Here is a 44,692-nt window from a genome sequence, read left to right on the forward strand (position 1 = left end):
ATGCGGTGTTCACCCGCGATTATGCCGTCGTGCAGGGCATCGTGCTCTGCACCGCCGTTGGTTTCATCCTCATGAACCTTCTTGCCGACATTGCGTATGTCCTGCTTAACCCCCGCCTCAGGGCGACGATCTGAGGCTGATATCATGACCGTTTTCGATCAAAACCTATCCGTACCGGCGACACGGCAGGAAAGCCGCGCCTGGAAAAAAATGAAGCGCAACAAGTCGGCGCTTGTTGGCATGATCATTGTGCTGTTCTTCGCCGTGCTTGCCATAGCCGCGCCGATCCTGCCGATTGCAGACCCGGTTGCGACCAGCTGGTCGGCCATCCGCAAGGCGCCATCGGCTGCCCACTGGCTCGGCACCGATGATCTCGGCCGCGACATTCTCTCGCGCATGATCTATGGCGCCCGCGCCTCGCTAATGGCAGGTGTCGTCTCGGTGATGATCGCGGTCGTCATCGGCGTGCCCTTCGGCCTGATTTCGGGCTATTTCGGCGGCTGGGTGGATATGGTCATCTCGCGCATCACCGAAGCGCTGCTCGCCATGCCCTTCCTGATCATGGCGATCGCGCTCGCCGCCTTCCTCGGGCCGAGCCTCACCAACGCCATGATCGCCATCGGCCTTTCCGCCATGCCGATTTTCGTGCGTTTGACGCGCGGGCAGGTGTTGGCGGTCAAGATGGAGGATTATGTCGAAGGCGCGAGGTCCATCGGCCTCAACCATATCGATATCATGACCCGTTACATCCTGCCGAATGTCTTTGCCCCCATCATCGTGCAGGCGACGCTGACGGTGGCGACCGCCATCATTGCGGAGGCGAGCCTTTCCTTCCTCGGTCTCGGCCAGCAGGCGCCGGCGCCGTCCTGGGGTTCGATGCTGAACACCGCGAAGAATTTCCTCAGCCAGGCGCCGTGGATGACGATGTGGCCCGGCATCGCCATCTTCCTCGTCGTCATCGGTTTCAATCTTCTGGGTGATGGCCTGCGTGACGCGCTTGATCCGCGCGAAGCATGATTTTTTACAAGGAACATCGGAATGACTGAATTCACCACACGCCCTGAAATCCTTGGCACCTTTGGCGTCGTCACCTCAACGCACTGGATCGCCTCGGCCGTTGGCATGGCCATTCTCGAAAAGGGCGGCAATGCTTTCGACGCCGCCGTCGCCACCGGCTTCGTGCTGCAGATCGTCGAGCCGCATCTCTGTGGCCCCGGCGGGGATATGCCGGCCGTGTTTTATTCGAAGCAGAAGGACAAGGTGGAAGTCATCTGCGCACAGGGCCCGGCCCCGAGTGGTGCGACGATCGAACATTACACTTCGGAAGGGCTGAAACTGATCCCCGGCGACGGGCTGCTGGCCACCGTCATCCCCGGTGCCTTCGACGGCTGGATGTTGATGCTGCGCGATTATGGCACGATGAGCGTGCGCGACGTGCTGGAACCGGCCATCTATTACGCCGAGCAGGGGCATCCAACGCTGCCGCGTGTCTCGGCCACCATCAAGGGGCTGGCCGATTTCTTCGAGAAGGAATGGCCGACCTCGCATGAGACATGGCTGCCGGGTGGTGCCGCGCCCGAGCCTCACGCCAATTTCAGGAACCCGGTTCTGGCTGCGACCTATCAGCGGATCATCACCGAAGCCGAAGCGCGCACCGGCCGCGAAAACCAGATCGAGGCGGCGCGGGATGCCTTCTACCGGGGTTTCGTTGCGGAAGCTATCGACAGTTACGTAAAGACGGCGGAAGTCATGGATGCCAGCGGCGCACGGCACAAGGGCGTGCTGACGGCGCAGGATATGGCCGGCTGGAGCGCGACCGTCGAAACGCCGCAGACGCTTGATTATCACGACTGGACGATTGCGAAGACGCCCGCCTGGGGACAGGGTCCGGTTCTGCTGCAATCGCTTGCGCTGCTGAAGGGCTTTGACATTGCAGCGATGGATCCGTCCGGGCCTGATTTCATCCACACCATCGTTGAGGCCATGAAGCTCGCCTTTGCCGACCGTGAGGTCTATTACGGCGACCCGGAATTTGGTCAGATACCAACGGAATATCTTCTCTCCGAGGGTTATAATGCCGGACGCCGGGCGCTGATCGGCCGCGAGGCCTCGCTGGAGCTGCGCCCCGGCACCGTGCCCGGATACGAAAAGCAGGTAGACGCCACCATGGCCATGCTGGCCGAGATGAGCGGCAAGGGCACCGTCTACGAGCCGACCATGTCGCACCTGACGGAGAAGCGCGGTGACACGGTGCATATCGACGTCATCGACCGCTGGGGCAACATGGTGTCCACCACGCCATCGGGCGGCTGGCTGCAATCGTCGCCGGTCGTGCCGGGCCTCGGTTTCGCACTCAATTCCCGCGCCCAGATGTTCTGGCTGAAGGAAGGCCTGCCGACCTCACTTGCGCCGGGCAAACGCCCGCGTACCACGCTGACGCCCTCGCTTGCGCTGCATCAGGGCCGGCCCTCAATGGTCTTCGGCACACCGGGCGGCGATCAGCAGGATCAGTGGCAGCTGCCTTTCTTCCTGCGTTATGCGCATCACGGCAAGAACCTGCAGGCGGCCATCGACATGCCTTTGTTCCACACCTCGCATTTTCCGGGCTCGTTTTATCCGCGCACCAGCTCGCCGGGTGAAATCATGGTGGAAAGCACAGCGGGTGAGGCGACGCTCGATGAGCTTCGCCGTCGCGGCCACCGGGTCACGGTCGCCGATGCCTGGTCGGTCGGGCGATTGACGGCAGCAAGGCGGGATGCGGACGGCCTGCTGCGGGCGGCCGCGACACCGCGGCTGATGCAGGCCTATGCGGTGGGGCGGTGAGACCATGGAAACAAAACCCGTCCTCTCCGTCCGTAACCTGACCACGTCCTTTCTCGTTGATGACGAATGGAAAAGCGTCGTGCGCAACGTCTCCTTCGATGTTGCGCCCGGTGAAACCGTTGCGATCGTCGGCGAATCCGGCTCGGGCAAGTCCGTCACCTCGCTGTCGCTCATGCGTCTGCTTGCGCCTTCCTCCAGCCGGATCGAAGGCGAAGTGCTGCTCAATGGGCGTAATCTGCTGGCGCTTTCCGAAAAGGAGATGCGCGGCGTGCGCGGCAACGATATCTCGATGATCTTTCAGGAGCCGATGACCTCGCTCAATCCGATCTTCACCATCGGCCGCCAGATTTCCGAAGTCCTCATCAGGCACAAGGGGCTTTCGAAACAGGAGGCGCGGGCGGAGACGGTGCGGCTTCTGGAAAAGGTGCGTATTCCCAATGCGGCCAGCCGTTTTGACGAATATCCGCATCAGTTTTCCGGTGGCATGCGTCAGCGGGTGATGATTGCCATGGCGCTCGCATCGCGGCCGAAGCTGCTGATCGCCGATGAGCCGACGACGGCGCTCGACGTCACCATTCAGGGCCAGATCCTCGATCTCATCAAGCTGCTGCAGGAAGAGGAGGGCATGTCGGTTCTCTTCATCACCCACGACATGGGTGTGGTGGCCGAAATTGCCGACCGGACGATCGTCATGTATCGCGGCGACGAGGTCGAGACCGGACCGACCGAGGAGATATTCAAACGCGGCAAGCACCCCTATACGCGGGCGCTGCTTTCGGCGGTGCCAAAGCTCGGCTCGATGCGCGACCGGCAATGGCCGACGCATTTTCCGGTGCTCGACATGAAAACCGGTCTTTCAACCGAGCCTCAGGAGGTGGCTGAGACCGTGGCGAGCGGGCAGACGCCGGTCCTCTCGGTCAAGAACCTTGTCACGCGTTTTCCTATCCGCTCCGGCCTGCTGGCGCGGCAGACGGGTGCGGTTCATGCCGTCGAAAACGTCTCCTTCGATCTGTTTCAGGGCGAGACGCTGGCGCTGGTCGGTGAATCCGGCTGCGGAAAATCCACCACGGGCCGCTCGATCATGCGCCTCGTGGAGCCGTCGTCCGGCGATGTATCGCTCGATGGCTACGATGTGATGCGGCTCGATACCACCGGCCTGCGCAACATGCGCAAATCCGTCCAGATGATCTTTCAGGACCCGTTCTCCTCGCTCAATCCGCGCATGACGGTGGGCACGGCGATTTCCGAACCCTTCATCAAGCACAGGCTGGGAACCACGAGACAGGCGAAGGAAAAAACCGCCGATCTCCTGGAAAAGGTCGGCCTGTCGGCCGATATGGCCGGCCGCTACCCGCATGAGTTTTCCGGTGGCCAGCGCCAGCGCATTGCCATTGCCCGGGCGCTTGCGCTTGATCCCAAGGTCATCGTTGCCGATGAAAGCGTCTCGGCGCTCGATGTCTCGATCAAGGCGCAGGTCTGCAACCTGTTGCTCGACCTGCAGCAGAGCCTCAACCTCGCTTTCCTGTTCATCTCGCATGACATGGCGGTGGTGGAACGCGTCAGTCACCGTGTGGCGGTGATGTATCTCGGCGAGATCGTCGAAATCGGCCCGCGGGCGGCGGTCTTTGACAATCCGCAACATGCCTATACGAAAAAGCTGATGGCGGCGGTGCCGGTGCCCGATCCGGCGCGGCGCGGTATAAGACGCAGCGTTTCCAATGACGAGCTGAAAAGCCCCATACGGGCAATGGGTTATGAAACGCCGGAGCGGACTTACAGGGCCGTTTCACCCGGCCATTTCGTGCAGTTGGCCTGAGGCGGCAAAAAGCGGGTCTTGAAGCGAATGCCGGTCGTCTGGAATAATGGTGCTGCCCGCACCACCGGTGCCGGCATTCTTTCGAGGTGGTGATGCGACGACTGTTTTTTTGGGGAGTGCTGATGATGACCCTTGGCGCAAATGCTCAGGCTGCCGTTCTGGAAGCGGTAACGGCGAAGGATCACGTGCGGCTTGAACAATTGCTGAAAAACAGTGGCGCCACCGAAGAGCGGAACGCGCAGGGCCAGACGCCTCTGCTGGTTGCGGTGTGGCAAAATGATGTGCCGGCGGCACGCCTGCTTATCGAGGCCGGTGCCGATGTCGATGCCCGCGACAATATCGAGGACAGCCCCTTTCTGGTGGCGGGTGCACAGGGCAGAACCGAAATTCTGCGGATGATCCTGAAAAAGGGTGCAAATCTTGAAAGCACCAACCGCTTTGGCGGCACGGCGCTCATTCCGGCTGCCGAAAAGGGACATCCCGAAGCCGTCGATATGCTGCTTGCAGCCGGTGTGGATGTCGATCACGTCAACCGGCTCGGCTGGACGGCCCTGCTTGAAGTCACAATCCTGAGAGATGGCGGGGCGGTATCGCAGCGGATCGTCCGGTCGCTTCTTGCCGGTGGTGCTGACGTTGCGGTGAAGGATTTTGATGGAAGGACCGCGCTTGCCCATGCCCGCGGAAGAGGGCTGACGGAAATCGTTGCACTGCTGGAGGCCGCCGGCGCGAAGGACTGATCGCCCGGGTTTGTAACGCCGGTATTATGCCGACCTCTGCGCCAGCCCGGTGCCTGCCGGAAATGTCAGTTGCACCTTCGTCCCTTCACCCGGTTTCGAACTGATATGCGCCTCGCCGCCGCTCTGGCGCACGAAGCCATAGACCATGGCAAGGCCAAGGCCCGCGCCGCCATGGTCGCCGCGGGTGGTGAAATAGGGCTCAAACGCCTTGTCCACCGCCTCCGGCGTCATGCCGATGCCTTCGTCGGTGACTGATATCACCAGTGTATCCTTCTCGCAGGCCGCCACGATCGAGATCAGACCGCCATCAGGCATGGCGGCCGCCGCATTGAGGCAGAGGTTGAGGATGGATTGCTCGAAAAGCGCCGGGTCGAGCGGGATTGTGGGAAGATTGTCGTCGAGGTCGAGCGCGATCCGGCATTTGGGGCCGACCGCGATCTCGAGAATGTCGGCCATGCCACGCAGCAGGTTGGCGACATTGATTGAACTGGGATGGATCGGCTGCTGGCTGCCGATGGTCAACATGCTGCTGGCGAGAGACCGGCCGCGATCCGCTGCCTTGCGGATGCGGGCGATGTGACGGTTCTGGCGGTCGTTGAAACCCGCCTCGCGCTCCAGCAGGCCAAGGCTGCCGGTGATGATGCCGATCATGTTGCCCACCTCATGGCTGACCTGGTGGGTCATGCGCATGATGCCGTCCAGCCGCTGGGCCTTTACGGCTTCCGCCTCCTGCCGGTCGAGTGCTGTGACATCGCGGGCAAGCAGCACGATGCCGCCATCCGGTTGGCGCGACATCGATATTTCGATAACCCGCTGGTCGCCGGTGCGATGGCGCACCACGGCGCGCTCCAGCAGGTCGCCCTTTTCGCTCTCGAAGGGCAGGAGCATGGGATCGATTTCCGGGACCGGCTCGACAAACCGGCGGATCGGCAGTTTGCGCGACGAGCCGGAGCGCCCAACCAGTTCGATGATGCGGCGGTTCATGGTGATCGGCCGGCCGGTTGCATCAAACAGCGCTATGCCTTCATTCATGTTGCGGAAGGTCGAGCGGATGGTGCGGGCCGCCGCTTCCGCCGTGCGCCTGAGGCGCGAGACGCGGTCGACGCTGTCATGAAAGGCGCGGAAGGCGTCGAGCAGGCGGATCAGCTCCGTTTCCGAGCCGCTATAGGAGGGTGGGCCGACATCCTTTTCGCCTTTGGCAAGCGCATTCATGCCATTGGAGAGCGCCGCGATCCCGCGTGATACCCGCATCACCGAGCGGATGGAGAGGATCGCCACCACCAGAACCAGAAGGGAGGCGACGGCCACGATGACCAGCAGGCGACTGAGCGCATCGGAGGTGGAGATCAGGTCTTCGTTCAGGCTGCGGGCAACCGCATCGCCCTGGGTTTCCGTGACATGGGAAAGATCGCGCGATACGGTGTGAAGGCGGGAGACCGAGGCGCGGATGGCGAACATTTCCAGAAGGTAACGGCTCTGGGCTTCGAAGACCCGCTCATAGGGCTGCATTTCGGCCAAAGGCAGCCGCTCGCCGGGGTAACCCTGCTGGCGGGCCGTGGTTTCTGCCACATAACGGCGGCGCAGTTCGCCCAGCTGGAAAAGACTGTCGGATGCGGAGGCGGCCTGCACGATGCCGTTCATGCGCCGGCGCAGCTCCGGGTCGGCAATGCCGCGACCGGTAGCGATTTCGCCCAGTGCCGCCGCCGCTTCCGCCTTGTGGGCCTGCGCGGCATCGGCATCCTTGGCGAGATCGAGTGTCTGCGCCCGGATAAGCTGAAGCAGTTCGACGATGCGTTCGCTCGCAAAGCCGCGTGCGGCCCGTTCGCCGCTGCCCGGCCCGGTCATCTCCAGCAGCAGGTCGACCTGCTGGACTACGGAGCGGCTTTCGCTGGAAACGCGATAGGGCGAGGCGGCATTCATCAGGAAAGGTGCGCTGGAAACGAGATCGGAGACCTGCCGCGAGACCAGTGACGCCTTGGCGAGACTGGAAAAGGCCTGCAAGCCATAGGCTGCCATCTCATCGCGGGCGCGTTGCAGGCCATAGATGGCGATGGCCGACAGGCTGAAGACGAGGACGCAGGTAAAGACGATCGCAAAGGGCAGCCGAAAGGCAATCGAGGAAAGGAAGGAACGGCTGATCACGGGGAAAGCTCGCCCTCATCGGTATGGAGTACATATCCCTTGCCGCGCCGCGTCTTGATATGGCGCGGCAGATCGGGGTTTATCTCGATCTTGCGCCTCAGTCGCAGCACCAGCACATCGACATTGCGGTCGATATAGCGGTCGCTTTCCGAACCCAGCCGGTCGAGGATCTGCGAGCGGCTGACGGGCTGGTTGGGCGTTTCGGCGAGAATTTCCAGCAGCGCGAATTCGGCGCTGGTCAGCGTGCGGCTGCGGTCCGCAAGGCAGACGGCCCGGCGGGCATCTAGATCGATCGCCCAGTCGCCGAGACGCAGCGCCGTGCGGCCATGATCACGCTCGCTGTCCTTCTCCTGTTTCAGCGAAGGGATCGTCCGGCGCAACACGGCCTTGATCCGCGCCGTCAGTTCGATGGGTTCGAAGGGTTTGACGACATAATCGTCGGCGGCGGTTTCCAGACCGAGAACCCGGTCGGCGGCGCTGCCGGCGGCTGTGACCATGACAATGCCGATATCACTATCGACCTTGCCGCGCAGCCGCTGGGCGAAGGTGCGGCCGGATGTGCCGGGCAGATTATGGTCAACGAGCACCAGCTGCATCCTGTCCCGTGCCAGTATCTCGTCCGCTTCTTCCGCGGAGCGGGCGCAGGTGGGCAGCCAGCCCTCGGCCTCGACGAGGTCCGAGATAAGCTCGGCCATATCAGGATCGTCCTCGACGATCAGAATGCGAACCTTCTGATTAAGCACTGCATCTTCCTCCCGCCGTCATCATAGGCGCGGCTGCGGCGATCTTCAAAGGCTCGCTGGTTATCTCCCCTGTCATAATTGTAATATCTGTAATCTTGTTCGGCGGTGCGGTGAAAGATTGGTAACCATTCTTCGATTGCGGTACGGGCCGAATGTGACATGCTGTTGGTGGAGACTGGAACGGGGAGGTTCCAGGCAGGGAGGCTTTAAGTGAAACGATTGACCGCACTTGCGGCGAGCATGGCTTTATGGCTGTGCGGCGCAGGGCATGGCATGGCCGAGCCGAAGTTGAACGTCCTGTGCGGCGTCGACGAAGCTTGGTGCGTGGCCATGCAGCGGGCTTTCGAGGCAAAAAGCGGCCTTGAGATTTCGATGGTTCGCAGGAGCACAGGCGAAATTCTCGACCAGATTCGTGCCGAACGCTCCCACCCGACAGTCGACGTCTGGTGGGGTGGCACCGGTGATACCCATCTGCAAGCCGGATCGGAAGGGTTGCTGGACGAATATCAGCCGCGGCACCCGCAGGATCTGTTGCCCTGGGCGCAGAATTTTTATGCGATGTCCGGCTCAAGGTCCGCCGGCGTTTATGCCGGGGCGCTGGGATTTGCCTATAATTCTGAACTGCTCGCCAGAAACAATCTGCCGGCTCCCACCTGCTGGAAGGATCTGGCCAAGGACATTTATCGCGGCCATATCCTGACCGGCAATCCGAACTATTCCGGCACGGCCTTCACCATGCTCGCCACGCTGGTCCAGCTGTTTGGCGAGGAGGAGGCCTTCGGTTTCATGACGAAACTGAACCAGAATGTCGTGGGTTATACCAAGGTGGGTGCAGCGCCCGTCAAGGCGGCGGCACGGGGCGAGGTGCTGATCGGGATTTCCTTCATGCATGACGCGGTGACCCAGAAGATCGAAGGATTTCCGCTGGTCATCGTCGCTCCCTGCGAAGGCACCGGTTACGAGATCGGGGCGGTCAGCATCGTCAAGGGCAACCGCAATACGGCCCTTGCGCAGGATTTCGTGGAATTTGCGCTGAGCCCGGAAGGGCAGGCGACCGGGGCTGCGGCCGGCCAGAACCAGGTGCCTTCCAATGCCCGGGCGACATTGCCGCTGACTGCACCCGACATATCGATGATCAAGATGGTGGATTACGACTTTGCCACTTTTGGCCAACCCGAAGAGCGAAGTCGGTTATTGAGCCGCTTCGACAGCGAAATCCACCCGAGCCAGACCCAGTAGGGGTCAGAAAAACCGACATTCCAAAAGACAGCGCGCGCGCCGCAGGGCGCCGCGACCGGCAGCGTCATGTCCGCGCGCCGCCCAAGAATTCAGACGCAAGCTACAGGAGGATAACCATGCGACTGACGATACTTTCCACCCTGCTTTTTGCCGGCACGGCACTGAGCGCCGTTTCCGCGCAGGCGGCGGGCGAACTGAACCTCATCTGCTCGGCCGATGTCGTGATCTGCGAACAGATGAAGGGCGATTTTGAAAAGTCGCACGACATCAAGGTCAATATGGTGCGCCTGTCTTCGGGCGAAACCTATGCCAAGGTGCGCGCGGAAGCCCGCAACCCGAAGACCGATATCTGGTGGGCCGGCACCGGCGATCCGCATATGCAGGCGGCCTCGGAAAACCTGACGCTGGAATACAAGTCGCCGATGCTCGACCAGTTGCAGGACTGGGCCGTGAAACAGGCCGAAAGCACCGGTTACAGGACTGTCGGCGTTTATGCCGGTGCGCTGGGCTGGGGCTACAACACCGAAATCTTCAAGTCGAAGGGTTACAAGGAGCCGAAGTGCTGGGCCGACCTGCTGGCGCCGGAACTGAAGGGCGAAATCCAGATCGCCAATCCGAACTCTTCGGGCACCGCCTATACCGCGCTTGCCTCGCTCGCGCAGATCATGGGTGAAGATCAGGCGATCGACTATCTGAAGAAGCTCAACGTCAATATCTCGCAATATACCAAGTCGGGTTCCGCACCGGTCAAGGCGGCGGCGCGTGGCGAGACGGCGCTCGGCATCGTCTTCATGCATGATGCGGTGGCGCAGACGGCGGAAGGCTTCCCCGTCAAGTCGATCGCGCCCTGCGAAGGCACGGGTTACGAGATCGGCTCCATGTCGATCATCAAGGGCGCACGTAACCTCGACAATGCCAAGACCTGGTACGACTGGGCGCTGAAGCCGGAAGTGCAGTCGCGCATGAAGGATGCCAAATCCTTCCAGCTCCCATCCAACAAAACGGCGGAAGTGCCGAAGGAAGCGCCGAAGTTCGAGGACATCAAGCTCATCGACTACGACTTCAAGACCTATGGCGATTCGGCTAAGCGCAAGGCGCTTCTGGAGCGCTGGGACCGCGAAGTTGGTGCGGTCGCCAACTGATCTTAACTCCGGCGACAGGCATCCCGGCTTTTAAAGCCGGGGTGTCCGCCACTCTTTCATCGGCATGAAATAAGCGAGGTCGGCCATGACACGTGGCAATCGCAGGCTGGACATCGTCCTGGCGCTCGGGGCTTTTGCCCTCATTCTTCTCCCCTGGTATCGCATCGAAGGCGGCTTTTTCAGCTTCCGCTGGCTGTCCGGATTTTTCTCCACCGCCAGCAATGCGCCGGGCGTGCTGCAGATACTGTCCTATGGAAAACCATGGCTTGTCGGCATCGTTCTTTTCTTCCTCGCCGCATGCCTTGTCCGGCCGATGCGTGATCCGATGCGCCGGGGCGGGTTGTTTGCCTTTATCGGTGCTGCCGGTCTCGTTTTTCTTGCCTTGCAGGGGCTGGCGATCGGCTTTACCGGCTGGACCTGGACGGTGAGTGAAAACCTCTTCGGCATGCTTGCCGATGGACAGGCGTCCATGGGGGCGGGTGCCGTCGTCATGTCGTTCGTTTTCGTGCTTCTTTTTGCCTTCGGACTTGCCGAACGTGGCGTCATGAAAGGCGACGCCTTTGTCGTCGGCGCCATTTCCGTTCTGGTCTTCCTCGTTGCGGTTTTTGTCTTTTATCCAATCGGCAGCATGTTGATCGCCTCCGTTCAGGATTTCGACGGCTCCTTCAATGCCGATGGCTTTATCCGCAATATCAAGGATCCCGGCATCTGGAGCCTTGGCTGCGTCACGGGTGAAGAGCGTTGCGGCGTTGCCTGGCGCACATTGTTTCTGGCCCTTATGACCGCCTTCGGCTCGACCGTGCTCGGGCTTGGCTTTGCGCTGATCGCCACCCGCACCCGCTTTCCCTTCAAGAAGGGCCTGCGGCTTCTCACCGTTCTACCGATCATCACGCCGCCTTTTGTCATCGGCCTTGCCCTGACGCTGCTGTTCGGCCGCGCCGGTGTCGTCACCGAATGGCTTTCCTATCTCTTCGGCATTGAGCCGGGTCGGTGGCTTTATGGCATGACCGGTATCTGGATCGCGCAGGTTCTTTCCTTCACGCCCATCTCGTTTCTGGTGCTGATCGGCGTGGTCGAAGGTGTCAGCCCGTCGATGGAAGAAGCCTCGCAGACGTTACGTGCCGACCGCTGGCGCACCTTCTGGCGGGTGTCGCTGCCGCTGATGAAGCCGGGTCTCGCCAATGCCTTCCTGATCGGCTTCATTGAAAGCATGGCGGATTTCGGCAATCCGCTGGTGCTTGGCGGCACCCATGGCGTGCTGTCGACGGAAATCTTCTTCGCCGTCGTCGGCTCGCAGAATGATCCCTCCCGCGCCGCGGTTCTGGCGATCATCCTTCTGTGCTTCACGCTTTCGGCCTTCCTTGCCCAGCGCTTCTGGCTGGCAGGCAAGAATTTCGCCACGGTGACCGGCAAGGGCGACAGCGGCGCGCATATCGCCCTGCCGCGCGGCCTGTCCATTGGTGTTCACGCCATCGTCGTGCCGTGGATGGTCTTCACCATCGTCGTTTATGGCATGATCCTTGTGGGTGGTTTCGTGAAGACCTGGGGTCTCGATAATTCCCTGACCTTCGATCACTACATTCGCGCCTTTTCCGTCAGCTTCTCGAACGGCTCTATTGCCTGGACGGGCGTTGCCTGGAACTCGTTCTGGACGACGATGGAGATCGCGCTGGTTTCGGCACCGCTCACCGCTGCCGTCGGTCTTCTGACCGCCTATATCATCGTGCGGCAGAAATTTGCCGGGCGGAACCTCTTCGAATTCGCACTGATGATGAGCTTTGCCATTCCCGGCACGGTCATCGGCGTCAGCTACATCATGGCCTTCAACCTGCCGCCGGTGGAAATGACCGGTTCGGCACTCATCCTCATCGCCTGCTTCGTCTTCCGCAACATGCCGGTCGGCGTGCGCGGCGGCATCGCGGCGATGAGCCAGCTCGACAAGAGCCTCGACGAGGCGTCGCTGACGCTGCGGGCCAATAGTTTCCGCACCATCCGCAAGGTCATCCTGCCGCTCTTGAGGCCCGCAATCACGGCCGCACTGGTCTATTCCTTCGTGCGCGCCATCACCTCCATCAGCGCCGTCATCTTCCTTGTCAGCGCCCAGTACAACATGGCGACGTCCTACATCGTCGGCCTTGTCGAAAACGGCGAATATGGTGTGGCGATCGCCTATTCCTCGATGCTGATCGTGGTGATGATCACCGTCATTACCGGCTTCCAGCTCATTGTTGGTGAGCGACGCCTGCGGCGCGAAAACCGCGTCGCCGGCCTGCCATCCGCTTCCTCCGTTCCTCTTGCCCAGGAGAAAACCGCATGATTTCCGTAAAACCCGGCTCCGTCACCTTTCAGAATGTCCGCAAGACCTTCGGCGCCTTCACCGCCATTCCCGACCTGTCGCTCACCATCGAGCCTGGCACGCTGGTAACCCTGCTTGGCCCCTCCGGTTGCGGCAAGACGACGACGCTGCGTATGCTGGCGGGTCTTGAACATCCGACCTCCGGCCGCATCCTCATCGGTGACAAGGATGTGACCATGCTGCCTGCCAATGAGCGCGATGTCTCGATGGTCTTCCAGTCCTATGCGCTTTTCCCCCACATGACGGCGCTCGACAATGTCGCCTATGGCCTGCAATCCTCGGGATTGCGCAAGGCGGAAGCACGGGAAAAGGCGGAAGAGGGACTGAAGCTCGTCGGCCTTGCCGGCATGGGCCACCGCCTGCCTGCCGAACTTTCCGGCGGTCAGCAGCAGCGCGTGGCCGTTGCCCGCGCTTTGGTGCTGGAACCGCAGGTGCTGTTGCTGGACGAGCCGCTTTCCAACCTCGATGCCCGCCTTCGCCGGCGGGTGCGCACTGAAATTCGCGAATTGCAGCAGCGGCTCGGTTTTACCGCGGTTTACGTGACCCATGATCAGGACGAGGCGCTGGCGGTTTCCGACCGGATCATCGTGATGAAGGATGGCGAAATCGCCCAGTCGGGTGCGCCCCGCGATCTTTACGAGGCCCCGGCCTCCGCCTTCATCGCCGACTTCATGGGCGAGGCGAATGTCGTCGGCTGTGAGGTGATCAGCATTGACGGGCCAGATGCGCTGATCCGCGTCGGCGGCATCGATCATCGGGTTTCGGCGCGCAATGCCCGGCCCGGTCCGGCCAAACTAGCCGTGCGCCCGGGTTCGATTGCCATCGGCCAACCGGGCGGGCAAGGGGTTGCCGGCCGGGTGCTGCACAGCGCCTATCTCGGCGGTCATGTCGAATATGAAGTCGAGACCGATATCGGCACGCTCTTCATCGTCGACCATGCGGTCGAGACCAGCCTGCCGCCGCAAAGCGATGTCACCCTCGGATTTAAGAACCGCGGCATTGCGCTGATCCAGTCCTGAGGGGCTGCCCGTCAGTCCTGCGGATCGGGCATGATCCACCAGAACAGCTGCACGAGGTCGCTCCAGGTGCGGGTAAGATCGTCGATTGCGGCATTCACCTCCATATAGAGGTGAATGCCGAGCAGCGTGAACAGCCCCAGCAGCAACCATGGCCAGATCGGGCGTCTGCCCGCTGGCTTCGGATCGTGCTTTTCGTCCTGATCGATGTCCAATCGCTGTCTCCCCGTCGCCTTGAGACCTAGGGCCAAAACCACGTGGCCGCAACCATGCGTCAGGCTGCGTGGCCTCATCCTCGCCATGAAGTGCGATTTCCTGCCACGAAAACACCCAGATTCATTCAGCCGCAGTTCACCCGCCGAGGCGCTAAATCCCGCCATCCCATAAGGAGGGAGATGACATGCGTAAGATGATTTTTGGCGCAGGAATGATTCTCAGCGCCCTGTTCGGCACCGGCGCGAACGCCATGCCCGTGGGGCAGCCGTCTGCACCTGCGACATCCAATGTCCAGACCGTCGACTATGCCTGCGGCCGCGGTTTTCATCTGTCGCCGCGCGGCTATTGCCGTCCGAACGGACCGCCGCGTTACGAGCGTGGCTGGGACAGGCGCGACCGCTGGGAAGGGCGCCGCGAATGGCGCGAACGTCAGGCCCGCAGAGAATGGCGGGAACGGCGAGACCGCCGCGACTGGCGGCAACACCGGGAATGGCGCGACCGTCGCGATTATTATCGCTGGTAATCAGGCAAGGCCCTCTCTTAACCGGGAGGGCCTTTCCCGTTGGGGCGCGGCGTCAGGCCCGTGTGTCCGATGTCCTCCTGGGGCCGCTTTCCCGGCAGCGGCGCCCACGGCTTGCTCTCAAGGGCATTTGAGCTACTATGCCGGCGTGGCGGGGAGGCCATGTTACAGGAGGGTTCATGAATTATCGGTTTTCGAAACGGCGTATGGTGTTGAAGCTTGCCGCCACGGCAGCTTCCTTTTGCATGCTGGGAATGACGGCGAGCGCCGAGGGTTTTCCTGATCGGACCATTACGCTGGTCGTGCCTTTCGCGGCGGGCGGCTCCACCGATGTGGTGGCGCGCGTCATCGCGCAGAAGATGGGCGATGAGCTTGGCCATCAGATCGTCGTTGAAAATGTCGCCGGCGCTGGCGGCAATCTCGGTGCAGACCGTGTCGCCCGGGCCGAGCCAGACGGCTATACGATCCTGATGGGCACGGTTGCGACCCATGCGCTCAATCCGCTCATCCTCAAAACGAAACCTTACGATCCGGAAAAGGATTTCGCCCCGGTCTCGCTGCTGGTGGTGGTGCCGAATGTGCTGGTGGTCAATCCGAAACTCAACGTCAACAGCGTTGCGGAACTGATTGCGCTTCTCAAGGCCGAGCCGGACAAATATGCCTATGCTTCTTCCGGCAATGGCACGCCGCTGCATCTCTCGGGTGAACTGTTCAAGAGCATGGCTGGTGTCAGCATGCAGCATGTTCCCTATAAGGGGGCTGGTCCTGCGCTCAACGATCTTCTCGGCAACCAGATTTCGATCATGTTCGACAATCTGCCGTCGTCATCAGGCCACATCAAGTCCGGCACGTTGCGGGCGCTTGGCGTAACCACGGCCGAGCGTGCCTCATCCTTCCCGGACCTGCCGACCATTGCCGAGACCGTGCCGGGTTATGAAACCTATACCTGGAACGCGCTCTTTGCGCCGGCAGGCACACCGGCCGAAGCGATCGACAAGCTGAATGCCGCCGCCAAGAAAGCGCTTGCCGATCCGAACGTGGCCGCGCGCATGGCGGAATTCAGCGCCAAGATCGTCGCTTCGTCACCAGATGAGCTGAAAAGCCACGTTGCCGCCGAAATCGCCAAATGGGAACCGGTGGTCAAGGATGCAAATGTCCAGATGGACTGATCGGGAACGATAACCCCGGTCCGTTGATACCGTGCTGCGCGCGCCGTTCTGGGGCGCGCAGTATCACCTGCTGCTGAAGACCCATGGCCGAAGCTGCCATCATGGCTCGGCCTGAGACGGGCCTGTCGCATCGGCCAATGTGTCGTTTCCGCATCACTTGCCATAAGGTTGCAAAAATCGGCTTGGCAAGCTCAAATCACTCAGCTACAAAACGTATCACCGCGTCAGATCAAACAAAGGGAGGCGTTGCATGACACCAGCATTCACCGAAATCCTCCCGCAGGGAATGACCCGACACTAGGTCATATCCATTCGCGGCCCGCCCTGCGCGCGCCCGACATGCGGCTTTTTCCTTCATGGCCCGATTGATCTGACGGGATCATTCCGTCTCCCGTCCGGGCTGTGCCATCCAACTTCCGTTTTGAGGACCGGTTGCCGATTTTCTGGCGCCGTGCTGGTTAAAATGTCTCGCAAGAAGCTCGATTTCCGCGCCGATGCCTATCGTCATGTGCTCGGCTTTGTTTTTCACCACTGGAGCCACCGGCCGGCACTGGTGGGTTTCATCATCGTGCTGGTCATTGCCAGCACGCTGGCCGAAGTCATGGTACCGGTTTTTTCCGGTCAGATCGTTGATGCCATCGCCGGCGGCAACGGGGCGGACAAGGCGCTGCACGCTTTTGTCATCGTAGTGTCGCTTGGTCTCACCAGCGTGGTGCTGCGCTGGTTCATCTTTAACGGCATCATCAGGCTCACGCTGAAAACCATGGCTGACGTCACCAATAGCGGCTTCCACAAGGTGCAGCGGTTCTCCACGGACTGGCATGCCAACAGCTTTGCCGGCTCTACGGTGCGCAAGATCACGCGCGGCATGTGGGCGCTGGATTCGCTTAACGACCTGCTGCTCATCGCCCTTCTGCCGTCGCTGGTGATGCTGGTTGGCGCCACCATCGTGCTCGGCAGCTACTGGCCGGTCATGGGCCTCATCGTCGGCCTCGGCTCGCTGATCTATGTCGGTGTCACCGTGGCTCTTTCCATGGGTTATGTGTCGCCTGCGGCGCGGCTTGCCAATGCCTGGGATACAAGGCTTGGCGGTGCGCTGGCGGATGCCATCAGCTGCAACTCGGTCGTCAAGGCCTTTGGCGCTGAAACGCGTGAGGAAACGCGGCTGGGTCACGTGCTGGTGAAATGGGATAACCGCACGCGCAGAACATGGCGGCGCGGCACGCTGAATGGCACCATTCAGAGCTTCATGATGGTGTCCATGCAGGCCGGCATTCTCGGCACCGGCCTCATCATGTGGCGACAGGGGCTGGCGACGCCGGGTGATATCACCTTCGTGCTCGCCATGTTCTTCGTGCTGCAGGGTTACCTGCGTGATGTGGGGCAGGATATCCGCAACCTGCAACGTGCCGTCAACGACATGGAAGAGCTGGTGCTGCTGGACAAGATGCCGCTTGGCGTCGAAGACAGGCCGGATGCCGCGCGGCTTGATATCGGCAAGGGCGAGATCGTCTTCGATCACGTCACGTTCCAATATGGCGCGCATCCCACCCCGCTTTATGATGACTTCTCGGTCACCATCAAGCCGGGTGAACGTGTGGGGCTGGTCGGCCATTCCGGTTCGGGCAAGACGACCTTCGTCAAGCTCATCCAGCGCCTTTACGACATCAGGTCGGGTGCAATCCGTATCGACGGGCAGAATATCGCCGATGTGACGCAATCGAGCCTGCGCGGCCAGATCGCCATCGTGCAGCAGGAACCCATATTGTTCCACCGCACGCTGGCGGAAAACATCGCCTATGGCCGGCCGGACGCCTCGCGGCGTGAAATCGAGCAGGCGGCAAAACAGGCCAGTGCCCATGAGTTCATCATGTCCCTTCCAAAAGGATATGAAACCATGGTCGGCGAACGCGGCGTCAAGCTCTCGGGCGGGGAACGCCAGCGCGTCGCCATTGCCCGTGCATTCCTTGCTGATGCGCCGGTGCTGATCCTTGACGAGGCCACCTCGAGCCTCGACAGCGAAAGCGAAGTACAGATCCAGCAGGCCATGGAACGGCTGATGGTTGGCCGCACGACGCTGGTCATCGCGCACCGGCTCTCCACCGTCAGGGCGCTGGACCGGCTGCTGGTGTTCGACAAGGGCAAGATTGTCGAAGAAGGCGACCATCAGGCGCTTATCCGCCTCAATGACGGCATCTACCGCCGGCTGTTCGAACGGCAGGCGCTGGAACTGACCAAGGGCCTGGTGGCCTGAAACAACGAGACGCCGGAGTTCATCCTCCGGCGTTTCATCCGCAACTTCAAACCAGTGCCACGAACGCGCCGCTTTTTTCGGTTAGTGGCGTTCTCTCCGCAATACCAACAGGATGGTGAACCATGGATTTCAACCCGATCACAAAGCCGCAACGCCTTGTCATCAGGGGAAACCATATCCATGCCTTGTTCCATCACCCTTTCAGACCTCTCATGGTCCACGCCTGACGGTCATCCGCTCTTTTCCAACATCAATCTTCGCTTCGGTCTCGAACGGGCCGGGCTTGTCGGGCGCAACGGCGTCGGCAAGACCACGCTTCTGAAGCTGATTGCCGGTGAATTGTCGCCGTCTGCCGGCACGGTCTCCGTCTCCGGCAGGATCGGCGTTCTCGGGCAAATCGTGCAGGTTATGCCCGGGGAGACCGTCGCGGATCTTTTCAATGCGCGTGAGGCGCTCAAGGTTCTTTCCCGCGCCCAGGCGGGGCTGGCCACACTTGAAGAGCTTGGCGACGTTGACTGGATGCTGGAGGAAAAAATTGCCGATGCGCTGGCTGCGGTCGGGTTGGACGCTTCGCCGTCAACGCTGCTTTCGGCACTGTCCGGCGGGCAGCGCACACGGGCAGCACTTGCCGCCCAAATCCATGCCGCCCCGGACTTCCTGATCCTCGACGAACCGACCAACAATCTCGACCGTGACGGTCGTCTGTTCGTCGCCGATTTTCTGGCGGGTTGGAGTGGCGGAGCGATTGTCGTCAGCCATGATCGTGAACTTCTCGATACATTTGATGCGATCGTCGAAATGACGACGCTGGGTGCAACCCGTTATGGCGGCAACTGGAGCCATTACCGCGCGCAAAAGGCACTGGAACTCGCCGCCGCCGAACAGGATCTCGCCAGCGCCGGGAAGCGCCTCGCCGAGGTAAAACGTCGGTCGCAGGAAGCACTGGAACGCAAGGCCCGGCGCGACGCAAAGGGCGCCGCCAAAGCGGCAAAGGGGGATATGCCCCGCATTGCCGCCGGCGGCATGAAGAGGCGAGCCGAGAAGACCAGCGGCGACAATGCCAACCTCGCCAGTCGCCTGAAAGCCGAAGCGACCGAGGATTTGCAGACGGCGCGACAGCGGATCGAAGTCCTTCAGGACCTTACTGTCACCCTGCCATCCAGCGGGTTGCACAAGACCAGGACCGTGCTGAGCCTGCAAAACCTGAGCGCGGGTTATTCGGGAAAACACCCCGTATTCGCCGACCTGTCCTTCGAAATCACCGGCCCGCAGCGCGTGGCCGTGACAGGCCCGAACGGATCGGGAAAGACCACGCTGCTTTCCGTGATCAGGAAGGAACTGCCGCCATTGTCAGGGACGGTCCACCTAGGTGTGATGTCCGTCTTTCTGGACCAGCAGGTCAGCCTGCTGGATCCGAATCTGTCGATCCGCGACAATTTCCTTCGGCTCAACCCGCAGGCCGGGGAGAATGCCTGCAGGTCAGCGCTTGCCCGCTTCATGTTTCGTGCCGATGCCGCCCTGCAGATCGTCGGAACGCTTTCGGGTGGCCAGATGCTGCGCGCAGGTCTTGCCTGCGTTCTTTGTGGCCCGCAGCCGCCGCAACTGCTGATCCTCGATGAACCGACAAACCATCTGGATATCGATTCCATCGCGGCCGTGGAGGCCGGCCTGCGAGCCTATGACGGGGCTTTGCTGGTTGTCAGTCATGACGAGGCGTTTCTCGGCAAGATTGGCATCGACCGGCGGTTTGCCCTTGGCGGGCCGTGAGGTCTGTTCTTTCATGTGGAGGCTGGAAATGATGGGCCATGCGCGGTAGCGGCGACAAGATCGCCGCTACCGCCTGATATGGACGACTTCGCCCCAAACGTCCTGCGGATGGAATCAGGACAGGTGATGTGGTGTTTGAAGACCGTATACGGGGGTCTTCAGGCCGGCTTGCCTCGCCTTCAGCTGAAGTGAGAGATATTGCGAGTAATGCCGGGACTGGTGCAGGTTGCCGCCGTGGAACCACAGGGCCTCCTGTTGTGTTGGCTTCCACATGTTGCGCTGTTCGCCTTCCCATGGTCCTGGGTCCTTGGTTGTGTTGGAACCAAGACCCCAGCATTTGCCGACCTTGTCCGCCACCTCGCGCGAAATCAGATCGGCCGCCCAGCCGTTCATCGAGCCGTAACCGGTTGCATAGACCACCAGATCGGCCGGCAGTTCCGTGCCATCTTTCAGGACCACGGCATTTTCGGTGAGGTGGGAGACGTCGACGCCGGATTTCAGCTTGATCGAGCCGTCGATCACGAGGTCACAGGCGCCGACATCGATGTAATAACCCGATCCACGGCGCAGATATTTCATGAAGAGCCCGGAATCGTCATCGCCGAAATCGAGCATGAAACCGGCTTTCTCCAGTGCCGCATAAAAATCGGCGTCCTGTTCGCGGATATGGTCGTAAACCGGAATCTGGAATTCGTGCATGATCCTGTAGGGCAGGGAGGCGAAGATAAGGTCGGCCTTGCGTGTCGTCATGCCACTTGCGACCGCCCGTTCGGAATAGAGATCGCCGAGGCCAATGTCCATCAGCGAGTCCGATTTCACGATATGGGTGGATGAGCGTTGCAGCATGGTGACGTCAGCGCCCGCCTCCCAGAGTGCGGCGCATATATCATGGGCGGAGTTGTTGGAGCCGATCACCACCACCTTCTTGCCGGCATAGGCATCCGGACCCGGATGCTGCGAAGAATGCTGCTGGTCGCCCTTGAAGACATCCTGCCCGGGGAATTTCGGCACATTGGCCTTGCCGGACATGCCGGTCGCCAGCACCAGCTGTTTCGGCCGCAATACGACCTCCTTGCCCGCACGATCAACCACGACGGTCCATTCGCCCGCCGCCTCGTCATATTGCGCGGATTTGCAGGTGGTGGAGCCCCAGTAGTTCAGCTCCATCACCCTCGTATACATTTCCAGCCAGTCGCCCACCTTGTCCTTCGGCGTGAAGACGGGCCAGTTTTCCGGGAAGGGAATATAGGGCAGGTGATCGTACCAGACCGGATCATGCAGGCAGAGCGACTTGTAGCGCTTGCGCCAGCTGTCGCCCGGCCTTTCGTTCTTCTCGATGATGATCGTCGGTACACCCAGCTGGCGGAGGCGCGCGCCAAGGGCGATGCCGCCCTGTCCGCCGCCGATGATGACGACATAGGGCTGCTCCGAATAACCGAGTTCAGCGGCCTCGCTCTCGCGTTTTTCCTTCCAGGTCCGGCGGTTGCGGTCGTGGCCGTGTTCCGCGCCCATCGGGCGGCGAATGCCCTTCGGTTCTTCGTGGCCCTTCAGTTCGCTCATGGTGGTGAGCAAGGTCCAGATCAGGCCGTCCTTGAGGCGGATGTGGCCATAACCGCGGGCGAGCGCCGTTTCAAACTCGAACCAGCCTTCCGTGACGCCGTTTCCTTCCGAGGCCTGCTCCTTCACATCCTGCGCGAAACCCGAGGGTTTGATCGCGGAAAGCTGGCTTGCGAGCATGTCGCGGACCTGCTCCCGGCCTTCCAGCGTCTTCAGGTTCCAGGTAAACGTCACCAGATCGCGCCAATAGCAATCGGCCTGAAACAGGTTGACGGCGGAGTCTATGTCGCCGCTTTCGAGCGCCTTGCCGAGTTTGGAAAGAACCGTGTCGATTTTTGTCGCGGGGCTGACATCAAGCATATTCATCTCCTCCATGGTGCTTGGTCTGGATCGTGAAGCGGCGACATCGCCGCTTCGAGACTTGCGGGCCTGCACAGGCCGGGCTCCTCTTCCCGGCACTCGCAGGCCGAAGCCTATTTCGAAAGGTCGATCAGGATTTTCAGATGCGTGCCGGCGGGGTTGAGAAGGGCGTCGAACCCCTCCGTAACCGCCGTATCGAGCGTGATGCGCCTGGTGACGATCTTCGTCGCCGGCAGCAGGCCGGATGCGATAAGGCGGATGACCCTTGGCCAATAGTGGGTGGGATAGGCCCAGGAACCCTTTATCTCCAGGTCGCGGAATGTCACCTGAAACCAGTCGACCGGGTTTTCGTGGGGATGCAGCCCGGTCTGAACCACGACGCCCTGCTTGCGCACCGCATCGACGCAGGCCTTGAGCGCATGTTCATTCCCCACACATTCGATGGCCACATCGCAGCCGACATGTCCTTCCGTCGCCGAGCGGACGACATCGCCGACAGTGTCGCGTTTGGGGTTGATCGTGATCACATCGGGAATGACGCAGCGGGCAAGTTCAAGACGCGCATCGTTGAGATCGGAGACGAAAAGCTGCGCAGCCCCGGCCGCACGGGCCGCCAGCAGGGTCAGCATGCCGATCGGGCCAGCGCCCGTCACCAGCACGCTGTTGCCGGCGGTAACACCACCGCGGTCGCAGGCATAAACGGCGACGGCTGACGGCTCGACCAGCGCCGCTTCTTCATCCGTCATGCTGTCGGGAATCTTCTGGACATTGTATTCGTTCACGAGCGCCGCCTGCGCCATACCGCCGCCATCCCAGCTGAGGCCGACCAGCGCAAGTTGCGTGCTGAGATGGAAAAGGCCACGGTCGGCGAAATAGTCGCCGGATCGCGGCATCACGAGCGGCTGGATTGATACCCGATCCCCCACCTTTACCGAGGTCACGCCTTCGCCAACGGCTTCAACGATGCCGCCGAACTCGTGGCCCAGCACCTGCGGGCCATGGGCGCCGGTGAAAGGGTGCGGCTCGGTGGGTATGAAGATCGGGCCGTAGCTGTATTCGTGCAGATCTGTTCCGCAGATGCCGACGAAACGGTTGCGGACCAGAACCTGTCCCGGTCCCGGCTGCTTCGGTTCGGGAATGTCTTCGATCCGCAAATCCTTGGCTGCATGAAATCTGAGCGCGCGCATGTTTCCTCCTCGATGGCTGTCGATGCCAGAAAAGGAGCAATGCCCGTGCCAGAAGGGCCTTTATGCCGGAACCCCGAAATCGCGGGCTTTTACGGAAACACCTGTTTCCCGTTCCGCCACAGTTGTGGCGCTACAGCTGTGGCATGTGCCTCACATTCAGTGAGGTTTTCCCATCCCCAGGCGCCGTATGCGGCGATGCAGGGTTGTGCGATCGATACCGAGCCGCCGGGCCGCCTCGGATACGTTGCCGTTGCAGGTGGCCAGCAGTGCGTGAAGATCGGTGCCGCGGCTGTCGATCAAGGGCGCTGAGGAGGCGGGGACAAGCTGCTCGGGAAGATCTTCCACCGTAATCAGCCCGTCGTCGCAAAGGGCTGCGGCAAAGGCGATCGCATTGTCCAGCTCGCGTATATTGCCCGGCCAGCGGTGATGACGGATTATCACGTGGGCAGCGTCGGAAAGCGTGAGCGGACGGCCGGGCATTCCGTGTTTTTCGAGTATCCTGTCGAGAATCCACGGAAAATCATCGCGCTCGCCGAGCGCCGGCAGCGTCAGGACTGCCGCGTTTAGCCGGTAATAGAGATCTTCGCGGAACGCGCCGGCCAGCACCATGTCGCCAAGAGGGCGATGGGAGGCGGAAATAACCCTGAAGTCCACCTTCTGCGGCGTGGAGCCACCGACGGGAAGAATTTCGCCCTCCGCCAGAACGCGCAACAGCCGGCTTTGCGCGGCAAACGGCATGTCGCCGATTTCGTCGAGAAAAAGTGTTCCGCCCTGCGCTTCTTCCACCAGCCCCTTGCGGCCTTTCGCCAGAGCGCCCGTGAAGGCACCCGGCAGATATCCGAACAATTCGCTTTCGATGAGCTGTTCGGGAATGGCGGCGCAGTTGACCGCGACGAAGCGGCCGGAAACGCCGCTGGCGTCATGAATGATGCGGGCCAAATGTTCCTTGCCGGTTCCGGTCTGTCCCTGCAGCAGGATCGGCAATTTCGTCGGTGCGAGTTTCTCCACCTTCCGCGTGAGGCTTCGAATTGCCGGCCCGTCGCCTCCGATCCGCTCCGTCACCGGCAGGGATTTGCCCCGTGCAAGCGGCACGCCCGACCGCCGGTGCTGCGGTTCGATTGCATGGGCATAAAGCACCGTTCCGTCGCGCACCATGATGCGTCTGTCCTGCGGAAGGCTTGACCGTGTCAGGGAGGCAAGTTCATCGAAGTCCGCCTCGAAAAACGCCTCCACCCGCTGCCCGAGAAGACGCTCCGACATTCGCCAGTCAAGCCCGCGAGATGCGGCAAGAAGACGGGCGGCGCCGTGCGTCATGCCGGTGATCCGGCCGGAACCATCCACCGCCAGCGCCGCTTCAGGATCGACATCCAGAAATTCCGGTGCGCCCGCAAACCGCAGAACCAGGTCGTGGCGGCTGCTGGCCATCAGGTTGGCCAGCTCGATCCTGCGGACGGTGGAAGAGACGAGATGGCGCGCCATGTTCTGGCTTGTCTTGAGGATCGGCGAACTGAGCAGCGAAATGTCGAGCACTGCTGTCAGCGCGCCCTGCATATCGTAAATGGGTGCCGCGGTGCAGGAGAGTGGCGTGTGCGTCACATCGAAATGGTCGGTCTGGTGGATGGTCAGTGCTTCGCCGGTGGCGATGCAGGCGCCGACGGCGCAGGTGCCGGCCCGTGGTTCCGACCATTCCGAGCCGAGATATAGCCCGGCCTTGCGCAGATTATTGTTGAATGACGGGTCGCCCAGGAATTCGACCGTGACACCCTGACGGTCGGAAAGCAATAGAACGTAATTCTGCTCGGCCACCTGCCGGTAAAGCCGCTCCAGACCGGAGCGTGCAATGTGCACGAGGTCTTCGGCCTGCTGGCGATGCTCACGCAGGCATGTCTCGGAAATGATGACCGCCTCACGGGCCTTGGAAGGATCTAGTTGGTAGGTTTCCAGACAGCGCCGCCAGGATTCAAGGACGACGGCATCCCGGCCGGTATTTCGGCCTTGCCCAACGTTTTCGATTTCCCTGACGTGGTCCGAAAAGCCCATAAACCACCGGCCCTCAACGGCCGCCTCCCGTGATTTTCCGGCGATCATAGCCAGTTTTATGGAAACTGGCCAATCTTCCGGCTACCGGGCGGCGAAGAGGTCGCACGGAAGGATTTTATGCCTGCCGGAAGGTGCGTCATTTCTGCGACATGACGGCGTGGCGACCTAGCTGACATCTTTAAGGTGCCGTGATTGCGCACGCCGAAGCCGGACGTCCATCTGCCGTTTTGCCTGGATGTCTCCCTTTCTCATGGCGACCGCGCTGCCTTCAGTCCACGCGGCAACGGCACCGTCGTCGTCTCCGAGATGCATAAGGCATTCGCCAAGTGCCGCCCAGGCTGCCGAGTAGTCGGGGTCTTGGTGAACCGCCTCGCGCAGATGTTGCGCCGCATCGTCGAATTGCCGCGCGGCCATCAGGGCCTTCGCCAGTGAAAAGCGCAGGAGAGGGGCATCTTTACCGTCTTCCAGCATCTTCAGGAGCTTTTCAATCATCGTCATTCCATTGCAATGGTGGGCTTCATGCAAATCGATACGACGTCAAGCGCGGTTGAGGTCAAGCGGAGATTGGCGCCTCTCCGGAGGAAACCTCCGCTGATGGAGTGGAGTGTTTCACCTTGATATGCGGCGTACCGCGACCGGATCCCAGATATCATCAAGCGGCCCTTCAAGGGCGGTGCGCGGGGGAATGAGCTGGGGTTCGATAATGGTGACTTCGGGCTCTGCGCGGTTCTCTTCCAGCAGTTCGAACCCTTTTTCGAGCATTTGCGCAATATCGGGTTTGATCATGTAAACGGGAAAGGGAAGAAATGACGCGAAGGGGTCGTAGTCAAAACAGCCGACGACGATGTCGCCAAACGCTTCCCCGTCATGACGCCCCATGAAACGAAGCAACCCTTCGAAGTTGATCGATGAATTGACGAAGAAACAGCGGGGAAGGCGGCCCCTGCGCTCGAAGAAGCGCTCGAATGCCAGTTCCGTCATGCGCGGCGAATAACCGGTGATCTCGATATCGTCACCACTCTGTACGCCGAAATAATCGGCTTTCGCGGCATGAAAGCCGTCAATACGCTCGCGGCTGGCGTGGTCGTCATGACCGCCAAACAGGATGACGTCGTCAGGACCGAGCGACCCGCCCTTTGCCGCATGGGCAAGGATTGCCGATGTCAGGATTTCCGCGCCGTGCCGGTTGTTGGAAATGACGGACGACGCAAATTTGCCGGGCAGGTCGATATTGACGTGCGGAAGGGCGGCGCGGGCGCAGACCTGGTGAACGCCATCGGGATCGGTGACGCCGGCGATGAACAGGGCATCAATCGAATAGGCGATCAGCGTCTCGACGGTGCGACGTTCCTCCTCAGGGTCGCGCCGCCCGGAAACCACCATCGGCGACAGGCCGCGTTTGCGTGCCTGCCCCTCGAAGGTCTGCGCCATCGATGAAAAGAACCGATTGTCATAAACCGGCACCAGAAGTCCGACGAGACCGGATTTTGAGCTCCTGAGGCCACGGGCCTGCAGATTGGTGGTGTAGCGCTGTGCCTTGGCGAGCGAGAGTATCTTGTCTGCGGTTTCCTCCGAAATCCGCCGCTTGCGCCACGATCCATTCAACACCGCGCTCACTGTCGAGGCTGATGCGCCAGACAAGAGCGACAAGTCATAAATGGTGGCTTTCTTGGAACTTATGCCTGTCACTTCGATCTCCCCAGCTGATTCTGATTATTAGAGCACGCATCCCCTTGACGGAAGGGAGCTTCATGATATGGTTATTGCACCATCGATTGTGCAGTTTGGCAATATCGATTGTGCAGGATGGTTGCTATGGGAGTGGCAAGGGAGAGTCTCGAATAAGCGAGATGAGAGATTTGAAGCGCGGCAGGGAAAAACTGGCTGCGGCGGATTTCGTTTGCCGATTTTTTGAGGAGGAACATCATGAAGAAAATTATTGCCGCGGCGCTCGGCCTGTCGCTTGCGCTGCTCTCATCCGCGGCCTTCGCCGAAGGGCCGAAGGTTGGCGTCGTCGTCAAGATCGGCGGTATTCCGTGGTTCAATGCCATGGAGGCCGGCATCAAGGAGCAGAGCAAGAAGCTCGGCGTTGACGGTTTCATGGTTGGCCCGACCAGCGCCGACCCGGCCCTGCAGGTTCGTGCCATCGAAGACCTGATCGCCCAGAAAGTCGATTTCATCGGTGTCGTGCCGAATGATGCGAAGGTGCTGGAACCGGTGCTGAAGAAGGCCCAGGCCGCCGGCATCAAGGTCATCACCCATGAATCGCCCAAACAGCTTGGCGCCGACTGGGATTTCGAACTGGCTTCCGCCAAGGGCTTCGGTGAAGCGCATGGCAAGCTTCTGGCGGAAAAGATGGGCGGCAAGGGTTCTTATGCCGTCTTCGTCGGTTCGCTCACCGTGCCGCTTCACAATGCCTGGGCCGATGCCGCCATCGCCTATATCAAGGCCAATTATCCGGACATGAAGCTCGTCGGCGATCGCTACGGCGTCGCCGAAGATCTCGACAAGAGCCGGTCGACGGCGCTCGATCTGATGTCCGCCAATGCCGACCTGAGCGGTTTCCTTGCCTTCGGTTCGCAGGGACCGATCGGTGCCGGGCGTGCCGTCGAAGAGCGGCGCAAGGATGGCAAGGTCTTCGTCATCGGCCCGTTTTCGCCGGGGCAGGGCGCCAAGCTGATCAAATCGGGCGCGCTGACAGGCGGCTTCATGTGGAACCCGAAACAGGCCGGTGAAGTCTTCATCACCCTCGCGGACCGTATCGCCAAGGGCGAAACGCCCAAGGCCGGTGACAATATCGAAGGTCTCGGCACCATCAATCCCGAGGGTAACACCATCGTCGTCGATCAGCTTTTGAAGATCGACAAGGAAAGCATCGACAAGCTCGTTTCCATGGGCCTCTGATCCTCCCCGGAGCCGCAGGCGTCGCGCGAGACGGAATGCTCGCGCGACGCCCATCCCAAGAAATATGCCGAGCGCCACGTCTGCGATGCTTTCGCGGCGAAAGGAGAGATACGCCATCATGAGCGCAGAACCGCTCCTGTCCCTCAAGAATGTCAAAGTCACCTTTGGCGGCGTTCGCGCCCTGAAAGGCGTTTCTTTTGAGGTCAATTCCGGTGAAGTGCATTGCCTGGCCGGTGAAAACGGCTGTGGCAAAAGCACGCTGATCAAGGTCATCACCGGCGTTTATACGCCGGAAAATGATGCTGAACTGTATTTCGACGGCAAGCCGATAGCCGCGATGACCCCGACGCTTGCGCAATCGCTTGGCATTCAGGTGATCTGGCAGGATCTGGCGCTGTTTGATGAAATGTCGGTGGCGGAAAATATCGGTTTTCAGTACGCGGTGAACGGCAGATACGGGCTGGTCGACAAGGGCGCGATCGCAAAAGCGGCCGAGAAGGCTCTGGCACGGCTCGGCGTTGAGATCGACCTCCACCGTCCGCTGAAGGAACTGCCCATTGCTCAGCGTCAGATCGTGGCGATTGCTCGTGCACTGGTCGGGGAAGCGCGCCTCGTTTTCATGGACGAACCGACCGCGTCGCTGACGCAATCGGAAACGGACTACCTGATCGACATCGTCCGCAACCTCTCCGCCTCCGGCGTTGCGGTTGTCTTCGTCTCGCACCGCCTTGCGGAAGTGCTTGAGATTTCGGACCGCATCACCGTGCTGCGCGATGGGTCGCTTGTCGGGGTCTTCCCGGTTGAAGGCATGACCCAGTCACGCGTGACCGAACTGATGACCGGCCGTAATTTCGACAGCGCCGTCATTGCCGCTGATCACAATGACAAGCCCGTTGTTCTCTCCGTGCGCGGGCTGACGCGCGCTGGTGAGTTTGAAGATGTGTCTTTCGATCTGCGGCAGGGCGAAACGCTGGGGATTACCGGCCTGCTGGGAGCCGGACGCACCGAACTGGCCTTAACCCTTTTCGGTATGCATCGGCCGCAATCGGGTGAAATCCTGATCGAGGGGAAGAAGGTGAATTTCCATTCCAACCGGGATGCGATCCGGGCCGGCGTCGCCTATCTTTCCGAAGACCGGCTGGCGCTTGGTCTCAATCAGCCCCAGTCGATTGCTGATAATCTCGTCATGGCCTCGCTGGACCGTTTGCTGACGGGCGGCCTTATCTCGCCATCGAAAAAGGCGGATGTGGTTTCGCGCTGGATTTCAGCGCTCGGTGTCAAGATCGGCCTGCCGGAAGACCCGATCCGCACGCTTTCGGGCGGAAACCAGCAGCGTGTCGCCATTGCCAAGTGGCTGGCGATCGGGCCGAAAATCCTCATTCTGGATGCGCCGACCGTGGGTGTCGATGTCGGTGCCCGCGCCGGCATTTTCGAAATCGTCCGCAAGCTCGCGGCCGAAGGTCTGTCGATCATCGTCATCTCAGATGAACCGCCGGAAGTCTATTTCAACACAGACAGGATCATTCACATGGTCGAAGGCCGGTTCCACGCCACCCATGATCCGCGACATGTGTCGCTTACCGAACTGGAGTCCGCCATCTATGCGTAGGCTCATCCTCGGACATACGACCGAATTCACGCTGCTTGTGGTCATGGTGCTGCTCTGCACGGGCCTGTCCCTTGCAACCGACCGTTTCCTCACCATCTCCAATGCCTTCGATGTGCTGAATGTCTCGGCGGTCAACATCATCTTTGCTGTCGGCCTGCTTGTCGTGTTGATTTCGGGCGGTATCGACATCTCCTTCGCGGTTGCCGCTTCCGTCGTGCAATATGTCACGGTGCTGGCGCTCAATGCGCTCGGCGGCGGCAACTGGGCGGAAGGTTTCATCATTGCCGGCGCCGTCGGCCTTGGTCTTGGCTTCGTCAACGCCTTTCTGGTCTGGCGGCTCAATATCATTTCCATCGTTGCGACCATTTCCACCTTCAACATCTTCTTCGGCCTGCTGATGTTCTTCACCAAGGGCGTGTCGATCTACGATTTGCCGGAATGGCTTTCGACCCGCGTGGTGTTTTACGAGCGCGAGATGCCGGATGGTTCCTGGGTCGAGCTGACATTGCCGGTCGTGGTCATGATCCTCTGCTGCTTCGCCACCTGGTTCATGATTTCTCGCACCACCGTCGGCCGCAAACTTTATGCTTTCGGTGACAATCCGGAAGGCGCACGCCGCTTCGGCATCAATATTGGCGCCATGCATTATATTTCCTTCGGCTGGCTTGGCCTGATGGCGGGCATTGCCGGGCTCATGCAGGCGCATTACGCGCAGGAGGTCGTGCCCAACGCGCTTTATGGCCGCGAGCTGGATGTTCTTGCTGCCACCGTGCTTGGCGGCGCGCGGCTTGGCGGCGGCAAGGGTTCGGTCATCGGCTGCGTGCTCGGGGTCTTGATGGTGTCCATCACCCAGAACGGCCTCAACCTGATGGGCGTGTCTCCCTTTGCATTCAAGATGATCGTCGGCGCCATCATTCTCATCGCAATCACGCTGTCCTCCACCCGGTTCGACAAGCTGCTGCCGGCAGCCTTGCGGACCTCCGCTAAAAAGGGGAGTGCGCAGCGATGAGCAGCTTCGTTCGCAAATTCAACGCAATTTTCGGTGCCGACATGGCCGGGCCGGTGATTGCCTTTGTCGCTGTCATGCTCATCTTCGGGACGCTGGCGGATAATTTCCTGTCGCTCGCCACATTCGGTTCGGTCGCCTTTCAGTTGCCGGAGCTCGGTCTTTTGACACTGGCGATGCTGCTGCCGCTGCTGACCGGCGGGATCAATCTTTCCGTCACCTTCGCCGCCAATCTGTCGGGGCTTGCGGCAGCATGGGTGCTGCAGGCCCATGGCGGCGTGGACGCATCGCCGAGCGCCTTCCTGCTCGCCTGCCTTGCCGCCCTTGCCACCGGTGGTGCAGCCGGCGCCATGACCGGCGCGGCGATTGCCTATACCCGCGCGCACCCGATCCTCGTCACCCTGTCGATGATGATTTTCCTGCGCGGGCTCGGGGAATTTCTGACGCGTGGCGGCGATGTATCCGGTTTTCCGGCCTATATGGCGCCGCTTGGTCACGGCACGCTTTTCGGGTTGCCCATCCCGCTGCTGATCTTCATCGCCTGCGTCGGGCTGTGGCACGTGCTCCTGACCCGCACGAAGCTCGGTTTCGGTCTGCTGATGATCGGCTCCAATATCGAGGCGGCGCGTTATTCCGGTCTCAACACCCGCAAGATCCAGGTGCTCGTCTATACGCTCTCGGGTCTCATGTGTGCCGTCGCCGGCATCATCATGCTTGCCCGCTTCAACTCGGTGCGTGTGGGACACGGTGAATCCTACCTGCTGATCACGGTACTGGCGGCGTTCCTCGGCGGCATCAATCCATTCGGTGGCTTCGGCCGTGTGCTGCCCGTTTTCGTCGCGCTGATCGTGCTGCAGCTCCTGTCGTCCGGGCTCAACCTTCTCGGCGCCAACCAGCATCTGGCAACGGCGCTTTGGGGTGTGCTGATGATTGTCGTCATGGCGGCGCGCGGCCTGTTTTCAGGTTACTTCGCATCTCTCAGAAAGAAGGTATGACGTGCAAGGCTTCGGTGTTCACGCAATGATGTGGTCCCTCAACTGGGATCATGAAAGTACCAGGCGGGCCATTGCCGGTGCTGCGGATTATGGGCAGGACTTCATCGAGATTCCGCTTGTCGATCTCCCATCCGTCGATACGGCGCATACCCGCGCCCTGCTGGAGAAATACGGTCTGCGGGCTGTCTGCTCGCTGGTTCTGCCGGAACCTGCCTGGGCCTCCGTCCGCCCGGAAGCAGCCATCGCGCATCTGAAGGCCGCGCTGGACAAGGCCGCCGAAATGGGGGCGGAAGCGCTGACCGGCGTTACCTATGGCGGCACCAGTGAGCGCACGGGTTTCCCGCCGACACAGGCTGAATATGACAATCTGACACGCGCACTATCTCAGGCTGCCGGCCACGCGAAGATGCTTGGCCTGCAATTCGGGATCGAGGCCGTCAACCGCTACGAAAACCATCTGGTCAACTCAGCCGAGCAGGCCGTGGCGCTGGTTGAGCGTATCGGTGCCGACAATATCTTTGTCCATCTCGATACCTTCCACATGAACATGGAGGAGAAGGGCATCGCCAATGGCATCATCGCTGCCCGTAACCATCTGAAATACATGCATATGTCGGAAAGCGACCGCGGCACGCCGGGTTTCGGCAACGTTGCCTGGGACGCGGTGTTTGCAGCACTCGCGGCCATCGGCTTCAAGGGCGTGCTGACGCTTGAGAGTTTCGCCGCGATGCCGGAGGAGATGGCGGGTGCGATTTCCACCTGGCGGCCGGTCGCTTCAGGCGCAGACGAGGTCCTCGACAAGGGGCTGGCCTTCCTGCGCGACAAGGCCAGCCAGTACCGGATTTTCTGACCGCAATCATTATCGGGGCGAGGACCACCTTGAGCACAATTGACGATAATGCCCGTGAGATTGCGGGCTTGGCCCTCCAGCGTCTGGAAAGGGCAAAAGGCCGGCGCGTGATGATCGCGATTGCCGGCGCCCCGGGATCGGGAAAATCGACCATTGCCGAAGGTGTGGTGGATGTGTTGAACGCCGGCGGAGGCGAGCCCGCCGCGCTTTTTCCGATGGATGGTTATCACTATGACGATGCCGTGCTCGAAGAGATGAACCGCCGACCATTCAAGGGCGCCATCGATACTTTCGATGCCCACGGGTTGCGACACATGCTCGAGCGCCTCAAGGCCAATGAGGATGATGCCATCGCCGTTCCGGTCTTTGACCGGGCGATTGAAATCGCCCGTGCAGGCGGCCGGCTGATCCCGCAATCCGTCGATATCATCGTCTGTGAGGGCAATTATCTCCTCGCCGGCCAGTCACCGTGGAACCGCCTCAAGCCGATCTTCGATCTGACGGTTTTCGTCGATGTCGGTGAGGACGATCTGCGTGCGCGGCTCAGAAACCGCTGGCTGGGCTTCGGTCTTGCCGAGGACGAGATCAACCGGAAGGTCGAGGAGAACGATCTTCCGAACGGCCGTTTCATCATCTCGACGAGCACCGAACCCGATCTTCGCATCGGCAATCCGGGAAGCGGGCACATCCTAACCAATTGAAACGAAACTGAAAGAAATCCCCATGAAACACGGCATCTATTATTCCTACTGGGAACATGAGTGGAGCGCCAAGTTCGGCCCCTATATCGAAAAGGTCGCCAAACTCGGTTTCGACATCATCGAAGTCGCCGCCCACCATATCAACGAATACAGCGACGCCGAACTCGCCGCGATCAAGCAGAGCGCGAAGGATAACGGCATCATCCTCACCGCCGGCATCGGCCCGTCGAAATCAAAGAACCTGTCGTCGGAAGATGCGGCCGTGCGCGCAGCGGGCAAGGCGTTTTTTGAGCGGACGCTCACCAATGTCGCCAAGCTCGACATCCGCACCATCGGCGGCGCATTGCATTCCTACTGGCCGATCGATTATTCGCAGCCGGTCGACAAGCCCGGCGATTACGCGCGTGGTGTCGAGGGTATTCACGGCATTGCCGATTTCGCCAATGATCTCGGCATCAACCTGTGCATCGAAGTCCTCAACCGTTTTGAAAACCACGTGCTCAACACGGCGGCCGAAGGCGTCGCCTTCGTCAAGGATGTCGGGAAGAACAATGTGAAGGTCATGCTGGATACCTTCCACATGAACATCGAGGAAGACAGTTTCGGCGAAGCCATCCGCACGGCCGGCCCGCTGCTGGGTCACTTCCACACCGGCGAGAGCAATCGCCGTGTTCCGGGCAAAGGCAGGATGCCATGGCAGGAAATCGGCCTCGCGCTGCGTGATATCAATTACACCGGTGCGGTCGTCATGGAACCCTTCGTCAAGACCGGCGGCACCATCGGTTCTGATATCAAGGTGTGGCGTGATCTGAGCAATGGCGCTGACATCGCCAGAATGGACGAGGACGCCCGCAACTCCCTGGCATTTTCCCGTTTCGTCCTCGGCGGCTGATGTCCGTCAAGTCGCGCTGACCATGCGGCCGCCATATGGCGCCGCCTGGTTTCGTGCGGATAACGCATGAGCGCCGGCGGCTGGGAGAGATCGCAATCTGCGAGTTGAAGAAAACACCTCTTATGCGCTAAAGCTCCGGGATATCCCGGGATCGGAAACGATCCGCCCAAGGCCATTATTCGCATGATCCCTGTCGCACTCCCGTCCGTCGAAGCGGTGCTTCTTGTCGCCTTCCTTCTTGCCACGACCCTTGTCTGGGCCGTCTGGACGCTGGGGCTGCTCATTCGATATGCGAGCGGCCGCTGGAAGCGCCCGGCGATCCTGCACTATGGGCTGGTGACCGCCATCGCAGTTTTCACCCTGTGGCAGATCGCCGGTTTTTGTCTCGAGATGCGGGCCTATGACAGGGAGAGGACGGCAAACTACCGGCCGGAACTGCTTGAATCAACCCGGCTTGGCCAGATCGATATGCCCAAAGGCACGAAACTCGAGCTGGCCATTGCCAATACCAGGGATGCCTTCAGCCGCGCCGTGTTTCCGCATCCCGTGAGCGTTGCGGATATCGATGCCGTCGAAATCGCCCGCCATATCGCGATAAAAACCAACGACAACTACGAAACGGTCGGCTTCACCCCCGACAACATGCGGATAACTGGTAATGGCGTAACCGTGCAGAGCGGCTGGCGCTGCGACGCGACCCGGCCGGTGGAATTCGATCTGCGGGCCGATGGCGGCATATCCGCCTTCAGCAGATGCATTCTTGCCGATGGCAATGTCGTTGATGGCATCACCCTGCCGGAAGGAACGTCCCTGCGCGCTTCCACCGGCAATGTCTATATCGACGGCTTCGTCGATTCCGACAGATGGGTTCTCGATACGCCGCAGGGTCAGACCATCCGCGTCGATAATTTCGATCTCTCCGATGCGACGATTGCCCTTGATGACGAACGAAAACTCTACGAAATCAAAAGCGCGGTCCTGTCAAAGGAGGCGATGCTCGGTACGCGCCGCCATGCGGCCGGAACCCATGTTCGCTATAATTCCCGGCACCTTCGGAAAGATTACCCAGCCGCATGGCTGCTCACCCCACCTCTGCCCGACGCCGATCCCCGACCGGTATCGCCCGGCAGCCTCGTGCAGGGCAGAGAGGGAGAGGTTCTGGCCACCCTGGCGGATTGAGCCCGCGCCGGCCGAAACACGGTGGGATAATCCGCCCCGGAGCTGCCTCACCAGCCATAACTGAAGGTCACGCCGCTGCCGTTATCGCCATCCTGCACCACATTGGTCTGTGTGTTGCGCCCATACTGGAAAATGCCATAGGCATTGTTGTTGCCATTCTGCTGCAAGGTTGCGGCGTGACCGTCGCCCCGCTGCCGGATGAAGCCGAGATTGCCGCCGCCGTTCTGGGCAATGCCCGCCGCATTGCCCCGGCCCAGCTGCCGGATGTCGGCATCCTTTAAGCCACGATAGAGCGAATAGGCGCGCAGCCCGGTTGAAAGAAGGTCCCCATCTGTCGCGTTGCCGGGCGCAAGGTTGAAGGAAATCCGGCCCCCGGCATGGGCGGGCGCTGCAAATCCCACGGGTGCAAGGGCGCCGACAAGCAGAATGACGGTGAGAAGTTTCAATATGTTGCGGGTCATCCTGATCTCCATCTGTCAGCGCCGTGCCGATGATCCACTGTCGCATCCCGCAACTGAACCCGACCGGAATTGCCCATTCACACGTCGTTCAGCCGTTCCGGCACGATCAAGAAAAAGGGCGCCTGAACCGGCGCCCTCTCTGGTGGGAAATCCACGACATGCCGGCAGGCTAGTCGCCGACCTGCCTGCTGCAACTGAAAGTCCTGCCATCGATCACAAGATCCAGCATCGCCCGGTAGCGGGCTCCCTTTGCATCCAGCGTCACCGAGCTCAGCAGTTGCGATCGTCCGGCGGCGGCCTCGAAGTCGCCACCCTGATTGATGGCGGAGCGGCCGCCGTTTCCTGATTTTTCGACGTGAAAGTTGTAGGTTCCACCGGCATCGGTGCCACCCTTGGCAAGGGCCTCCAGCCTCATCATGCCGGCCTGCGGTGTTGCCTTGATCTCGCAAAACTGCCCATCGGTCCCATCTTTTGCGGTCGACATGGCCGCGACGGCACCGAAAGGAAGCAGTGCCAGCGCAAGGATTGCCGCCAGGCGGCGCGGATGTCTGATGTTATCGGGCATGGCAAGTCTCCCTGATGATCTGATCTCAACAACGTTTCACATCACCGCGCATGGCTGCTTAAGGGCAGGCCTGCACAAAGGCCGCGACATTGTCGTTGCCGCCCTGGCTCACATTGGCGCTGCAGCCCCGGCCCACCTGAACACCGGCGGCGATGTTGCCATTGCCGTCCTGGGTAAGGATGGTGGTGTGGCTGGAGCCGAACTGTCCGATGCCCGCCACGTTGCGGTTGCCGTTCTGATAGGAGGAGCCGTAATTGTCATGCCCCTCCTGACCGACTGTCGAAAGGTTGTGGCGACCATATTGGTGGCCGACAATCCGGTTATAACCGCCGTCCTGATAGGTGCGGATCCGGTTGCCATATCCTTCCTGCGCGCCACCGGCAGAGTTGGACCAGCCATATTGTTCGATACGCACATCATTGGCCATGGCGGGTGCCGCGGCGGCGATGCCAACGAGAGCGACGAGTGCACTTGCAATGAAAGACTTCCGGATCATGACTGTGTCTCCTCAGGCGGATAAGACCGCGGTTGAACGTCTTTGTTCTAGACGGTTCCGCTGGAACGGAAGCTGAAGAGATTATTCAGTCGGGGTTCATTGGCGGGGGAACGGCGCCTGCGTCGTGGTTTTCAAGGGCCAGTTTGAGGTGACGTTCAATCGATTGTTTTCGGCCGTCCTTAATCAGCGTGGGAGAGCAGCCGGAATGCCATGCATGATCCTTTGGCCGCAACCAGTCTGTCATGGTGATCACAGCATGAGCCGGGAAATTCTTCAGGCTTGCTGCGGTGTCAATGATCGACGATTATATGGCAGCGGACTTAGATCACTTTTGACGGGACCGGGAGGTTTATTGTCTAAGGTATTTATCGGCCTGGCTCATTTGGTTGCTGGGATTACGGCCTTGAGCACAATTGGCCATGCGGGCGAACAGCAGCTATCGACCCGTTTGCGTATCGCTGTCGACGAGCCGATGCTTACAAAGGGTGGTGCAGTTATCGTTGCCGCCCGGCCGATTTCCGGCCGCGACTGGCGCTTGCTGGAGACCGAAGGCAGTGCGAATGCTTATGAAAAAGAATTCCGGGTTAAAGTTTCTTCACCGGCGTCGATCGTAGAACTCGTCTATCCCGAGGGTGGCACCTATAGCTTCAGGCTGGAACCCGTTTCAGGCCATGCGTCTGGGATGTTTGTCACACGGGAGATTCGCGTCGGCAGTGCCATGGTCATTGACCCGGAGACCCGACAACAGGTCGACTGGCCATCAATGAGCATAATCCACGTCGGTGGTACCGTGTATGATGAGGGATGGGCACGGATATTTTCTTCTACTTTTGATCTGGCTTTCGAAAACCGTGACGAAAGCGCCTTTTCCGTGCGGCGATTTGCTGCCGGCCGCATTATCGGGTTGTCGGAAGCCGCGATTGAAGCCTTTATTCAGGACAGCAAATGAGGTCGGTGACAGTATTCCTCTTCGCTACCACGGTTGTTGCCTTTATCCTCGGCGCGGTCTGGTATTTGTCGCCTCTGGCGCTTGGTTTTTCGGAATGGCCTTCCGACCCGGCCCGACGCAATCTGATCGTCGGGCTTTATGACATCTCCTACAGAGCAGGCATACCTGTGCTTATTGTCGCGCAAATTCTCGCGATCGCGATGAAAATCCGAGGCCATCAACGTGCGGCGCTGATCATTCCCAGCCTTTCTCTCGGATTGTTTTCCCTTTGTGCAGGAACGGTCCTGGTGCTGCTGAATTGAGCCGCATTCAAGGTTTCGGGTAAGAGCGTTGTCTATTCCGCTTCCGGCGTGATGAAGTTGTGGGTTCAGTCGAGGCATCCGCGGTCGACGGCAGTGTCGAGGCAGTTATAATGGCAGAAATATTGTCGGAAGGGTGCAGCTCCATTGACCGTCGAGACAGGTAGTTCCGCTCCGGAGAAAGCCGGCGTGCCCGCTGCGCCGAGACTATATGCGATCCTGGCGCGGTCAGCGAGAACAGGTGTCATATTTCGTCGTGGGCCAAGCCGTCAGGTGCAGCTTATTCGTTGGGACCTGCGCAACGATACGTTTGAACATGGGCAATGGTTGAAAGGGCGGATTTACGAAAGACGTTGCGATCTTTCTCCATCTGGTGAGCTACTGGTCTATTTCGCTGCCACCAACCGCGCGCCATACGGCAGCTGGACGGCCATATCGAAGCCTCCATTTTTCACGGCCCTGGCGCTGTGGCCGAAGGGGGACGCCTGGGGCGGCGGCGGTATTTTCGAGAGCGAGAAAACGCTGCTTCTCAATCATTCAATCGGCGATGATGCCAGCTTCCAGCTGGCCAAAGGATTCAGGCTGAAGCGGGGGATGCACGTCAAACCGTGTGGTGAATGGTCGGGCCGGGGAGAGGACGAGCCCGTCAACGGCTATATGCGTGAACGCGAAGGCTGGCGGGTGGCTGAACATGGCGAGGGTCAGACCAATGGTTTGAATGCCTCGGCCCTTTACAGCTTCAGCAAATCACGTGTTCTCGAAAAGGTAGGCGCGAATGGCCGGCGGCTCCAAATGATTCTCCACTCGATCGGTCGCAGCCAGAAGGCCTGGTACGGGCTGGATTACCGTGTGGTTGATCGGGACGGAATGCTGCTCCTTGACCTGCCGGAAACGGATTGGGCCGAGTGGGACGGTGGTGATCTGGTGTTTGCGCGAGGTGGTTGTCTCTACCGGCTTGCAAAGAGCGATTTTCGACTTAGCGCCGACAAGTTGCAAGACACGCTCCGGTGCCTTCACGATTTCAGCGCCGCACGCTTTACGACTATGGCCCCTACACGCGCTGCCCTCCATTATTGAAGGGCTGCCATGGAATATCGGTCGACAGGGTGGCGACCATTTATCCGCTCATCTCCTCAAATGGAGACTGCCGCATGGTGCCGCCGGAAATATGGAACTTCGTGTTGCCGACCCGGATAGCGTAAAGGCCGGCAGCCTGGACTTCGCTAGGATTGATATCCGGCATCAGCAGCAGTCCCGTATCGGTCATTGCGTAAAGATGGCGCATATCCACGGCGAACACACGGTTGAGGAAATTAAACGTGGCGGGGTCAATTCCCGGAATCATCTTGCGGTAGCTCCCGCCGAACAGCATCTCGCCCTTTGCGTCGATCAGAAGCTGGTCATGGACACCGCGCGCCGTGGCAGGGTCGACCTTGCCGGGTCTGGTGACGGGCTTGCCGCGGTAAAGCAGAATGTCGCCCATTCGGGCGAATGAGTGGCCGAGTGCTTCCACGGCGGCGGGATTATCGACGCCGCGCTTGCGCACGCCTTCAACGATCAGCCCTTTCGCATCGCGGGCATAGGCGTCGCCCAGCACTTCGAAGCTCGCCATATCGGCTTTGACGACGGCAAGCTCCGGCATCGGGGCGTCGCTACCAATGTAATAGGCCTGCCGCTTGTCCTTGAACCAGGGTCCATCGAGCTTTTCGAAGCTTGCCGCGTCGGCTCCCTTCACAGGCTCATGCCCATAGCGTTCGAGGCCGGGTGAGAAATAGCGAAGACCATGTCGATCCCGTCCGAATACATCGATAATGTGTCGAAAACTGTCGTGGTCGAAATGATCGAGCGATACCCATTCGCTGTCCTGCGGGCGTTGTGGCCTCACCAGTATCCTGCTTCCGTCGCTATAATAGGGGCCGCCGACCGGAACCGGTTCATTCACGACGGCCGGGCTTGCTGTTCTCCGCGCCTGTTCCCGATGCCACCAGCTGTCGGTGATCTCCGGATGCGCCTCGAAATAGTCGCTCCAGGGCTCGAATTCAGCCGAAACGGATTGAGGTTGCCCGGCATAATAGGGCCTCTCTTTGTCGTATGCGCGATATTGGCCTGCTTCTGATGCGCAGACAAAGCTCTCGCGGTCCGCATCGGGAACGGGGCTCTTCTGCCAATAGATATGCTTGCTGTCGGCGAAATATCTGCCTTCGTCGCCGATGGAATGGAAACTGGCTGCATCCGCGCCTTCGATCGCGACGCCGTAAGCATAGACCTTGCGGCTGTCCTTTGCGTAGTGGCTTTCTTCGATATGGAGACCCGGTTTCTGGCCGCTGCCGTAATAATAACCGACGATCCCGAATGTACCCGGCTCCTCGGTGGGAAGGCGCAGGTTGGTAATGTAATAACCGGCGGCCCTGTCGGCGCCATAACGTTGGTTCAGTACGGTGAAGCTGTCCGGATCGGCGCCACGGGCTATGAACCAGAAGAGCTTCGTTGGCGTCTCGCCCTGGCCGTAGACATGTTCGTCGTCGCAAAACCAGCGGTCACCGAGCTGTCGAAAGGTGAAGGGGTCGATCCCGGCCAGCGGGACGCCCTTGCGGTCGCGGATCGGTGCGCCATCGACATGGACCTGATGGCCATTGTGGACATAGCGGATGGTCGGGAAGCGTCTTTCTCCGATATAATGCGCGATCCAGTCGACATTTACGAAGGGACCGATACGGGGATTGGCTTCGACTGCGCGCCGCAAAGCCGCAAGCTCCCTGCGCATGCCGAAGGGTTCCGTTACGGGCTGGCCGATACCGTCATTCGCTGTCAGATGCTGGAAAAGCGCCCGATCCTGTTCGGGCTCGGGAAGCCCGTCCCGCCCGAACGCAGCCGCGACCCAACTTGTATTGGCGTAATGGAGCTGGCCATAGCGCTCTCTGGACCGTTGCCAGCGCGCGGGGTCGATGCTGAGACGATCGAATATCTGCGACGCAGCATATCCGGCTTCGGCAAAAAGAGTGGCCGCATACCAATGGGCATAGGGCAGGGGAAAAAGTTCAGTCAGCTTCATTCCGCTCAAGTCCGCTCCGATCTACGGTGTCAATGCCGGCCATGGTTCCCAGCCAGTCCGCCTGTCTATCTTGCCTTATTTTTCGTCTCTGTCGGTAATGGTTACGTGGTTGCGTATGAACACTCTCCCACCAACGAAAATAGCGAAAATACCTACAAACCAGGAGAAGCTGTAGACACCAGCCAGCCAGGAAACGGCCGTGGTCGCCAGCGCTGACAAGGGCAAAAACAGGAACATCGCTTCCCTCTTGGTCATATTGATTTTCATTGATGCACTTCCTGCGTTCTTCTGGTCGAACCCGAGAGCCATCCTGAGATGCTGATTGGCCCCCATTGCGGAAGGTTCCTGCTGATCCGCCGAACTCATCTTGAAGCTGCAAAGGCCTTCTCGATCTTGTGCCACCACCAGTCCCTGATATCCGGTCTCGCCTCGAAGAACGATCGCCAGGCCTCGAACCACTCGATCGGATCACGCGCTTCACCGCGAACATACGGACGATGGCGGTCGGTGACGAAATGGCCGCTTGTGAGGCCCTTCACATCAAGTTCTCCAGGGCCGGGTACTGTGAAGGTCGCCGCGTCTGCGCCTTGGATGAGTTTCTTTTCGTCGAGATACCAGACCTTTTCATTGTTCTTCGCGTAGCCATGCCCCAGGTGTCGAAACCCTTCGGGCTTTGCACCCCTTAGGCGGGCACCGTAGAAATAGACAGCCTCGCGGTCCCGTGCTGTGTGGCTGTCATCGTGAAGGAGGTCGCAGCTGTTGTCACGATAGTTCAGCCTGACATCGGGTATGATCTCGAAAGCCCCGGGACTTTTGGTTCGAAGTGTCTTGCCGGTAATGTAATAGGCCTGATTTTTATCGCGGGCATAACGCAGGTTCAGCGCTTCGAACGTCGCGGCATCCGCCCCCTCGACCACAAACCAGTAGGCCCTGTGATATACGCCATACCTGCCTTGGCCATACACATGGCCCTTGTCGTATAACCAGCGTCCTCCGACCGCCTTGAAGCTGGCAACATCCACTCCGATCCGGTTACCGTTACGGTCAGCCAGCGGCTCGCCGTTGAAATATACGGTGCGACCATCGTGTGTATAAGAGCACAGCGTCGCCTCGGGGTGCGATGCGATCCATGTCAAGGGCCAGCCGCAATCGATAAACGGTCCGATATACGGATTGTGGCGCACGGTGTCGCGAACAAACGCTGTCGAGCGCAGATCGGGCTTGTCCCCGCCTTCCATCTGCCATCGCGGCGGCAGGACAAGCTGGCAGATCGCGCCATCGTCAAGCCCGCCGAAATAATGTCGTCTGGAATCGTCCCCCAGGGAATAGGGAAACCACTTGTAGGCGTCATGCAACCTATCCCATTCCGTGGCTGTCAGGCCGAGTTTCGGCAGCACCTCTTCCGGCGAGCGCCCCGTTGCAAGGAACAGAGCGGCGGCTTCGAATGTGTCATAGGGAATGACGGGTACGGAAGTGGACCCAACCTGATGATCAAATCGCTCAGTCAATGTGTCCGCACTCCCTATATCGACATTGTCCGAGCGCCGCAGGTTGCCTGCCCGCAAACCGGGGCGCAGAATCTTACTGCTGCGTCGTTACCATGGCCTGCCGCACGATATCGTAGACAGTAAGACCCGGAAGACGAGAGAAGAACGTGTTTTCATCGGCAACGGACGACCAAGCTGACCAGAGCGTGAGGACATGCAGGCGACCATTCCGCCATATGGCGGTCGCTTCGATTTCGCCGCTGTCCTGACCATTTTTGTTTTCCACCGAAAACCGGAAGGTGCGTGCGGGAATTCCCTGTTCCGCCAATGTGGCGTCCTCCTCGCTCGATACCAGTACCGGAGGATGTGTGTCGGGTGTCTGCCTGACAAAGTAATCCTTCACGATTGTCGCTCCGGCCATTTCGAGGTCGGGTTTCTTCTTCATGTCCTGAACGAAGAGCCACACCAGACCGACATCTTTTCCACCCTTGCGCCTGATCATATGCAGCTCGGCCGGCAGAGGGCCGTGAAAATCGTTGATCGGGATATCCCACTGGTTCGGGATGTGGAGTGTGACTTGCTGGTTGCCTATCCGAACAGGAACCGATTGCAGCTCCTGTCCAAAGCTCGATTCCTCGCCGTTTTCCCATGAAAGACTGCCAATGAACGCAGCAGCGTATTTGTCAGCTCGAACTACCAGATCATAAGCGGCGTCGGCATCCGCCGCGTTGCTGACACCTGCAATGAAATTAATACCCAGCACCTGCTTTCCGCGTGAAAAGCAATAGCTGATGAGCGCGCTATGTGGTTTTCCGTTTTCATCCCTGGTACCCAGAAGCATGGCTTCTGTCAGGTCCGATGCGACCTTTGAGGCGCGTGTCGTGTATCCGGCAGTGTCTGCCTGGTACGTGCAAATCCGGAACGCCGCCGAGGGTGTCTGCAGATCGTAACCGACAAAGGTCGTCTCGATTTTCGGGTCGGACGAACCTGAACTGATTTTTCCAATGACCTTCAAGTTTCCGATTGTGCCGGGTTCCGTCGGGCTCATTGGTACGGTTTCGACCGTAGCATCCTGGGGAACCGTGCCTTCAAGATTGAGGGCGGGCGCTGAGAAATCGAATGTTCTCGTCGCCGGGACGGCTTTTTGAACGGCCCCATTGTTATCCTGTGCAAAACCTGTTCCGGCGAATATCGTAACCACGACCGACGCCACGATAATCGCACAGGCAAAAGAACGGCATATCTCTTCGCGTACCATCCGCTCCCCGGCCAAAAATCAGCAATGAGATAGTTCTGCCCACCGTGCAATAAATGCTGGAACGATACAACTTTCGATTTTAGTCTATGAATTCTTATTCTTGTGGCGTGCTCGCTAAAAAGGAACGCAACTCATCGAGGTCCAGCGGAATTTTTCACAACGACGAAAATAAGCGCAAAACAGATGATCGCGGTGGGCCAGAAATCCGTCGCCCCGTCCCACGACCAGCGCCAGAAGTAATACCCTTCCAGATGGGGCGGCTTCATGTGGACCGACACTTCGTAGTCTCTTTTTTCGCGGCCGTGAAAATGTCCGGCAGCGAAGGCCAGGCCGACGATCCACGATATGCGCCATGAAAGAAAAATCCGGACGATCATGGCGACAATCGCGGCCATAAACAGGGCTTCGACGATGTGGCCCGCCCAATCCCAGTGCTGTTGCAGATAGTTCCAGTTCATTCTCTCCCTCGCTTCTCGCGGTTTAAAGTGTGAAGTCGGCGTGCTTTACCTCGCCGAACCGATTTTCCTGCGTGGAGTGACAGCGCCCAGGCTGCCGTCCCCATCGCTTGGCGGTGAATAATCATAAAGCATGGGTGAATCGAGTGAGGCCAGCAAAAGTAAATGTTCCACTACTTTCACCTTTTGCAGATGTTCGACGTTATTCCTGCCGCCGATACTAAGTGCGGGGGCGAAACCATAAATCTCACCGGGTTCAAGTTGCCCAATCTTTTCAAGAGCCAACGGCATCATGTTTTGGTATTTTTCGTCTTCCCATGGAGCCACATATGGAGAGACGTTGAATGACAATTTAAGACCAATCATCACTTCGTCGGTCCATTGGCGCTTTTGATCTTCGTCATATCCGCGGGGCTCCACCCGGACCATACCATTCGGCAGATTTAACCG

General features: G+C 60.0%; 41 protein-coding genes (1 of these 41 cut by a window edge). 24 read left to right on the forward strand and 17 right to left on the reverse strand.

Going from position 1 to position 44,692, the window contains the following annotated elements; genetic code table 11:
- From N434_RS17785 to N434_RS17805, 5 genes are all read left to right on the forward strand, one after another.
- A protein-coding gene (locus N434_RS17785) for an ABC transporter permease (RefSeq protein WP_110759633.1) crosses the window boundary here: on the forward strand, window positions 1-134 show its final stretch. It extends 814 nt beyond the left edge of the window; only the last 134 of its 948 coding nucleotides appear in the window; the start codon falls outside the window, past its left edge; it ends in the stop codon at window positions 132-134.
- Between the two features lie 10 nt (window positions 135-144).
- A complete protein-coding gene (locus N434_RS17790) occupies window positions 145-1,017 on the forward strand; it encodes an ABC transporter permease (protein ID WP_181424009.1) in 873 nt (290 codons plus the stop codon).
- A 21-nt stretch (window positions 1,018-1,038) separates the two neighbouring features.
- Window positions 1,039-2,823, forward strand: coding sequence for a gamma-glutamyltransferase family protein (locus N434_RS17795; RefSeq protein WP_110759635.1), 1,785 nt, complete (start codon window positions 1,039-1,041; stop codon window positions 2,821-2,823).
- Between the two features lie 4 nt (window positions 2,824-2,827).
- Entirely contained in the window at window positions 2,828-4,639 is a 1,812-nt protein-coding gene (locus tag N434_RS17800; RefSeq protein WP_110759637.1) for an ABC transporter ATP-binding protein, read from the forward strand.
- Between the two features lie 125 nt (window positions 4,640-4,764).
- Window positions 4,765-5,376 carry an ankyrin repeat domain-containing protein gene (locus N434_RS17805; RefSeq protein ID WP_286172320.1) on the forward strand — a complete coding sequence of 204 codons (612 nt, stop codon included), beginning with the start codon at window positions 4,765-4,767 and terminating at the stop codon, window positions 5,374-5,376.
- A gap of 24 nt (window positions 5,377-5,400) precedes the next feature.
- Here N434_RS17805 and N434_RS17810 read toward each other — a convergent pair whose 3' ends face one another.
- Window positions 5,401-7,518, reverse strand: coding sequence for a sensor histidine kinase (locus tag N434_RS17810; protein ID WP_110759641.1), 2,118 nt, complete (start codon window positions 7,516-7,518; stop codon window positions 5,401-5,403).
- Window positions 7,515-8,261, reverse strand: coding sequence for a response regulator transcription factor (locus N434_RS17815; RefSeq protein ID WP_046801265.1), 747 nt, complete (start codon window positions 8,259-8,261; stop codon window positions 7,515-7,517). Before N434_RS17815 ends, N434_RS17810 begins: the two co-directional genes overlap by 4 nt.
- A gap of 210 nt (window positions 8,262-8,471) precedes the next feature.
- Here N434_RS17815 and N434_RS17820 point away from each other — a divergent pair, with 210 nt between their 5' ends.
- The 4 genes from N434_RS17820 (at window position 8,472) to N434_RS17835 (ending at window position 14,017) form a co-directional block, all read left to right on the forward strand.
- On the forward strand, window positions 8,472-9,500 hold the full coding sequence (locus tag N434_RS17820) for an ABC transporter substrate-binding protein (protein ID WP_502695778.1): 1,029 nt from the start codon (window positions 8,472-8,474) through the stop codon (window positions 9,498-9,500).
- A gap of 116 nt (window positions 9,501-9,616) precedes the next feature.
- Window positions 9,617-10,642: an ABC transporter substrate-binding protein gene (locus tag N434_RS17825; RefSeq protein WP_110759645.1), complete on the forward strand. Its 1,026-nt coding sequence runs from the start codon at window positions 9,617-9,619 to the stop codon at window positions 10,640-10,642.
- Window positions 10,643-10,727: 85 nt separating this feature from the next.
- A complete protein-coding gene (locus N434_RS17830) occupies window positions 10,728-12,959 on the forward strand; it encodes an ABC transporter permease (protein ID WP_110759647.1) in 2,232 nt (743 codons plus the stop codon).
- A complete protein-coding gene (locus N434_RS17835) occupies window positions 12,956-14,017 on the forward strand; it encodes an ABC transporter ATP-binding protein (RefSeq protein WP_110759649.1) in 1,062 nt (353 codons plus the stop codon). The genes N434_RS17830 and N434_RS17835 overlap by 4 nt, the downstream gene beginning before the upstream one ends.
- Window positions 14,018-14,028: 11 nt before the next feature.
- Here N434_RS17835 and N434_RS17840 read toward each other — a convergent pair whose 3' ends face one another.
- Window positions 14,029-14,229, reverse strand: coding sequence for a hypothetical protein (locus tag N434_RS17840; protein WP_110759651.1), 201 nt, complete (start codon window positions 14,227-14,229; stop codon window positions 14,029-14,031).
- A 185-nt stretch (window positions 14,230-14,414) separates the two neighbouring features.
- On the opposite strand from N434_RS17840, the gene N434_RS17845 reads away from it, so the two are divergent.
- From N434_RS17845 to N434_RS17860, 4 genes are all read left to right on the forward strand, one after another.
- Window positions 14,415-14,753, forward strand: a complete 339-nt coding sequence (locus N434_RS17845; protein ID WP_065116802.1) for a GCG_CRPN prefix-to-repeats domain-containing protein — start codon at window positions 14,415-14,417, stop codon at window positions 14,751-14,753.
- A gap of 176 nt (window positions 14,754-14,929) precedes the next feature.
- Window positions 14,930-15,919 (forward strand): Bug family tripartite tricarboxylate transporter substrate binding protein, encoded by a 990-nt coding sequence (locus N434_RS17850; RefSeq protein ID WP_065116801.1) that lies wholly within the window; start codon window positions 14,930-14,932, stop codon window positions 15,917-15,919.
- 463 nt (window positions 15,920-16,382) lie between these two features.
- Entirely contained in the window at window positions 16,383-18,173 is a 1,791-nt protein-coding gene (locus N434_RS17855; protein WP_110759653.1) for an ABC transporter ATP-binding protein, read from the forward strand.
- Window positions 18,174-18,353: 180 nt separating this feature from the next.
- Window positions 18,354-19,940, forward strand: a complete 1,587-nt coding sequence (locus tag N434_RS17860; RefSeq protein WP_110759655.1) for an ABC-F family ATP-binding cassette domain-containing protein — start codon at window positions 18,354-18,356, stop codon at window positions 19,938-19,940.
- Window positions 19,941-20,054: 114 nt separating this feature from the next.
- Here the strand turns inward: N434_RS17860 and N434_RS17865 are convergent, their stop codons facing one another.
- The 5 genes from N434_RS17865 to N434_RS17885 form a co-directional block, all read right to left on the reverse strand.
- Window positions 20,055-21,857 carry an NAD(P)/FAD-dependent oxidoreductase gene (locus N434_RS17865; RefSeq protein ID WP_110759691.1) on the reverse strand — a complete coding sequence of 601 codons (1,803 nt, stop codon included), beginning with the start codon at window positions 21,855-21,857 and terminating at the stop codon, window positions 20,055-20,057.
- 113 nt (window positions 21,858-21,970) lie between these two features.
- Window positions 21,971-23,044, reverse strand: a complete 1,074-nt coding sequence (locus N434_RS17870) for a 2,3-butanediol dehydrogenase (protein WP_110759656.1) — start codon at window positions 23,042-23,044, stop codon at window positions 21,971-21,973.
- 156 nt (window positions 23,045-23,200) lie between these two features.
- The gene (locus N434_RS17875; protein WP_110759693.1) at window positions 23,201-25,084 is read right to left on the reverse strand and encodes a sigma-54-dependent Fis family transcriptional regulator; all 1,884 of its coding nucleotides are present in this window, start codon (window positions 25,082-25,084) and stop codon (window positions 23,201-23,203) included.
- 165 nt (window positions 25,085-25,249) lie between these two features.
- Entirely contained in the window at window positions 25,250-25,576 is a 327-nt protein-coding gene (locus N434_RS17880; RefSeq protein WP_110759695.1) for a tetratricopeptide repeat protein, read from the reverse strand.
- Between the two features lie 117 nt (window positions 25,577-25,693).
- Window positions 25,694-26,773, reverse strand: coding sequence for a LacI family DNA-binding transcriptional regulator (locus tag N434_RS17885; RefSeq protein WP_065116797.1), 1,080 nt, complete (start codon window positions 26,771-26,773; stop codon window positions 25,694-25,696).
- A gap of 237 nt (window positions 26,774-27,010) precedes the next feature.
- On the opposite strand from N434_RS17885, the gene N434_RS17890 reads away from it, so the two are divergent.
- From N434_RS17890 to N434_RS17925, 8 genes are all read left to right on the forward strand, one after another.
- Window positions 27,011-27,988: a substrate-binding domain-containing protein gene (locus tag N434_RS17890; RefSeq protein WP_046801275.1), complete on the forward strand. Its 978-nt coding sequence runs from the start codon at window positions 27,011-27,013 to the stop codon at window positions 27,986-27,988.
- Window positions 27,989-28,106: 118 nt separating this feature from the next.
- Window positions 28,107-29,597, forward strand: coding sequence for a sugar ABC transporter ATP-binding protein (locus tag N434_RS17895; protein WP_110759697.1), 1,491 nt, complete (start codon window positions 28,107-28,109; stop codon window positions 29,595-29,597).
- The gene (locus N434_RS17900) at window positions 29,590-30,606 is read left to right on the forward strand and encodes an ABC transporter permease (RefSeq protein ID WP_110759657.1); all 1,017 of its coding nucleotides are present in this window, start codon (window positions 29,590-29,592) and stop codon (window positions 30,604-30,606) included. Before N434_RS17895 ends, N434_RS17900 begins: the two co-directional genes overlap by 8 nt.
- Window positions 30,603-31,598, forward strand: coding sequence for an ABC transporter permease (locus N434_RS17905; RefSeq protein WP_110759658.1), 996 nt, complete (start codon window positions 30,603-30,605; stop codon window positions 31,596-31,598). Before N434_RS17900 ends, N434_RS17905 begins: the two co-directional genes overlap by 4 nt.
- A gap of 1 nt (window position 31,599) precedes the next feature.
- Window positions 31,600-32,448 carry a sugar phosphate isomerase/epimerase family protein gene (locus tag N434_RS17910; protein WP_110759659.1) on the forward strand — a complete coding sequence of 283 codons (849 nt, stop codon included), beginning with the start codon at window positions 31,600-31,602 and terminating at the stop codon, window positions 32,446-32,448.
- A gap of 29 nt (window positions 32,449-32,477) precedes the next feature.
- Window positions 32,478-33,149, forward strand: coding sequence for a nucleoside triphosphate hydrolase (locus N434_RS17915; RefSeq protein WP_110759660.1), 672 nt, complete (start codon window positions 32,478-32,480; stop codon window positions 33,147-33,149).
- Window positions 33,150-33,171: 22 nt separating this feature from the next.
- Entirely contained in the window at window positions 33,172-34,041 is an 870-nt protein-coding gene (locus tag N434_RS17920; protein ID WP_065116791.1) for a D-psicose 3-epimerase, read from the forward strand.
- Window positions 34,042-34,224: 183 nt separating this feature from the next.
- Entirely contained in the window at window positions 34,225-35,220 is a 996-nt protein-coding gene (locus tag N434_RS17925) for a hypothetical protein (protein WP_110759661.1), read from the forward strand.
- Between the two features lie 47 nt (window positions 35,221-35,267).
- Here N434_RS17925 and N434_RS17930 read toward each other — a convergent pair whose 3' ends face one another.
- The 3 genes from N434_RS17930 to N434_RS17940 form a co-directional block, all read right to left on the reverse strand.
- A complete protein-coding gene (locus tag N434_RS17930; protein WP_181424010.1) occupies window positions 35,268-35,681 on the reverse strand; it encodes a curlin in 414 nt (137 codons plus the stop codon).
- 169 nt (window positions 35,682-35,850) lie between these two features.
- Entirely contained in the window at window positions 35,851-36,246 is a 396-nt protein-coding gene (csgH, locus tag N434_RS17935) for a curli-like amyloid fiber formation chaperone CsgH (RefSeq protein ID WP_110759663.1), read from the reverse strand.
- A 58-nt stretch (window positions 36,247-36,304) separates the two neighbouring features.
- Window positions 36,305-36,742 carry a curlin gene (locus tag N434_RS17940; RefSeq protein ID WP_110759664.1) on the reverse strand — a complete coding sequence of 146 codons (438 nt, stop codon included), beginning with the start codon at window positions 36,740-36,742 and terminating at the stop codon, window positions 36,305-36,307.
- A 256-nt stretch (window positions 36,743-36,998) separates the two neighbouring features.
- On the opposite strand from N434_RS17940, the gene N434_RS17945 reads away from it, so the two are divergent.
- From N434_RS17945 to N434_RS17955, 3 genes are all read left to right on the forward strand, one after another.
- Window positions 36,999-37,691, forward strand: a complete 693-nt coding sequence (locus tag N434_RS17945; protein ID WP_210206050.1) for a hypothetical protein — start codon at window positions 36,999-37,001, stop codon at window positions 37,689-37,691.
- On the forward strand, window positions 37,688-37,993 hold the full coding sequence (locus N434_RS17950) for a hypothetical protein (protein WP_065116786.1): 306 nt from the start codon (window positions 37,688-37,690) through the stop codon (window positions 37,991-37,993). The genes N434_RS17945 and N434_RS17950 overlap by 4 nt, the downstream gene beginning before the upstream one ends.
- Window positions 37,994-38,137: 144 nt before the next feature.
- On the forward strand, window positions 38,138-39,067 hold the full coding sequence (locus tag N434_RS17955) for a hypothetical protein (RefSeq protein WP_110759665.1): 930 nt from the start codon (window positions 38,138-38,140) through the stop codon (window positions 39,065-39,067).
- 40 nt (window positions 39,068-39,107) lie between these two features.
- On the opposite strand, the gene N434_RS17960 is transcribed toward N434_RS17955, so the two are convergent.
- From N434_RS17960 to N434_RS17985, 6 genes are all read right to left on the reverse strand, one after another.
- Window positions 39,108-41,042: a DKNYY domain-containing protein gene (locus N434_RS17960; RefSeq protein WP_286172323.1), complete on the reverse strand. Its 1,935-nt coding sequence runs from the start codon at window positions 41,040-41,042 to the stop codon at window positions 39,108-39,110.
- Window positions 41,043-41,117: 75 nt separating this feature from the next.
- Window positions 41,118-41,408 carry a hypothetical protein gene (locus N434_RS17965; RefSeq protein WP_110759667.1) on the reverse strand — a complete coding sequence of 97 codons (291 nt, stop codon included), beginning with the start codon at window positions 41,406-41,408 and terminating at the stop codon, window positions 41,118-41,120.
- Window positions 41,405-42,550, reverse strand: coding sequence for a DKNYY domain-containing protein (locus N434_RS17970; RefSeq protein WP_146227662.1), 1,146 nt, complete (start codon window positions 42,548-42,550; stop codon window positions 41,405-41,407). The genes N434_RS17965 and N434_RS17970 overlap by 4 nt, the downstream gene beginning before the upstream one ends.
- Window positions 42,551-42,623: 73 nt before the next feature.
- On the reverse strand, window positions 42,624-43,787 hold the full coding sequence (locus N434_RS17975) for a hypothetical protein (protein ID WP_110759669.1): 1,164 nt from the start codon (window positions 43,785-43,787) through the stop codon (window positions 42,624-42,626).
- Window positions 43,788-43,918: 131 nt separating this feature from the next.
- Window positions 43,919-44,245 (reverse strand): hypothetical protein, encoded by a 327-nt coding sequence (locus N434_RS17980; protein WP_065116780.1) that lies wholly within the window; start codon window positions 44,243-44,245, stop codon window positions 43,919-43,921.
- Window positions 44,246-44,290: 45 nt separating this feature from the next.
- A partial coding sequence (locus N434_RS17985; RefSeq protein ID WP_146227664.1) for a T6SS immunity protein Tdi1 domain-containing protein occupies window positions 44,291-44,692 on the reverse strand: 402 nt, incomplete at its 5' end.

It is taken from the genome of Rhizobium sp. UGM030330-04 (assembly GCF_003208455.1).
Lineage (GTDB): Bacteria > Pseudomonadota > Alphaproteobacteria > Rhizobiales > Rhizobiaceae > Agrobacterium > Agrobacterium rhizogenes_A.

Excerpts from the sequence above, each read along its gene's own strand:
- N434_RS17790 (WP_181424009.1), top strand. The coding sequence starts at position 145 with ATGACCGTTTTCGATCAAAACCTATCCGTACCGGCGACACGGCAGGAA.
- N434_RS17795 (WP_110759635.1), top strand. The coding sequence starts at position 1,039 with ATGACTGAATTCACCACACGCCCTGAAATCCTTGGCACCTTTGGCGTC.
- N434_RS17800 (WP_110759637.1), top strand. The coding sequence starts at position 2,828 with ATGGAAACAAAACCCGTCCTCTCCGTCCGTAACCTGACCACGTCCTTT.
- N434_RS17805 (WP_286172320.1), top strand. The coding sequence starts at position 4,765 with ATGACCCTTGGCGCAAATGCTCAGGCTGCCGTTCTGGAAGCGGTAACG.
- N434_RS17825 (WP_110759645.1), top strand. The coding sequence starts at position 9,617 with ATGCGACTGACGATACTTTCCACCCTGCTTTTTGCCGGCACGGCACTG.
- N434_RS17830 (WP_110759647.1), top strand. The coding sequence starts at position 10,728 with ATGACACGTGGCAATCGCAGGCTGGACATCGTCCTGGCGCTCGGGGCT.
- N434_RS17835 (WP_110759649.1), top strand. The coding sequence starts at position 12,956 with ATGATTTCCGTAAAACCCGGCTCCGTCACCTTTCAGAATGTCCGCAAG.
- N434_RS17845 (WP_065116802.1), top strand. The coding sequence starts at position 14,415 with ATGCGTAAGATGATTTTTGGCGCAGGAATGATTCTCAGCGCCCTGTTC.
- N434_RS17850 (WP_065116801.1), top strand. The coding sequence starts at position 14,930 with ATGAATTATCGGTTTTCGAAACGGCGTATGGTGTTGAAGCTTGCCGCC.
- N434_RS17855 (WP_110759653.1), top strand. The coding sequence starts at position 16,383 with ATGTCTCGCAAGAAGCTCGATTTCCGCGCCGATGCCTATCGTCATGTG.
- N434_RS17860 (WP_110759655.1), top strand. The coding sequence starts at position 18,354 with ATGCCTTGTTCCATCACCCTTTCAGACCTCTCATGGTCCACGCCTGAC.
- N434_RS17865 (WP_110759691.1), bottom strand. The coding sequence starts at position 21,857 with ATGCTTGATGTCAGCCCCGCGACAAAAATCGACACGGTTCTTTCCAAA.
- N434_RS17870 (WP_110759656.1), bottom strand. The coding sequence starts at position 23,044 with ATGCGCGCGCTCAGATTTCATGCAGCCAAGGATTTGCGGATCGAAGAC.
- N434_RS17875 (WP_110759693.1), bottom strand. The coding sequence starts at position 25,084 with ATGGGCTTTTCGGACCACGTCAGGGAAATCGAAAACGTTGGGCAAGGC.
- N434_RS17880 (WP_110759695.1), bottom strand. The coding sequence starts at position 25,576 with ATGATTGAAAAGCTCCTGAAGATGCTGGAAGACGGTAAAGATGCCCCT.
- N434_RS17890 (WP_046801275.1), top strand. The coding sequence starts at position 27,011 with ATGAAGAAAATTATTGCCGCGGCGCTCGGCCTGTCGCTTGCGCTGCTC.
- N434_RS17895 (WP_110759697.1), top strand. The coding sequence starts at position 28,107 with ATGAGCGCAGAACCGCTCCTGTCCCTCAAGAATGTCAAAGTCACCTTT.
- N434_RS17900 (WP_110759657.1), top strand. The coding sequence starts at position 29,590 with ATGCGTAGGCTCATCCTCGGACATACGACCGAATTCACGCTGCTTGTG.
- N434_RS17905 (WP_110759658.1), top strand. The coding sequence starts at position 30,603 with ATGAGCAGCTTCGTTCGCAAATTCAACGCAATTTTCGGTGCCGACATG.
- N434_RS17920 (WP_065116791.1), top strand. The coding sequence starts at position 33,172 with ATGAAACACGGCATCTATTATTCCTACTGGGAACATGAGTGGAGCGCC.
- N434_RS17925 (WP_110759661.1), top strand. The coding sequence starts at position 34,225 with ATGATCCCTGTCGCACTCCCGTCCGTCGAAGCGGTGCTTCTTGTCGCC.
- N434_RS17930 (WP_181424010.1), bottom strand. The coding sequence starts at position 35,681 with ATGACCCGCAACATATTGAAACTTCTCACCGTCATTCTGCTTGTCGGC.
- csgH (WP_110759663.1), bottom strand. The coding sequence starts at position 36,246 with ATGCCCGATAACATCAGACATCCGCGCCGCCTGGCGGCAATCCTTGCG.
- N434_RS17940 (WP_110759664.1), bottom strand. The coding sequence starts at position 36,742 with ATGATCCGGAAGTCTTTCATTGCAAGTGCACTCGTCGCTCTCGTTGGC.
- N434_RS17945 (WP_210206050.1), top strand. The coding sequence starts at position 36,999 with ATGAGCCGGGAAATTCTTCAGGCTTGCTGCGGTGTCAATGATCGACGA.
- N434_RS17950 (WP_065116786.1), top strand. The coding sequence starts at position 37,688 with ATGAGGTCGGTGACAGTATTCCTCTTCGCTACCACGGTTGTTGCCTTT.
- N434_RS17960 (WP_286172323.1), bottom strand. The coding sequence starts at position 41,042 with ATGAAGCTGACTGAACTTTTTCCCCTGCCCTATGCCCATTGGTATGCG.
- N434_RS17965 (WP_110759667.1), bottom strand. The coding sequence starts at position 41,408 with ATGAGTTCGGCGGATCAGCAGGAACCTTCCGCAATGGGGGCCAATCAG.
- N434_RS17975 (WP_110759669.1), bottom strand. The coding sequence starts at position 43,787 with ATGGTACGCGAAGAGATATGCCGTTCTTTTGCCTGTGCGATTATCGTG.
- N434_RS17980 (WP_065116780.1), bottom strand. The coding sequence starts at position 44,245 with ATGAACTGGAACTATCTGCAACAGCACTGGGATTGGGCGGGCCACATC.